This is a genomic window from Rhodanobacter fulvus Jip2 (assembly GCF_000264315.1).
GTDB classification, from domain to species: Bacteria; Pseudomonadota; Gammaproteobacteria; order Xanthomonadales; family Rhodanobacteraceae; genus Rhodanobacter; species Rhodanobacter fulvus.
Genome location: NZ_AJXU01000042.1, coordinates 1 through 57,221, shown reverse-complemented (window position 1 = coordinate 57,221; position 57,221 = coordinate 1). Strand labels below are relative to the sequence as shown.

The 57,221-nt window shown below is 65.3% G+C and carries 51 protein-coding genes, 1 tRNA gene and 1 riboswitch (1 of these 53 running past the window's edge); of the genes, 10 read left to right on the top strand and 42 right to left on the bottom strand.

The features are described 5' to 3' along the window. Together rlmB and rnr are read right to left on the bottom strand one after the other, a co-directional pair. On the bottom strand, positions 1–402 hold the 5' portion of the coding sequence (gene rlmB / locus UU9_RS10580; RefSeq protein WP_007081749.1) for a 23S rRNA (guanosine(2251)-2'-O)-methyltransferase RlmB. It extends 345 nt beyond the left edge of the window; the window shows 402 of its 747 coding nt (coding positions 1–402); the start codon lies at positions 400–402; the stop codon falls past the left edge of the window. Next, on the bottom strand, positions 399–3,110 hold the full coding sequence (rnr, locus tag UU9_RS10575; RefSeq protein ID WP_007081748.1) for a ribonuclease R: 2,712 nt from the start codon (positions 3,108–3,110) through the stop codon (positions 399–401). Before rnr ends, rlmB begins: the two co-directional genes overlap by 4 nt. A 137-nt stretch (positions 3,111–3,247) precedes the next feature. On the opposite strand from rnr, the gene UU9_RS10570 reads away from it, so the two are divergent. Beyond that, a tRNA-Leu gene (locus UU9_RS10570) sits at positions 3,248–3,334 on the top strand. A gap of 48 nt (positions 3,335–3,382) precedes the next feature. Here UU9_RS10570 and UU9_RS10565 read toward each other — a convergent pair. Further along, complete coding sequence (locus UU9_RS10565) at positions 3,383–3,841, bottom strand: VOC family protein (RefSeq protein WP_007081747.1); 459 nt, start codon at positions 3,839–3,841, stop codon at positions 3,383–3,385. Between the two features lie 168 nt (positions 3,842–4,009). Next, positions 4,010–4,111, top strand: a riboswitch (glycine riboswitch). A 38-nt stretch (positions 4,112–4,149) separates the two neighbouring features. On the opposite strand from UU9_RS10565, the gene gcvP reads away from it, so the two are divergent. After that, positions 4,150–7,101 (top strand): aminomethyl-transferring glycine dehydrogenase, encoded by a 2,952-nt coding sequence (gcvP, locus tag UU9_RS10560; RefSeq protein ID WP_007081746.1) that lies wholly within the window; start codon positions 4,150–4,152, stop codon positions 7,099–7,101. Positions 7,102–7,182: 81 nt separating this feature from the next. Here the strand turns inward: gcvP and UU9_RS10555 are convergent, their stop codons facing one another. Together UU9_RS10555 and UU9_RS10550 are read right to left on the bottom strand one after the other, a co-directional pair. Further along, positions 7,183–8,130 (bottom strand): GGDEF domain-containing protein, encoded by a 948-nt coding sequence (locus UU9_RS10555; protein ID WP_007081745.1) that lies wholly within the window; start codon positions 8,128–8,130, stop codon positions 7,183–7,185. Positions 8,131–8,533: 403 nt separating this feature from the next. Continuing rightward, positions 8,534–9,826 carry a beta/alpha barrel domain-containing protein gene (locus tag UU9_RS10550; protein ID WP_007081744.1) on the bottom strand — a complete coding sequence of 431 codons (1,293 nt, stop codon included), beginning with the start codon at positions 9,824–9,826 and terminating at the stop codon, positions 8,534–8,536. Between the two features lie 245 nt (positions 9,827–10,071). Here UU9_RS10550 and UU9_RS10545 point away from each other — a divergent pair, with 245 nt between their 5' ends. Further along, complete coding sequence (locus UU9_RS10545; protein WP_007081743.1) at positions 10,072–10,551, top strand: DUF421 domain-containing protein; 480 nt, start codon at positions 10,072–10,074, stop codon at positions 10,549–10,551. 31 nt (positions 10,552–10,582) lie between these two features. Here UU9_RS10545 and UU9_RS10540 read toward each other — a convergent pair whose 3' ends face one another. From UU9_RS10540 to UU9_RS10485, 12 genes are all read right to left on the bottom strand, one after another. Beyond that, positions 10,583–13,690, bottom strand: a complete 3,108-nt coding sequence (locus UU9_RS10540) for a type I restriction endonuclease subunit R (RefSeq protein WP_007081742.1) — start codon at positions 13,688–13,690, stop codon at positions 10,583–10,585. After that, entirely contained in the window at positions 13,687–14,136 is a 450-nt protein-coding gene (locus UU9_RS10535; RefSeq protein ID WP_040670803.1) for a hypothetical protein, read from the bottom strand. Before UU9_RS10535 ends, UU9_RS10540 begins: the two co-directional genes overlap by 4 nt. Continuing rightward, a complete protein-coding gene (locus UU9_RS10530; RefSeq protein ID WP_237710271.1) occupies positions 14,084–14,692 on the bottom strand; it encodes a nucleotidyltransferase domain-containing protein in 609 nt (202 codons plus the stop codon). The genes UU9_RS10535 and UU9_RS10530 overlap by 53 nt, the downstream gene beginning before the upstream one ends. A gap of 292 nt (positions 14,693–14,984) precedes the next feature. Beyond that, positions 14,985–15,416: a hypothetical protein gene (locus UU9_RS10525; RefSeq protein ID WP_007081739.1), complete on the bottom strand. Its 432-nt coding sequence runs from the start codon at positions 15,414–15,416 to the stop codon at positions 14,985–14,987. 34 nt (positions 15,417–15,450) lie between these two features. Then, a complete protein-coding gene (locus UU9_RS17935) occupies positions 15,451–15,588 on the bottom strand; it encodes a hypothetical protein (RefSeq protein ID WP_156804262.1) in 138 nt (45 codons plus the stop codon). Between the two features lie 58 nt (positions 15,589–15,646). After that, positions 15,647–16,597: a DUF5655 domain-containing protein gene (locus tag UU9_RS10520; protein ID WP_237710270.1), complete on the bottom strand. Its 951-nt coding sequence runs from the start codon at positions 16,595–16,597 to the stop codon at positions 15,647–15,649. Further along, entirely contained in the window at positions 16,587–18,011 is a 1,425-nt protein-coding gene (locus UU9_RS10515) for a hypothetical protein (protein ID WP_007081737.1), read from the bottom strand. Before UU9_RS10515 ends, UU9_RS10520 begins: the two co-directional genes overlap by 11 nt. Continuing rightward, a complete protein-coding gene (locus tag UU9_RS10510; RefSeq protein WP_007081736.1) occupies positions 17,998–19,368 on the bottom strand; it encodes a restriction endonuclease subunit S in 1,371 nt (456 codons plus the stop codon). The genes UU9_RS10515 and UU9_RS10510 overlap by 14 nt, the downstream gene beginning before the upstream one ends. Next, positions 19,365–19,793, bottom strand: a complete 429-nt coding sequence (locus tag UU9_RS10505; protein WP_007081735.1) for a GIY-YIG nuclease family protein — start codon at positions 19,791–19,793, stop codon at positions 19,365–19,367. The genes UU9_RS10510 and UU9_RS10505 overlap by 4 nt, the downstream gene beginning before the upstream one ends. Positions 19,794–19,860: 67 nt before the next feature. Next, complete coding sequence (locus UU9_RS10500) at positions 19,861–21,699, bottom strand: type I restriction-modification system subunit M (protein ID WP_007081734.1); 1,839 nt, start codon at positions 21,697–21,699, stop codon at positions 19,861–19,863. A 526-nt stretch (positions 21,700–22,225) separates the two neighbouring features. Next, positions 22,226–23,299, bottom strand: a complete 1,074-nt coding sequence (alr, locus tag UU9_RS10490) for an alanine racemase (RefSeq protein ID WP_007081732.1) — start codon at positions 23,297–23,299, stop codon at positions 22,226–22,228. Beyond that, positions 23,299–24,576, bottom strand: a complete 1,278-nt coding sequence (locus tag UU9_RS10485) for a D-amino acid dehydrogenase (protein ID WP_040670801.1) — start codon at positions 24,574–24,576, stop codon at positions 23,299–23,301. Before UU9_RS10485 ends, alr begins: the two co-directional genes overlap by 1 nt. A 141-nt stretch (positions 24,577–24,717) precedes the next feature. On the opposite strand from UU9_RS10485, the gene UU9_RS10480 reads away from it, so the two are divergent. Further along, the gene (locus UU9_RS10480) at positions 24,718–25,239 is read left to right on the top strand and encodes a winged helix-turn-helix transcriptional regulator (RefSeq protein WP_007081730.1); all 522 of its coding nucleotides are present in this window, start codon (positions 24,718–24,720) and stop codon (positions 25,237–25,239) included. 68 nt (positions 25,240–25,307) lie between these two features. On the opposite strand, the gene UU9_RS10475 is transcribed toward UU9_RS10480, so the two are convergent. From UU9_RS10475 to UU9_RS10415, 13 genes are all read right to left on the bottom strand, one after another. After that, positions 25,308–26,600: an adenylosuccinate synthase gene (locus UU9_RS10475; RefSeq protein WP_007081729.1), complete on the bottom strand. Its 1,293-nt coding sequence runs from the start codon at positions 26,598–26,600 to the stop codon at positions 25,308–25,310. Positions 26,601–26,679: 79 nt separating this feature from the next. Then, positions 26,680–26,862: a DUF2065 domain-containing protein gene (locus UU9_RS10470; protein ID WP_007081728.1), complete on the bottom strand. Its 183-nt coding sequence runs from the start codon at positions 26,860–26,862 to the stop codon at positions 26,680–26,682. 9 nt (positions 26,863–26,871) lie between these two features. Beyond that, positions 26,872–27,741 (bottom strand): protease modulator HflC, encoded by an 870-nt coding sequence (hflC, locus tag UU9_RS10465; RefSeq protein WP_007081727.1) that lies wholly within the window; start codon positions 27,739–27,741, stop codon positions 26,872–26,874. Further along, a complete protein-coding gene (gene hflK / locus UU9_RS10460; RefSeq protein ID WP_007081726.1) occupies positions 27,738–28,814 on the bottom strand; it encodes an FtsH protease activity modulator HflK in 1,077 nt (358 codons plus the stop codon). The genes hflC and hflK overlap by 4 nt, the downstream gene beginning before the upstream one ends. A 228-nt stretch (positions 28,815–29,042) precedes the next feature. Continuing rightward, positions 29,043–30,341, bottom strand: coding sequence for a ribosome rescue GTPase HflX (hflX, locus tag UU9_RS10455; RefSeq protein WP_007081725.1), 1,299 nt, complete (start codon positions 30,339–30,341; stop codon positions 29,043–29,045). Positions 30,342–30,399: 58 nt separating this feature from the next. Further along, positions 30,400–30,693 carry an RNA chaperone Hfq gene (gene hfq / locus UU9_RS10450; RefSeq protein ID WP_007081724.1) on the bottom strand — a complete coding sequence of 98 codons (294 nt, stop codon included), beginning with the start codon at positions 30,691–30,693 and terminating at the stop codon, positions 30,400–30,402. 149 nt (positions 30,694–30,842) lie between these two features. Further along, positions 30,843–31,802 carry a tRNA (adenosine(37)-N6)-dimethylallyltransferase MiaA gene (gene miaA / locus UU9_RS10445; RefSeq protein WP_007081723.1) on the bottom strand — a complete coding sequence of 320 codons (960 nt, stop codon included), beginning with the start codon at positions 31,800–31,802 and terminating at the stop codon, positions 30,843–30,845. 9 nt (positions 31,803–31,811) lie between these two features. Then, entirely contained in the window at positions 31,812–32,525 is a 714-nt protein-coding gene (locus UU9_RS10440; RefSeq protein ID WP_007081722.1) for a pseudouridine synthase, read from the bottom strand. After that, the gene (locus UU9_RS10435) at positions 32,522–33,589 is read right to left on the bottom strand and encodes a class I SAM-dependent methyltransferase (protein WP_007081721.1); all 1,068 of its coding nucleotides are present in this window, start codon (positions 33,587–33,589) and stop codon (positions 32,522–32,524) included. The genes UU9_RS10440 and UU9_RS10435 overlap by 4 nt, the downstream gene beginning before the upstream one ends. An 88-nt stretch (positions 33,590–33,677) precedes the next feature. Then, positions 33,678–34,475, bottom strand: a complete 798-nt coding sequence (locus tag UU9_RS10430) for an AcvB/VirJ family lysyl-phosphatidylglycerol hydrolase (protein ID WP_007081720.1) — start codon at positions 34,473–34,475, stop codon at positions 33,678–33,680. Next, the gene (gene mprF / locus UU9_RS10425) at positions 34,472–37,018 is read right to left on the bottom strand and encodes a bifunctional lysylphosphatidylglycerol flippase/synthetase MprF (protein WP_007081719.1); all 2,547 of its coding nucleotides are present in this window, start codon (positions 37,016–37,018) and stop codon (positions 34,472–34,474) included. The genes UU9_RS10430 and mprF overlap by 4 nt, the downstream gene beginning before the upstream one ends. A gap of 140 nt (positions 37,019–37,158) precedes the next feature. After that, positions 37,159–39,150 (bottom strand): OPT family oligopeptide transporter, encoded by a 1,992-nt coding sequence (locus tag UU9_RS10420; protein ID WP_007081718.1) that lies wholly within the window; start codon positions 39,148–39,150, stop codon positions 37,159–37,161. A 51-nt stretch (positions 39,151–39,201) separates the two neighbouring features. Continuing rightward, positions 39,202–40,116 (bottom strand): pseudouridine synthase, encoded by a 915-nt coding sequence (locus tag UU9_RS10415; protein WP_007081717.1) that lies wholly within the window; start codon positions 40,114–40,116, stop codon positions 39,202–39,204. A gap of 59 nt (positions 40,117–40,175) precedes the next feature. Between UU9_RS10415 and UU9_RS10410 the strand changes: the two genes are divergently transcribed. Together UU9_RS10410 and UU9_RS10405 are read left to right on the top strand one after the other, a co-directional pair. Next, positions 40,176–40,733 (top strand): YaeQ family protein, encoded by a 558-nt coding sequence (locus UU9_RS10410; protein ID WP_007081716.1) that lies wholly within the window; start codon positions 40,176–40,178, stop codon positions 40,731–40,733. Between the two features lie 25 nt (positions 40,734–40,758). Beyond that, complete coding sequence (locus tag UU9_RS10405) at positions 40,759–41,193, top strand: FKBP-type peptidyl-prolyl cis-trans isomerase (RefSeq protein ID WP_007081715.1); 435 nt, start codon at positions 40,759–40,761, stop codon at positions 41,191–41,193. Between the two features lie 129 nt (positions 41,194–41,322). Here the strand turns inward: UU9_RS10405 and UU9_RS10400 are convergent, their stop codons facing one another. Then, the gene (locus UU9_RS10400; RefSeq protein WP_007081714.1) at positions 41,323–42,180 is read right to left on the bottom strand and encodes a PA4780 family RIO1-like protein kinase; all 858 of its coding nucleotides are present in this window, start codon (positions 42,178–42,180) and stop codon (positions 41,323–41,325) included. Between the two features lie 222 nt (positions 42,181–42,402). Further along, positions 42,403–43,389: an LLM class flavin-dependent oxidoreductase gene (locus UU9_RS10395; protein ID WP_007081713.1), complete on the bottom strand. Its 987-nt coding sequence runs from the start codon at positions 43,387–43,389 to the stop codon at positions 42,403–42,405. Positions 43,390–43,523: 134 nt separating this feature from the next. Between UU9_RS10395 and UU9_RS10390 the strand changes: the two genes are divergently transcribed. Both UU9_RS10390 and UU9_RS10385 read left to right on the top strand, forming a co-directional pair. Further along, complete coding sequence (locus UU9_RS10390; RefSeq protein ID WP_040670816.1) at positions 43,524–44,246, top strand: rRNA pseudouridine synthase; 723 nt, start codon at positions 43,524–43,526, stop codon at positions 44,244–44,246. Between the two features lie 514 nt (positions 44,247–44,760). After that, positions 44,761–45,747: an HDOD domain-containing protein gene (locus UU9_RS10385; RefSeq protein ID WP_237710269.1), complete on the top strand. Its 987-nt coding sequence runs from the start codon at positions 44,761–44,763 to the stop codon at positions 45,745–45,747. A gap of 24 nt (positions 45,748–45,771) precedes the next feature. Here the strand turns inward: UU9_RS10385 and UU9_RS10380 are convergent, their stop codons facing one another. Together UU9_RS10380 and UU9_RS17555 are read right to left on the bottom strand one after the other, a co-directional pair. Further along, the gene (locus UU9_RS10380) at positions 45,772–46,488 is read right to left on the bottom strand and encodes an ion channel (protein ID WP_007081709.1); all 717 of its coding nucleotides are present in this window, start codon (positions 46,486–46,488) and stop codon (positions 45,772–45,774) included. A 50-nt stretch (positions 46,489–46,538) separates the two neighbouring features. Further along, complete coding sequence (locus UU9_RS17555) at positions 46,539–46,739, bottom strand: oxidoreductase-like domain-containing protein (protein WP_007081708.1); 201 nt, start codon at positions 46,737–46,739, stop codon at positions 46,539–46,541. 298 nt (positions 46,740–47,037) lie between these two features. On the opposite strand from UU9_RS17555, the gene UU9_RS10375 reads away from it, so the two are divergent. Next, entirely contained in the window at positions 47,038–49,182 is a 2,145-nt protein-coding gene (locus tag UU9_RS10375) for an EAL domain-containing protein (protein ID WP_007081707.1), read from the top strand. Positions 49,183–49,209: 27 nt separating this feature from the next. Here the strand turns inward: UU9_RS10375 and UU9_RS10370 are convergent, their stop codons facing one another. The 3 genes from UU9_RS10370 to UU9_RS10360 form a co-directional block, all read right to left on the bottom strand. Then, positions 49,210–49,983 (bottom strand): pseudouridine synthase, encoded by a 774-nt coding sequence (locus tag UU9_RS10370; RefSeq protein WP_007081706.1) that lies wholly within the window; start codon positions 49,981–49,983, stop codon positions 49,210–49,212. A 124-nt stretch (positions 49,984–50,107) separates the two neighbouring features. After that, positions 50,108–51,226 (bottom strand): OmpA family protein, encoded by a 1,119-nt coding sequence (locus UU9_RS10365; protein WP_007081705.1) that lies wholly within the window; start codon positions 51,224–51,226, stop codon positions 50,108–50,110. A gap of 184 nt (positions 51,227–51,410) precedes the next feature. After that, positions 51,411–52,862: a bifunctional 2-methylcitrate dehydratase/aconitate hydratase gene (locus tag UU9_RS10360; RefSeq protein WP_007081704.1), complete on the bottom strand. Its 1,452-nt coding sequence runs from the start codon at positions 52,860–52,862 to the stop codon at positions 51,411–51,413. A gap of 266 nt (positions 52,863–53,128) precedes the next feature. Between UU9_RS10360 and UU9_RS10355 the strand changes: the two genes are divergently transcribed. Further along, positions 53,129–53,836, top strand: a complete 708-nt coding sequence (locus UU9_RS10355) for a TerC family protein (protein ID WP_007081703.1) — start codon at positions 53,129–53,131, stop codon at positions 53,834–53,836. 29 nt (positions 53,837–53,865) lie between these two features. On the opposite strand, the gene UU9_RS10350 is transcribed toward UU9_RS10355, so the two are convergent. The 5 genes from UU9_RS10350 to UU9_RS10330 form a co-directional block, all read right to left on the bottom strand. Further along, complete coding sequence (locus UU9_RS10350) at positions 53,866–55,203, bottom strand: PspA/IM30 family protein (protein WP_007081702.1); 1,338 nt, start codon at positions 55,201–55,203, stop codon at positions 53,866–53,868. A gap of 67 nt (positions 55,204–55,270) precedes the next feature. After that, positions 55,271–55,690, bottom strand: a complete 420-nt coding sequence (locus UU9_RS10345) for a hypothetical protein (protein ID WP_202799820.1) — start codon at positions 55,688–55,690, stop codon at positions 55,271–55,273. Positions 55,691–55,815: 125 nt separating this feature from the next. Further along, entirely contained in the window at positions 55,816–56,508 is a 693-nt protein-coding gene (locus tag UU9_RS10340; protein ID WP_007081700.1) for a C39 family peptidase, read from the bottom strand. After that, positions 56,505–56,768 (bottom strand): hypothetical protein, encoded by a 264-nt coding sequence (locus UU9_RS10335; RefSeq protein WP_007081699.1) that lies wholly within the window; start codon positions 56,766–56,768, stop codon positions 56,505–56,507. The genes UU9_RS10340 and UU9_RS10335 overlap by 4 nt, the downstream gene beginning before the upstream one ends. A gap of 225 nt (positions 56,769–56,993) precedes the next feature. After that, on the bottom strand, positions 56,994–57,221 hold a 228-nt coding region (locus UU9_RS10330), incomplete at its 5' end, for a hypothetical protein (RefSeq protein WP_007081698.1).

Here is a 57,221-nt window from a genome sequence, read left to right as displayed (position 1 = left end):
CACCGCGCGATCCTTGGGCACGATCACCGCGGTGACTTTCGCCGCCGCCGCGCTGCGCAGGCAGGCGCCCAGGTTGTGTGGATCGGTGACGCCGTCGAGCACCAGCACCAGCGTTTGTGCGCCATCGCGCTCCAGCAGGCCGGCCAGATCATTCTCATGCGCCGCCGGCGCGGCTTCGTAACGCGCGACCACGCCCTGGTGGCGCGCTTCGCCGGCCAGCTTGTCCAGCTCGTCGCGCGGACGATGCTGCACCGGGATCTTCAGTTTCTTCGCGCGGTCGGCCAGCTCCAGCACGCGTGCGTTGCGCTGGCCGTTTTCCACCAGCACCTCGCGCACGCGCTCGGCATCATTGCTCAGTGCACCTTCGACCGGATTGATGCCTGCGATCCAGCTTTCGCTCATTGCTCGCCCTTGGGTTTCTGTTTCGATCGACGCCGGCCGCTGTTGCCGGGCGCGGCTTTTTTCGATGCGCCGGCTGGCTTGGTTTTCGGAGCAACCACCGCCTTTTCACGCTTGCCCGCGGCCTCCCCGCCCTGCTTGCGCGGACGGCGGGCCGTGGCGTCGCCCGTCTTTTTCGTGGCGTGCGGACGCTGGCTGGTATCGGCCTGCTGGCGTGTTCGCCGCGCGGGCTCGGTGGTGACGGCGGGCGCTGCCGCCTCGGGCGGCGCCACGTCGTCCTTGCGACCGAAGGCGCGGCCGATTGCCTTCGCAGCGCGGCCGAACATGCCCGGCTTCTTGCCCGCAGCGGCTTTCGGCAGCGAGTAACGCTCACCACTGGCGGCATAGTCGTAGGCCTTGCCGCTGGCGACGGGCGCCGCCGTGGCGCGCGGTGCCACCAGCCGGAAGTCGATCTTGCGATCTTCCAGGCTGGCGCGCAGTACCTGGATGCGCACGTGGTCGCCCAGGCGGAACTGCGCGCCGGTGCGCTCGCCTTTCAGCAATTTGCGGGTGGCGTCGAAGTGGTAGTAGTCGTTGGCCAGTTGGCTGATATGCACCAGGCCGGACACCTTCGAGGCGTCCAGTTCCACGAACAGCCCGAACGAGGTGACGCCGGTGACCACGCCGTCGAATTCCTCGCCCACGTGCTTGGCCATCCAGGCGCACTTGAAGCGCTCGTCCACGTCGCGCTCGGCTTCCTCGGCACGGCGCTCGCGCTGCGAGCAATGGATCGCCATCGCCGCCATGTCGCTGGGGCTGTAGGTGTAGTCGGCGGGTTTGCGGCCGGTCAGCGCGTAACGGATGGCGCGATGCACCAGCAGATCCGGATAGCGGCGAATCGGCGAGGTGAAGTGCGCATACGCGGTGAGCGCCAGGCCGAAGTGGCCGCGGTTCTCGGGCTGGTAGGCGGCCATGCTTTGCGAGCGCAGCAATACGTTCTGGATCAGCTCGCGCTCGGGGCGGTCGTGCACCAGCGCCAGGATTTCCGAGAAATCCGCGGGGGTCACTTCGTCCACCGGCGGCATGCGCAACTTGAACTCGCGCAGGAACTGCTGCAGGTCCTCGTATTTCTCCGCCGGCGGCGGCTCGTGCGCGCGGAACAGCGCGGGGATTTTCTTCTTCTCCAGGAACAGCGCCGCCTGCACGTTGGCGGCGATCATGCATTCCTCGATCAGCTTGTGCGCGTCGTTGCGCTCGGTGGCGCCCATCGACTCCACGCTGCCGGTGTTGTCCAGGCGGAACTTCACTTCCGGCGTCTCGAAATCGATCGCACCGCGACGCTTGCGCTGCGCCGCCATCGCCTTGTACAGCGCGTGCAGGTTCTCCAGTTGCGGCAGCACGTCGGCCACTTCGTGGCGTGCATCCGCGTCTTTCAAACCCACCGCCTGCCACACCTTGTCGTAGGTGAGCCGCGCGTGCGACAGCATTACCGCGTCATAGAACTTCGCCTTGCTGACCGCGCCATCGGCGTCGACCACCATGTCGCACACCATGCACATCCGCTCGACTTTCGGCATCAGCGAGCAGATGCCGTTGGACAGCGTCTCCGGCAGCATCGGCACCACGAAGCCGGGGAAATAGGTGGACGTGCTGCGCTCATACGCCTCGCGATCCAGCGCGTTGCCGACCTGCACGTAGTGCGACACGTCGGCGATGGCCACGATCAACCGCCAGCCACCACCGCGCTTCGGTTCGGCGTACACCGCATCGTCGAAATCGCGGGCGTCGGCGCCGTCGATGGTGACCAGCGGCAGCTTGCGGATATCGGTGCGGCCTTCGCGCTCGGCGGCGCTCACCACCGATTCCACCTGGGCCGCATCGCGCAGCACGGCGGCGGGCCATTCATGCGGCAGGTCGTGGCTGGCGATCGCCATTTCCACCACCAGCGACGGCTGCAGGCGCTCGCCCAGCACGGCGCGGATCACGCCCATCGGGCCACGCTGGGCCGTGGGCGGGTCGGTAATTTCCGCCACCACGATCTGACCGGACTGTGCGCCCTGGTCCTCGCCCGGCTTGATCAGCACATCCAGATGCAGGCGGCGGTCGTCGGGTGTCACCAGGGTCACGCCGTTCTCGATCACCACGCGCCCTACCAGGCGCGGCGAGCGGCGCTCCAGCACTTCGGCGATGGCACCCTGGCGGCGGCCACGACGATCGATGCCGACCACGCTGGCCAGCACGCGGTCGCCATGCATCACCGCGCGCATCTGCTGCGGCGACAGGTAAAGATCTTCGCCGCCTTCGTCCGGACGCAGGAAGCCGTAGCCTTCGGCGTTGGCCAGCACGCGGCCGGCGATCAGGTCGAGTTTCTGCGTCGGCGCGTAGCCGCCGCGACGGCCCAGCAGCAACTGGCCGTCGCGCACCATGGCGGCGAGACGCTTGCGCAGCGCCTCAAGGTCGACTTCTTCAATGATCTGCAACGCCTCGGCGATACGCGCCTCGGTCAGCAATTCGCCGCGTTCTTCGAGCAGGGCGAGGATCGCCTCGCGGCTGGGAATGGGCCGGTCGTAACGACGGGCCTCGCGCTCGGCTTGCGGATCGCGCACGGCGCCGATGGCAGCCCGATTGCGCTTGTCCGCGGGAGCGGCGGCGCGCGGCGCGCGGCGGCCCGATTTCTTCGCGGGCGATGATTCCGGCGGCTTGCCGGAATGGGGTGGGGTTTTTCTGGTCACTCAGTGTCCTTGTGGTGTACGCGACGCGGAGAATGCCACGGCGCGATGGAAAGAGGGGTGGAAAAGTGTTGACAAGCTATCGGCAGGTGCCTACATTACGCGGCTCACGCAGCTGCTGCAGCGACGTGAGACCCACTGCCCAGGTGGCGGAATTGGTAGACGCACTAGCTTCAGGTGCTAGCGGGGGCAACTCCGTGGAGGTTCGAGTCCTCTTCTGGGCACCAATTGTAAACGAAGGCCGCCTGACAAGGCGGCCTTCGTCTTTTCCGGGTTTATGGAACGTCCGCCTTGCTCCCTCCCCTGCGCAGCAGCGGAGGAACCACGCCTGTCGCCGCCGGCCCTTTCAACTCGATCATGTTGCCCTGCGGGTCGTACAGATAGATCGACGGCCCCTCGCCACGCGCACCGTAGCGCGAACCCAACTCGCCGATGCGCACACCGTGCGACTCGAGATGGGCCAGGATCGCTGCCTCGTCATACGCCTCCACGCGCAGGCAGATGTGGTCCACGTTGTGGCCTTCGCGGCCGGGCGCCGCGCCACCATGACGCCCCAGCTTGCCGTCCACGCTGACCAGGTCGATCAGCGACGCGCCCGCACGCAACTGCACCAGCCCGATCTCGTCCTGCCGGCGCTCCTCATGGCAGCCCAGCACGTCGACGTAGAAGCGCTGCATGGCTTTGATGTCGATGGCGCGAAGCACCACATGGTCGATTTCGCCAATGCGGATCATCACCTTTTCCTTGCATGAACCCGTGCCCGAGGATAGCGCCGTCGCGTCACCGGCCCCTGTATAATCGCCGCGGTAAACGCATGGTGGGAGAAGCGGTCGTCCCTTGCGGGACGTGACTGCTGCCGAAGACGCAACGCCCGTAATCGCTCAGGCTCCCATACCACCGCGCGCAAACACTCTGGAGAGACCGGTTGAATCCGGCGCCGAAGGGGCACGAAGCGACCACACCGGCGCTTCCAAACTCTCAGGCAAAAGGACAGAGGGGCGCCTCGCGTGCGGCACGCACGCTTATCTTCGGATGCCCTGACATGAGCCACCCCACCCATGCCTCGTTGCGCGACCTGGAACACCACGGCGCGTTCATCGAACGTCACATCGGCCCGGACGATGCCGAAATCGCCCGCATGCTGCACACGATCGGCCACGACTCGCTGGAGTCGATGACCGACGCCATCGTGCCCGGCTCGATCAAGTCGACCGCACCGCTGGCGCTGCCCGACGCGATCACCGAAGAGGACGCGCTGGCCAGGATCCGCGCCATCGCCGACAGGAACCAGGTGCTGCGCAGCTTCATCGGTCAGGGCTACTACGGCACGTTCACGCCCAACGTCATCCTGCGCAACATCCTCGAGAACCCGGCCTGGTACACGGCGTACACGCCGTATCAGGCGGAGATTTCGCAGGGCCGCATGGAGGCATTGATCAACTTCCAGACCCTCTGCGCCGACCTCACCGGCATGGACATCGCCAACGCCTCGCTGCTGGACGAAGCCACCGCCGCGGCCGAGGCGATGACCCTGGCCAGGCGCTCGGCCAGGGCCAAGGGCAACGTCGTGGTGGTGTTCGGCGACGCCCACCCGCAGACCATCGAGGTGATGCGCACCCGCGCGGAGCCACTGGGCCTGGTGATCAAGCTGGCCGATTCGGCCGAGGCCTGGGACGCCGCGATCGCGGCAGACGACTACTTCGCCGCGCTGATCCAGTACCCGGCCAGCAGCGGTTGGCTGATGGACTGGAGCGAGGAGACCGCGAAGATCCATGCGAAGAATGCGCTGGCGATCTTCGCCACCGACCTGCTGGCACTGACCCTGCTCAAGACGCCGGGCGAGATGGGCGCCGACATCGTGATCGGCAATTCGCAGCGCTTCGGCGTGCCGTTCGGTTTCGGCGGCCCGCATGCGGCGTTCATGGCCTGTCGCGATGCCTACAAGCGCTCGATGCCCGGCCGATTGATCGGCGTGTCGGTGGACGCGCAGGGCAACACGGCCTACCGCCTTACCCTGCAGACGCGCGAGCAGCACATCCGCCGCGAAAAGGCCACCAGCAACATCTGCACGGCGCAGGTGCTGCTGGCCGTGATGGCCTCGATGTACGCGGTCTACCACGGCCCGGAAGGTCTGGTGCGCATCGCCTCCCGCGTGGCTCGGCTCACCGCGATCCTGAAGGCCGGTCTTGAGCAGCTCGGCTTCACCACGACCCACCACGACAGCGCATTCGACACGCTGAGCCTGAAGACCGGCGATCGTACCGACGCCATCGCGGCGCGCGCGGTGGCACTGGGCGCCAACCTGCGCACGGCGTGGGGCGAGTACCTGTGCATCTCGCTGGACGAAACCACCACGCGCGCCGACATCGAGCTGCTGTGGCGCATCTTCGGCGGTGACGACGCCAGCCTGCCCAGCATCGACGCGCTGGATGCCAGTGCGCCATCACTGATCCCCGAGACCTTGCAGCGCACCTCGCCGTTCCTCACCCACCCGGTGTTCAACAGCCACCACAGCGAACACGAGATGCTGCGCTACATGCGTGCGCTGGCCGACAAGGATCTGGCGATGGATCGCACCATGATCCCGCTGGGTTCGTGCACGATGAAGCTCAACGCCACCGCCGAGATGATCCCGATCACCTGGCCGGAATTCGCCAACATCCACCCGTTCGCGCCCGCCGCGCAAACGCAGGGCTATCAGGAACTCATCACCGGGCTGGAAGCGCAGCTGGCGGAGATCACCGGCTACGACGCAGTGAGCCTGCAGCCGAACTCCGGCGCCCAGGGCGAATACGCGGGCCTGCTGGCGATTCGCGCATATCACCAGTCGCGCGGCGAAGGCCATCGCGACATCTGCCTGATCCCCGAGTCCGCCCACGGTACCAACCCGGCTTCCGCCCACCTCTGCGGCATGAAGGTGGTGGTCACCAAGTGCGACGCGAACGGCAACGTGGACGTGGAAGACATCCGCGCGCAGGCCGGGAAGCATTCGGCCAACCTCGCCGCGATCATGCTGACCTACCCGTCCACCCACGGCGTGTTCGAGGAAGACGTGGTCGCCATCTGCGACGCTGTCCATCAGCACGGCGGACAGGTCTACACCGACGGCGCCAACATGAACGCGCTGGTCGGCGTGGCCAAGCCCGGCAAGTGGGGCTCGGACGTCAGCCACCTCAACCTGCACAAGACCTTCTGCATCCCGCACGGCGGCGGCGGCCCGGGCGTGGGCCCGTGCGCGGTGAAGTCGCACCTCGCCCCTTTCCTGCCCTCGACCAACCCCCTTCTCCCGCTTGCGGGAGAAGGTGCCCAAAGGGCGGATGAGGGCGCGCCCGAAGGGCGCGTAGGCATGGTCTCCGCCGCCAGCTTCGGCAGCGCCAGCATCCTGCCGATCAGCTGGATGTACATCACCCTGATGGGCCAGCAGGGCCTGCGCAAGGCCACGCAAGTGGCACTGCTCAACGCCAACTACGTCGCCAGGCGGCTGGAAGCGCACTACCCCACCCTGTACACCGGCCGCAACGGACTGGTGGCGCACGAATGCATCCTCGACCTGCGCCCGCTGAAAGATAGCACCGGCATCAGCGCCGAGGACGTGGCCAAGCGGCTGATCGATTTCGGCTTCCACGCACCCACGCTTAGCTTCCCGGTGTCAGGCACGCTGATGGTGGAGCCGACGGAAAGCGAATCGCAGGGCGAACTGGACCGCTTCATCGACGCGATGATCCAGATCCGCGACGAGATCCGCGCCATCGAAAACGGCCAGCTCGACCGCGAGGACAACCCGCTGAAAAACGCGCCGCACACCGCCACCGCGGTCACTGCCAGCGAATGGACGCACGCCTACCCGCGCGAACTGGCCGCCTTCCCGCTGGCCAGCCTGAAGCTGCAGAAATACTGGCCGCCGGTGGCCCGCGTCGACAACGTCTACGGCGACAAGAACATCATGTGCGCCTGCATTCCGGTGGATGCGTACAAGGATGACGTCGAGGCGTAAACCGCCGTTGCATCATCGGAAACGGCAAAGGCCCCGCACGCGGGGCTTTTGCCTGTTTTTGCCAGGCGCCCGCGTCGCCCGTTACGGTTCGTCGGCCATCGCGATGCGGTTGCGGCCCTGCAACTTGGCCTGGTACAGCGCGCGATCCACCGCGCCGATCAGCGACAACGGCTCGTCGGCCATGTCGGGGATCATCGCGCCCACACCCAGGCTGACCGTCAGCACCGGGGCCGCGCTGGATTTCTCGTGCGGCATCTGCGTCTGCTCGATCAATTCGCGGCAGCGCTCGGCCATGCTTCGCGCCGACTGCGCGTCGGTCTCGGGCAGCACCAGCACAAACTCCTCGCCGCCGTAGCGGGCCAGGAAATCGCGCGGCCGGGTGGCCATGGAATCCAGCAAGGCGCCCACGCGCTTGAGGCAGTTGTCGCCCTGAATGTGGCCGTAGTGGTCGTTGTACTGCTTGAAATAATCGATATCGAGCATCACCAGCGACAACGGCTGCCGGCTGCGCTGCGCGCAGTTCCATTCGTTCTTCAGCACCTTGTCGAAACAGCGCCGGTTGCCCACGCCGGTGAGGCCGTCCTTGAACGAAAGCCGCTCCAGTTCGCGCTGCATGTTGAGCAGCTTCTCCTCGGTGCGCTTGCGCTCGCTGATGTCGAACATGAAACCGACCAGGGCCTCGACCTCGCCATCGGCATTGCGCACCACGTGCACCACGTCACGGATCCACACGTACTCGCCGCTCTTGCTCAGCGCGCGGTAGTCCGCCTCGTGGTCGACGCCGTCCTTCGACTGCGCCACGCAGAAATCCACCACCCAGGCGCGGTCTTCCGGGTGCATGCGGTCGATCCAGTCCTGCACGCTGGCCCAGCTTTCCGGCGTCCAGCCGAGCAGGCTTTCGATCTGCGGCCCGATGTAGGCAAACGCCATCGTGGCCCAGTCGATCTTCCAGGGAATCGCCTTGGTGGATTCCAGCAACGTCCTGTAGACGTCACCGTCAAGCTCGGTCCTTGCTTCGATGTCCACCATCGTTCTCCATCCGATCCAGAGCCGGCATGCCGACGGGTTTGTGATTTTGCGGGGGCCGCGAATCAGGCGATGAGACGCAGCGTTGCATGCCATCTACCCGCTTAAGGCGACGCTGATCAAGTATCGCCGCCGTCATGATGACTGGAAGGCCCGCAGGTGGTGTTGCGCGGCGCCGGCAAGACTGGCCGTCTTGCCAAGCCGCGCGGCATCGCCTGCGGGCCTTCCAGTCATCACCTCATCATTTCAAATTCCATCGGTTGAGGCCCATCCTCTCTGTCCGCACACCTTCGGCCCGCCGCCTCGGCAGACGGCCAGTCTGCCTTCGCCGACGGGCCTGTGGTTTGCGAACAGAGAGGGTGGGTGACGGCGGCGATACTTGATCAGCGTCGCCTTAAAGTACTCCTCAGGACTGTTCGGCGCGAGCCAGCAACGCCAGCAGCTGCTGCGGCTCGTCATAGTCAATGCGCTCGCCGGCGCGCAAATCGCGGCGCATCAGCCGGATCATCTGCCGGGTGATCTCCTCGGGGAAATCGCTCGCCGGCCGTCCGGTCACTTCCGCCAGCCGGCCCGCGATCACCACCGGATCGCTGACCACCGGACAGACGCGATAACCGTAATCGCCACCGATCGCCCGCGGCGCCAGGTCCATGAAGCGACCCGGGATCTGCCTGAACGAACTCAGCGTGAGGCGATACGCGTTGTGGCCCAGCACCGGCAGGTCGTCGGGCACCGGCTTCAGGTCGTCCAGCTCCTGCAGCCCGGTCGCCAACGGCAATAGCTGGTCCAACTGGTAATCCTGCACATGCGGATTGCCCACGCGCGCCAGGTTGGCGATCAGTTCGCCCAGCGAGGCATGGCCGATGATCGCCGCGCGCTTGGGCAGCCCGCCCCAGATACCGTCGGCGCCATGGAGCAGCGCCTCGATCACCGAGGCATTCTCGAAACCGGCGCCGGCATGGATATGCACCAGCAATTTCATTGGCGGCGGCAACAGGCTGCGCGCCGCCGCCACATAGGCGCCGACCTGGAACGGCAGGAAGCTGCCGCGGTCATCCTCGAAAGAGACGCCCTCGATCGGCAGTCCTGCCAGCAGGTCGAGGATGGAACAGGTCACATCGGGACATTCGGCGAAGGCATCGCAGCCATCGACAATGTTGACCAGAATGCGCGGCTGCTTGCCGCCCTCACCGCGGATGTTCCGGCACAGCCAGTCGATGCTCGCCGGCAGGCTGCGGCGCAAGGTCTCCAGGTCGTACTGCGTGCCCCTGCCCGCCTTGGTGATGGAGATCTCGTGCATCGTGTTGGGCACGCCGTAGGCACGCAGCTTGAGCTGCGACGGATCGGGCGTGAACGTGCCATCGGCCGACTGGATGCCCATCGCGGTAAACGCGAAGCAGCCGGTCATGTCGGCCTGCTGGTCGCGCAGGTGCTGCATGAAATCATCGTCGACTTCCAGCTCGTCCGGCATCGCGTAATCGAGCGTGCCGAGCGAGATATTCCGGAAACCGAACTCACGCAGCTTCGGCAGGATCGCCAACTTGTCCGCCAGCGTCTGGCCCAGGTTCGAGCCTACCGGGTTCTCCCGCAGCGACAGATCGATCAGGTACGGCTCAATGTGGCGCAACTGGTCCAGCTTGGCGTCCGCCTGGGCCAGGATGGCATGGACATGCTCCAGCGCTTGCGGTGTCAGTGACATGATTTCCCCTGTTGGCGCCGGTGGATATCGCCAGCGTGACACGCCGGCCGCGGGAAGTGGACGTTCAACCGCAAGGCCCCGACGATCAGCGCGCCTGCCGGGCGAATGCGATGCCGGGCTTCGCACGCACCGGACCGAGCGGGACGATCGCGTCGCACGCCACCACGGCGGCAAACATGTACCGCCTCTCCACGCGCGCCGTGGCATCACATGGTTTCCACCACTGGAAAAACGGGAGAGCAACCATGAAAGGCCTTTTCGATCTTGCGATGCCGTGGTGGGCATTCACACTGCGCGGCGTGGCCGTCTACTTGATCGTGTTGCTGTTGTTGCGGCTGTCAGGCAAACGTGCGTTCGGCGACATGGCCGCGTTCGACATCGTGGTGCTGATGGTGGTGGGCGGCTTGCTGCGCACGGCGATCATCGGCGAGGATCATTCGCTGCTGGGACCGCTGATCGCTGTGGCCAGCATCCTTGCCTTGAACAAGATCATCGGCTGGATCAGCGCGCGCTGGCACGGCTTCAATCGCTGGATCGAGGGTCGGCCAAGCATCCTGGCGCGCGATGGCCACCGCGATTCCCGGGCGCTGCGGCGATGCGACGTGGCCGACACCGAATTCGATCGCGCGCTGCATGCACATGGGCTGGAGGACGAGTCCAACGTGGTGCTGGCGCGACTGGAGCCGAACGGGAAGATCACGCTGATCCGCAAGTCAGCGGGTTGATGCTTTTGATGTGGCGGGCCCTGCGTTGGCGTCAGCGGATGGCTGCCTGCTGCGCCTTCACGCGCAAGGCTTCGTACAACTGCGCCGGGCCCAACAAGATGTCCTTCAACCCATCGCGCACCCGCTCGGAGCCCAGCGCCTGCGAGCTCATGCTGGAGTGGGCATCCAGCGCATCCATGATCGCGTTCATCAGCGCGTTCTTCAGATCGGGCGAGTTGGCGAACTGCTCCTTGCTGTTGTTGCCGGCCTGCTGCACCAGGGTCTCGTTCTCCAGCAGCTTGCCCTTGAGCACGCCGTTGACGTAGACCAGCTGGTCGTCGTCAGTCAGCTGTCCCTCGAACAGCCCGTTGACCTTCTGGATGATCTCGGCCAGATAGGCCTGCTGCTTTTCCTGCACCGAGCCACTGCCGACCGCATCCATCGGCGGCAGCTTGTAGCTGCCGTCACCGTTCAGGCCGAGTGGCTGGCGCCCGGCGCTGCGCAGCGTGTGATGGGTCAGCACCACCTTGGACAAATCCACGGTGTCGCGTTCACGGCCAAATTCAAGCAGCGGACTCAGGCGCTTGTAGAACACGAAGCGCTTCTCGATGTCGGTGTTGCCGTAATCGAACACCTGCGAAAGAAACGCATAGAGGCGCACGTAGCTCCCCATGTCGCTCTTGAACAATGCCAGCGCATCGAGCGCGTCCTTGTTCGACTCGGCCGCCTTGTCGTCGCCGGCGACCAGCGCGGTGGCCTGCGCCTGTTGCGCCGCCTTGTAGCGCTGGAGCAGACGATTGGCCACCGGCGCGATCGCGGCGCTCAACTGGGCCTGGGTTCCGCGCGGGTCGGTTTCCACCTTGGCCACGCGTTCCACTTCGAAATCGTCGTAATGACCGCTGGCATCCAGCTTCTGGCGCAGGTCGTAGACCAGGTGCGGATCGGTGTTCGCTTCCAGCGCGACGGTGTCGTAATAGGTCTTGAACGCCTTGAGGATCTCGCCGGCGTCATTGACGAAGTCGAGAATGTACGTGGTGTCCTTGCCCGGGTGCGCCCGGTTCAAACGCGACAGCGTCTGCACCGCCTGGATGCCGCCCAGCATCTTGTCCACGTACATGCCGCACAGCAACGGCTGGTCGAAGCCGGTCTGGAACTTGTTGGCCACCAGCAACAGGTGGTAGTCGGGCCGTGCAAATGCTTCGCGGATGTCGCGACCCTTGAGGCCGGGGTTGAGGTCGGCGCTGGTCTCGGTGACCGCCTGCGGATAGCTGTCCGGGTCATTCACTTCGCCGGAGAACGCCACCAGCACGCCCAGCGGATAGTTTTGCCGGGCGATGTAGGCGCGGATCGCCTTCTGCCAGCGCACCGCCTCCTTGCGGCTGCCGACCACCACCATCGCCTTGGCCTTGCCATCCAGCAGCGGCTGCACGTTCTCGCGGTAGTGCTCCACCACGATCTGCACCTTGGAGGCGATGTTGTAGGGATGCAGGCGCACCCACTGCATGATCCCCTTCATCGCCGCGCTGCGTTCCACCTGCGCCTCGTCGTACTCCTTGCCATCGTGGGCCAGTCTGAAGGCGAGCTTGTACGGCGTGTAGTTCTTCAGCACGTCGAGGATGAAACCTTCCTCGATCGCCTGGCGCATCGAATACACGTGAAACGGCTGCGGCAGGCCATCCGCACCGGGGCGGCCGAACAGCTCCAGCGTCTTCTGCTTGGGCGTGGCGGTGAACGCCACGTAGGTCAGGCCCCTGTTGCCACCCGCACGCGCCGCCATGCCGGCAGCCAGCATGGCTTCGGTATCAATCTCGCCGCCGTCCTGCAGCTCCGCCCATTCCTCGGCACTCAGCAGCTGCTTGAGCTTGGCCGCCGCCTCGCCGGTCTGCGAGCTGTGTGCCTCGTCGGCGATCACCGCGAAGCGCTTGCCCTCGGTGGCGGCCAGCTCCTGCACCGCCTGCAGCGCGAACGGAAAGGTCTGGATGGTGCAGACGATGATCTTCTTGCCATCCTTCAGCGCCTGGCCGAGTTGCGCACTCTTGCTGCCGTGCTCGCTGGTGATGGTTTCCACCACGCCGGTGGTGCGCTCGAAGTCGAAGATGGCTTCCTGCAATTGCGCATCCAGCACGTTGCGGTCGGATACCACCAGCACGCTGTCGAACATTTTCTTGTGCTGCGCATCGTGCAGGTCGGCCAGGAAGTGCGCGCTCCAGGCGATCGAATTGGTCTTGCCCGAACCGGCCGAATGCTGGATCAGGTAGCGCTGCCCCGCGCCCTCGGCCAGCACGTCGGCCACCAGCTTCCGCGTGGCGTCGAGCTGGTGGTAGCGCGGAAAGATCACACTGGTGAGCTGCTTCTTGTCGTCGCGCTTGCCGATCAGGTAGCGGCCGAGAATTTCCAGCCAGCTGTCGCGCGCCCACACCTCTTGCCACAGATACGCCGTGGCAAATCCGTCCGGGTTCGGCGCATTGCCGGCCGCGCCGTGATCGCCGCGGTTGAACGGCAGAAAGCGCGTCGCTGGTCCGGCCAACCGCGTGGTCATCATCACCTCGGCCTGGCTCACCGCGAAATGCACCAGCGCGCCACCGGGAAACCCCAGTAGCGGTTCCAATTGTCCGCCCCTGGGCTGCGGGTGACGGTCGAAGCGGTACTGGTCCACCGCATCGCCCACGCTCTGGGTGAAATCGGATTTCAGCTCGGCCGTGGCCACCGCGATGCCGTTGACGAACAGCACCAGGTCCAGCGCATCCTTGGTGTTGTTCGGCGAATGCCGCACCTGCCGCACCACGCGCAACCGGTTCGCCGCGTAGTGCTGAAGGATCAGCGGATTGATCGCCAGCGCCGGCTTGAACTGCACCAGCGACAACGGCTGCTTCAACCCCAGCATCTCCACGCCCCGGCGCAACACCTCCAGCGTGCCGCGCTCGTTGAGGTTCTTGCGTACGCGCTCGGCAATGCGTTCGGCGGCGGCCGGGCCGTGGGTCTTGCTCAGGCGCTGCCAGCTGTCCGGCTGGGTCGCCTCGATCCAGGCCTGCAGGTCGGGCAGATACAGGCCATGCGTGTGGTCGTAATGCTCAGCGTCACCTTCGGCGTAGAGCCAGCCGTTGGCGGCCAGATGCTCGACGATGGCCTGCTCGAAATGGACTTCCTTGTGCAGGTTCATGCCTCACCCAGCAAATCGGCATGGTTGTCGTGCAGCCATTGCTCGGTATGCGCCAGCAACTTGCTGCCCTCGTCCAGACACGACGCCAGTGTCGCCTCGGAAATCGGATCGCCTTCGTAGTCACTGAGATTGCGTTGTTTGCGCAACGCATCCAACACAATCACGGTAGGCGTCGGCACGCCCATGGTCAGGGTCAGGCACTGGATCGCGGTCTGGTGATGGCCCGGCTGGCTGGTCGCGGTGCGATAGCCGCTGGCCCACAGACCCAGCATCGCGCATTGCATCACGCACTTGTAGGCCGCGTCGAAGCGGTTGTCGGTGCTGATGGCCGCCACACGTGCATCCGTCAGATTGCGTTGCGCCGCCGCCAGCAGCTTGCGCACCGCCGCGCCGTCAGGCGCGTGCGCCAGCAGGCGTTTGATCGCCAGCAAGTTTTGCAAGGTCATCCTTACCCCCCCTCAGGAACACATTGGGCTTGTCCAGAAACTGGCGGATGAAAGCATCACCCTCGCCTGCCCGTCGCCGAAACTCAGTCGGTGCATACAGCACCGGATTGATCTCTCGCTGCAACGCCTGTTGCGCCGGATACAAGGCCTGCGCCAGCTCGGCAAACCGCACCTCGCCAATCACCAGCAGGTCGATGTCGCTACCGGCCGACTGCGTGCCGCGTGCCATCGAGCCGAACACCAGAGCCACGTTGATATTACCCACCAGCGGCAGCAATGCCTCACGCAGCACCGGCACCATGCCAAGGGTCTTGCGGAACATGGCCGTGAGTTCAGCAAACAATGGACACTGTGCATCGGCCTGGTAGCGCACCTGATTGCCTTGCTCGGTACGCAGCAGCAAGCCAACGCTCACCAGTTTTTCCAGTTCACGCCCTACGGTGCCCGCGTGACTGCCGGTCAGTCGGGCGAGCTCGCGCAAATGGAAACTCTCATCCGGATTCAGCAGCAACTGCGCCAGCACCCGTTGCCGGGTGGCGGGGAAGAGCAGATCCATCAGTGCCGTTGTGTTGCTCATTAGGCGACGAATGTAGCCAAATCGGCAACACTCTGCAATATCGAGCGAACTGCAGCCGGGTAGGTAGGGGTGAGCTTGCGAACCCCAACATTTTTGCCGCGCCGCAAGTCATGTTGGGCATCGCTTCGCTCACCCCAACCTACGGGCTCGATATTCGCAATTCGCGAATTGCGGATATCGCAATAGCCGGGCTAGTAAGCAAGCCGTGAGGCGAATGTCGACCGCCTGCAAATCAGTACCGGCAATCACTGAATTGGGTTCCGCTCCCGACTCAATCCCCTTCGTACCCACGCGCCTTGTAGCGCTCAATGGATGGGCTCTCAAAGTCGGCCGCCAACGCAAGCACGTCACTCGACAACATCACCGCCACATCGTCGGCGAAGATCGGTACGACGCCGCCCTCCTCCGGATCATCCAGCCATCCATCTCCAACGTCAGTGCCCATCGACAGCACCCGTTGCATGGCCAATGGAAGTTCATCGATATGGCCGACGACGAAGTCTTCGACAATCTCCAGATACGTTTCCCAGAAGAAAGAGTGCTCGCCCTGAACCTGGACGCAAAACTCCTCCCACACGTTCGCCAGGCCGGAGTCGTCGCTGAGGCCCTCCAGCATCTCTTCGAGATCCTTCACCACCAACCCGGCGACCTGGGCGCGCAAAGTCGCCGCCAGATCGCGTATCAACTGACGTTCGACGGTCATCTTGCCCCCTCCGGACTATTCCAAAACGTCATGCTCAGCCCTCGCCGTAACTGCGTTCCAGCAACGGCAACGCACGTTGCAGGCCGGCCCGGTTGCGCAGGCGCGGCTGGGTAGGTTGGGGTGAGCTTGCGAACCCCAACATTTTCGCCGTGCCGCAAACCATGTTGGGCATCGCTGCGCTCACCCCAACCTACGTCAGGCAGTGCGTCCGCTCAAGTTCATCCAGGCCCTCAGCTCTCGCCGTAGCTGCGTTCAATCAGTGGCTTTGCCCGTTCAAAATCAGCCATGGTTCGCAGGCACAGTTCGAGATCGCCCGTGCCCCAGGTGCCGATGTTGCGCACGTCGCGGCTGAAGCCCGCTTCCAGCGCAACCGTGTCAGGGTCCAGCTTGAGCATGACCAGCAGCTTGTCCTTGTATGGAATCACGCAGGCGAAGTTCTTCAGGCGGCGGAAGGCGACATACAGTTTCAGGTGCTTTTCCTGCACGTCGTCGCCGAGCGCGAGCAACTGGCTGGAGACGGCTTCATACAGTGCACGGATTTCCGGATGCGCCTGTTCCAACTGCTCCTCGGCGGTCTTGTCCTTGCCGACGGGCTTTGTCTTGATGGCCGTGGTTCCGTCCACGTGCTTCTCTTTCACCGTGGTGGCGTCGTCCACCGTCACCGCATTGACCAGATCGAGCAGCAGCAAATCATCGCCGAACAGCTTGTAGCGGATCAGTTCAATATTGCGTGGAATCTGCTGCACGGCGTGCTGGTCGTAGCGGGTAAAGTCGGCCGCGATGCACAGCAGCCGGGTGCCAGTCCAGTCGATCTCGTTGGCCACGTCCTTGCCCAGCTTCTCCATTACCAACCACTGGAATTCGGCGCGGTGATCGAGCAACCAGTCCAGGTAGAACAGGCCCTGGCTCATCACGTTCTCGTTGCTGTGACGTTTGTACTCGATGATCACCGGGCAACCGTTCTCGTCCAGGCCCAGCGAGTCGATGCGGCCGCGATGCGTCTTGCCGGTGGCGTATTCGCTGGCGAGGAAACGCACGCCGAGGAAAGTCGGCATCTGCGCTTCGATCAGGGACTGCAACTGCTTTTCGACTGATGCGGCGCGGCCGGACAGTTCCACCGCATCGCTGCCGGTCAGGCGGAACAACTGGATATCGCTCATGAATTTTCTCTCATCGCTCATCTCCATTTTCACAGGCGATCTGCAGGTATTCGATTGGTAACGCGAACTCGGATCTCAGGTGCGACAGAAACTCGCTAGTGATTTCATCGAGTGGGGCATCAGATACGACATGCATGGACACGGGTTGCAATCCGCCACGACGGTAGGCGTATTCCAACAGTTGCCCCATGGCTTGACGTACCGCATCGGCTGCGGTCGGAGCCGGCTTGATCTCGTATAACTCGAAACGGCCATCGGGTAGACACACCAAAGCGTCCGCACGGCCACCGGTCCCAGTCGGACGCTCGGTGCCCACAGCGTCCTCGCCATGGCGGGCACACAGAAGTTCGAACAAGCAATCCTGGATGACATTGTGACGGTAGTCGATTTCCCGGCCTTCCGGAGAACCACGCGCATCGCCCGTTGCTAGCTTTGACGTATGTCCGGGCCGGAAAGGAACCTTTCCGTTTGCCCCCCTCAACTGCTCGAACACGAACCACGGAAACATGTTCTGCCGTTCGAGATCGCCGCCAAAGACACCACACCGTGCGAGATGGTTTGACAACGCGGCCGCCTTCGCAGCCCAGCCGCCTTCCGGTGCGACAAACCCCGTGTGTTCAGCAAACCACGGAACAATGCGTTCCTGTTTGGATGCATCTACTGTCGTGTGGTATCGCTCTGGATGAACCGCAGCGAATGCACGCGCCACCAGCAACCTTGGCACACTGGCCAGTTCACCCTGCACGCGCCACTGCTCGAATCGGTCAATGATCGCGCCGAAAGTGGCAGGACTGCCATCGGCAGCGATGTTTCCGATCACTTCAATCAACCTTCCACGCAGCCGGTCGGCGACCGCAAAACCCATGACACCCTGCCCGGCATTGCTCACCGCATTGTCGCGGGATTTCCAGATGAGATCGAACAGATCCTCGGGTGCTTTCCGGGACAAAGCCTCACGCACTCGCGCCAAGGTTTGCGTATAACGCGGCAACCAGTAGACGAATTGAGGGTTGTCGGACGCCATAAACCCGTCGAGGAAGCGTCGCGCTTCGACATCAAACACTGCTTGACGAGCATTGGTCACATCGGTATCCGCAACACGCCCCGTTGCACGCAACTCGGCAAGGAATTGCTCCAGACGAGGCGAAATAGTGATGCGATCAACTCTGTCGAATGTGATCGTGGTGCGCAAGCCGTTGCTTGGCCGATTTCCAGTAATGGCAAGCCCTACCTCTCCTTGGGCTAAGCGTTCAAGAAAATCCGAAACGAGCACATAGCCGCGATGGGACTCATGACGTTCTTTATGCGAATAGAAAGTGAGCATCCCATCGCGGACATCCACACGAGGATGAATCACCTCCTCGGGCGACTCTGCCGTGCGATAGGCGATGTCCGGTATTACTCCGTCGGCCACGAAATCTTCAATGCGGATCATCCTGCGCCTCCATCGCCCCTCGCACGTCGATCTTGCCGGTGACGGCAGCAGCGATCAGAGCGCTGCGGCGTTCCTTGAGAAGCGAAATGGCCCGAGTGGAAGCATCATGAAGCGCATCGAGTCTCGCATTCTCACATTCAACGAAAGCGAGAACCGCCGCTTGCTCTTCGTGTGGCGGAAACAGGATGGGAAGCTCCATGACGTTCGTGGACGAGATCGAGGCAAGATTGGTGCTCTGCTTGGATCTCCCCATGAAGTGGAACTGGGCGTACTGCGAACTGGTGATCTGATTGAGCCACTGCGGACTGACTGCATGCGGTCGCACGGCAAAGACGTGGTTTTGATGAATGCAGTCTTCGATTTCACCACCCCAGATGGCACCACGCCCAAGCTTGTCAAAGTCCCCACCTTCGTTCATTAGCACGTCGCCAACCTGAAGGCGATATCTGTCGAGCTGCTCTGGTTCGATATCGATCGTCGTGACCTGCTCCAATGCGAGATGACCGTCCTGAACATTGGCGACACGCAGATAAGGAACCGTGATGGTCTCCTTCCCTTGATTGTCCTTGCCTTTCGCGATCCCAGTCTGCACAGATGCAACGAACTTGAGACGCGTAACGCGCCAATGCGCCGGCACTTCGCCCAGCCACGACACGCCGGAGTCTTTCATTGGAGCGTTGGGGTTGAGGCCGCGGGTGACGGCGTGAGAAATCGTGGCCTGGCGCTTTTCGGCCAGCAGCGTCAGCAGCTTTTCCTGCTCGGCAATCAGCGCATCGATCTTGCCGGTCTCGCGGTCGAGGAAGGCGGCGATGGCGGATTGCTCATCTAGCGTCGGCAGCGGAATCCAAAAACTCTTGAACTGATCTTGCCCTAGATTCTGCATGCTTGAGCTGGTGCCGGCACACGCAATCTCCACTTGATGTCGATAGACCGGGCTCAGCGTCCAGTAGTGCACGAAACTGGGTACACAGTTATGAAAATGAATCTGCCAAAGACGATCGGGAAGATAGATATTAGGCCGATTCTCCTTGACCAAGCCGGCTGCACCGACCAAGGCCGGCGTGTTCATGCGACTAACGATGACAGTGTCTTTTTCGACAGCGCATGCAACGCGGCTCAGCTCCTCTTCGAGCACAGCCTTGTTCTCTTCGAAACGAAACGTGCCGTCATACACGCAGCTGGTTTTCAGCACGCCGGCCGATCCATCAGCCGCCGGTGTGTCAACTGCGTTGACGCTTACGCCGGAATCGATCGCTTTGATGACCGTTTTTACCTTGCTGACGCTCCAATGGGCCGGCACGTCGCCCGGCCAAGCCACGCCACTGTCCTTGTACTGCGCATACCGCGGCAGGCTCATGGTGCCTCTCCGTCATTCCCGCGAAGGCGGGAATCCAGTGCTTGAGGGATTGATGGTTGGTCGCGTTCTGGATTCCCGCCTTCGCGGGAATGACGAGCAGGGGGCTGCGAGGAATGAGGCGCTTCGTCACCGACGATTTCGGGCCACAGATCGCGCCAATCCGGGTTGGACGCCTCGATCAGACGCAGCTTCCAGTCGCGGTTCCACTTTTTCAGGGCTTTCTCGCGGGTGATCGCGCTTTCCATGGTGTCGTGTTGTTCGTACCAGACGAGTGTCTTGATCCGGTATCGGTGGGTAAATCCTTCAACGACGCCTTCCCGGTGCTGCCAGACGCGCTGCACCAGGTTGGAGGTGACGCCGATATAGAGCGTGCCGTTGCGGGCGCTGGCCATGATGTATACGGCTGGGTGGAGTTCACGCGTCATGGCTGGCTCACTGGATTCCCGCCTTCGCGGGAATGACGGTGGGGTGTGCTGGTCGTTGCAGGCAAACTCATTCCGCCAACTCCCCCAGCATCGCCATGATCCGCGCCGACACGCCCTTCAGTTCTTGGTCGATGGTGTGCAAATCCCGCGGTGGCTCAAACACGTAGAAGTGGCGGTTGAACGGGATCTCGTAGCCGACCTTGCTCTTCGCTTCGTCGATCCATGCGTCGGGCGCGTGCGGCAGCACCTCGCGCTTGAAGTAGGCCTTGATGTCCTCGTTCAAGGGGACGTTCTCGGTGTCGCGAAGTGAACTGTCCGGCTGCGGCTTGCCTTTGAGCTTGCCTTTCTGGCCCAGCACGACCTTGCCGGCCTCGTCGCGCAGCGGGCGTTCGACGGTGATCGTGGTGTAGCCGAAGTCCTCGTTCCTGAAGATGCGCGCGATCGGCGCGACCTTCACCTTGCCACCGGCGGGTGGTTCGGGAGCGAATTCGGCGGCGGCGATCACTTGGCGGCCGGTTTCCTTGCCGGCGGCGTCGAAGACGGTGGCCAGTTCAGCTTCGGCGAAGTCGCCGAACAATCGGGTGATGGTGGCGATGTGGTCGTCGCTCATCTCCTTGCGCTTGCTGCCGAGGCTCTTGCGCATCTTCTGCCAGAAGCTGCCGGCATCGATCAGTTGCACAAAGCCCTTGCGGTCGGCGGGTTTCTTGTTGGAGATGATCCACACGTAGGTGGCGATGCCGGTGTTGTAGAACATGTCGGTGGGCAGGCCGATGATGGCTTCGACCAGGTCGTTCTCCAGCACGTAGCGGCGGATTTCGCTTTCGCCGCTGCCGGCGCCGCCGGTGAACAGCGGCGAGCCGTTGAGGACGATGCCGAAGCGGCTGCCGCCGTCGATGGCCGGCCGCATCTTGGCCAGCAGGTGCATCAGGAACAGCATGGAACCGTCGGACACGCGCGGCAGGCCGGGGCCGAAACGGCCGTCGAAGCCTTTCTCCTCGTGCTCCCTGCGCACGGCTTTCTCGACCTTCTTCCACTCCACGCCGAACGGCGGGTTGGACAGCATGTAGTCGAACTTCTGGCCGCCGTGGCCGTCCTCGCTGAGCGTGTTGCCGGCGACGATGTTGGCCACGTCCTGGCCGCGGATCAGCATGTCGGCCTTGCAGATGGCGTAGGACTCGTCGTTCAACTCCTGCCCGTACAGCACGAGTTTGGCCGCCGGATTGTGCTGCAACAGGTGCTCGGCGGCGACCGAGAGCATGCCGCCCGTCCCGGCCGTCGGATCGTAGATGGTGCGCACCACGGCATTGCCGGGCTCGAGCACGTCGTCGTCCTCGATGAAGATCAGGTTGACCATCAGCCGGATCACTTCGCGCGGGGTGAAGTGCTCGCCGGCGGTTTCGTTGGAGATTTCCGCGAACTTGCGGATCAGCTCCTCGAACACCAGGCCCATCTGCGCGTTGTCGACTTCGTGCGGATGCAGGTTGATGTTGGCGAATTTCTCGGTGACCAGGTACAGCAGGTTGGCCTTGGCCAAACGCTCGACCTGGGTGAAGAAATCGAAGCGCTCGAAGATTTCTCGTACCGCGGGCGAGAACGCCTGTACGTACGTGTAGAGGTTCTGGCGGATGTGGTCCTGATCGCCCACCAAGGTGGGCAGATCGAGTGCCGACGTGTTGTAGAACGACTGCTTCGCCTTGCGCAGCAGGAACGGATCGGGGTTGAGGCCGGCCCTGGTCTTGGCCTCGAACTCGGCCAGCACCGCTTTCCGGGTTGGCTGCAACACGCAATCCAGCCGTCGCAGCACGGTGAACGGCAGGATCACCCGGCCGTATTCGGATTGTTTGTAGTCACCGCGCAGCAGGTCGGCGACGGACCAGATGAGGGCGGAAAGCGAAGCTTGATTCATTTGTTCTAAAAACCTGAGGATCAGTGGGACGCGCTGGCGCGGTGGAATCGGGCCAGTAGCAAGGGCAACGCCGTACCGCTACAGAACGATGGGCCGATATGGCCACTGGATATGCCGCCATGGGCAAAGGCCGGCACGCACACCAACTCGTCCGTGGACAACGTCACTCTGACCAAGCGCTGGTGCCGACGCGCCAGCAATGCCTCGAATGACTGGCCGTCCTCCGCCCAAACGGGCATCGGCCAGGGCAGGAGCCAGTGCATCGCACGGCCATGGGTCAGCTCGCAAACCCCAGCTTTCGGGTGCTCGCGGAACAGGTCGGCAATACGGGAATGGGTCATTGGAAGAGAATGCCGGAGGCGTCGAGACGAGGGCCGAGCGCACACCGCGATCGCATGTCTTGCTGGCAACGCGTTCCCCCTGCCTCGGCCGTGATGGCACTCCCGAGTATCAACAATCGGGCCGGCGATGGCGAGCCCGGCCTGGTCGGCCGCCGCAACGACGAGCACGAAGGAGACGAGTACGCCTACTCGCCCACGTAACTGCGCGGCACCCGCTTCAGCGCGCACAGCAGCTGGTACGCGCTGGTCTCGCAACGCGCAGCCAGGTCATGCACGCGCACCTGCGCTCCCCACAACTCGATCCGGCTGCCCAGGCCGGCGGCGGGGTGGTCGGTGAGGTCCACCGTCAGCATGTCCATCGACACGCGGCCCACCAGATCTCCCGGGCGGCCATCAATGGTTACCGGCGTACCGTTGGGCACGAATTGCGGATAGCCGTCCGCATAACCCATCGCCACCACGCCGATGCGGCTGGGCCGGCGGGTGACGAAGCGCGCGCCATAGCCCACCGGCTCGCCCACGCCGAGGTCACGCACACTGATGATTCCCGACTCCACGGTCATCACCGGACGCAAGCGGTCGGCCACGGGATGGGCACCGGCGAACGGCGATGCGCCGTACAGCATCAGGCCGGGCCGCGACCATGCATCGTGCACCTCCGGCCAGCCCAGCAGTGCGGGCGAATTCTCCAGGCTGGTCGGCAGCGACGCTTCCGCGCAGACCTGATTGAACAGCGCCAGCTGTTGCTCGGTACGGTCGCAACCCAGTTCGTCGGCGCGGGCGAAATGAGTCATCGCCACCACGTCACCGACGTGCGACATCGCCTGCAGGCGATGCAGCGCGGCGCGGTAATCCTGCGCCGCCAGACCCAGACGGTGCATGCCCGAGTCGAGCTTCAGCCACACCGTGAACGGCTTTGCCGGCCGCGCGCGCTCGATGGCATCGATCTGCCAGTGCGCCTGCACCACGAACCACAGGTCGTGCGCTTCGATCAGCGCCAGCTCGGCCGCCTCGAAAAAACCTTCCAGCAGCAGGATCGGCGCGCGTATGCCGGCCTCGCGCAGTTCCAGCGCTTCCTCGATGCAGGCCACGCCAAAACCGTCGGCCTCGGGTTCCAGCGCGCGGGCACAGCGCACCGCGCCGTGGCCATAGGCGTCGGCCTTGACCACGGCCAGCGCCTTGCGGCCACCCAGTTCGCGCGCCAGGCGATAGTTGTGGCGCAGCGCGGCCAGGTCGATGAGCGCACGTGCCGGGCGCATCAGGCAGCCGTCCCGGCAGCGCGCATGCCGTAGCGGGAAATATCCAGGCCCTCGCCACTGATCTGCGGCGGCCGCCCGGTCATCAGGTCGGCCAGGTAGCGCCCCGAGCCGCAGGCCATGGTCCAGCCCAGCGTGCCGTGGCCAGTGTTGAGGTAAAGGTTGTCGAGGCGGGTGGCGCCGACCACGGGCGTGCCGTCCGGCGTCGCCGGGCGCAGGCCGGTCCAGAACGTGGCGCGGGTGAGGTCGCCGCCTTGGGGATACAGGTCGTTGATCACTTTCTCCAGCGTCGCGCGCCGGCGCGGCGACAGCGACAGATCGAAGCCGGCAACCTCGGCCATGCCGCCAACGCGGATGCGCTGGCCAAGCCGGGTCACGGCGACTTTGTAGGTTTCGTCAAGGATAGTGGAGGTTGGAGCCATTGCCGGGTCGGTGATCGGCACGGTCAGCGAATAGCCCTTCAACGGATAGACCGGCAACCGGATTCCCAGCGGCGCCAGCAGCCGTGGCGAATAGCTGCCCAGCGCCAGCACGTAGCGATCGGCGCGCTCCATTTGGCCGTCTATTTGAACACCGGTGATGCGGCCACCATCATGCTCGAATTTCTCGATGGTGGCACCGAAGCGGAACTCCACGCCGGCCGCCTGCGCGCGCTCGGCCAGTCGCCGGGTGAACAGCTCGCAATCACCGGTTTCGTCGTGAGGCAGGCGCAAGGCACCGCTCAACTGGTCGACCACGCCGGCCAGCGCCGGCTCGAAGCGCACGATGCCGGCGCGGTCCAGCAGTTCGTACGGCACGCCGTACTGGTCGAGCACGGCTGTGTCCTTGTCCGCGCCGTCGAGCTGCGCCTGGGTGCGGAACACCTGCATGGTGCCAAGTTGGCGGCCTTCGTATTCCAGCCCCGTTTCCGTGCGCAGCTCATCCAGGCAATCACGGCTGTATTCGGACAGGCGCACCATCCGCGCCTTGTTGATGGCATAGCGGCTGGCCGTGCAGTTGCGCAACATCTGCAGCAGCCACAGGTATTGCTGCGGGTCGAGCCCGGGCCGGATTGCCAGCGGCGCGTGGCGCATGAACAGCCACTTCAGCGCCTTCAGCGGCACCCCGGGCGCGGCCCATGGCGATGCATAGCCCGGCGAAATCTGGCCCGCGTTGGCGAAGCTGGTTTCCTGGCCCGGCGCCGGCTGGCGATCGACCACGGTGACCTCGAACCCGGCGCGCGCCAGATACCACGCGCTGCAGGTGCCGATCACGCCACTACCCAATATCAATACCCGCATTGCCCTCGCCCACCCTGTCGTTCGCCCGCACCTGCGCGGGAATCGGAGGCGAGTATAGGAAGGTTGGACCAGGCTTGTTTTCCGTCTTTTGTGCCAATGACAGGTAAAGTCACTGCCAAACAGGCAAGCAACGGAGCTTTCATGGCCGGCCAACGCCGCAACTTCGACAAAATCGACCGGAAAATCCTGCGCGTGCTGCAGGAAGAGGGCCGCATATCGTTCACCGACCTCGGCGAAAGGGTCGGCCTGTCCACCACGCCGTGCACCGAACGCGTGCGCCGATTGGAGCGCGACGGCGTGATCACCGGCTACCACGCGCGACTCGATCCGCAGCTGGTCGGCGCCGGCCTGCTGGTGTTCGTGGAGATCAGCCTGGCCTACAAATCGGGCGACATCTTCGAGGAGTTCCGCACCGCCGCGCTGCGCCTGCCCAACGTGCTGGAATGCCACCTGGTCTCCGGCGCATTCGACTACCTCATCAAGGCGCGCATCTCCGGCATGGCGTCGTACCGCAAGCTACTCGGCAGCACGTTGCTGACGCTGCCGAACGTGCGCGATTCGAAAAGTTACATCGTGATGGAAGAAGCCAAGGAAACGCTCACTCTTCCCATCGGTGACCGCATAGGTCGTGCCGATGGCGGGAACGCCGAAAAGGTGTCCTAGACTGCTTGATGTCGAACAAAAAAGCCCCACAACGCGGGGCTTTTTTTGCAGCAATCGGCGAAGGACGATCAGGCGAACGGATCGTCCAGGCTGATGGTGTCGTCGCGGTCGGCACCGGTGGCGACCAGGGCCAGGCGGCAACCGGAGAGTTCCTCCACCGCGCGCAGGTAGGCGCGGGCGGCGGCGGGCAGCTTGTTCCAGTCGCGGATGCCGGCGGTGGATTCCTCCCAGCCGGGGAATTCCAGATACACCGGCTTGCACTCCTCCCAGCCGTCGGCGTCCAGCGGCGCCAGCTCACGGCGCTTGCCGCGGTATTCGTAGGCGACGCAGACCTTGATGCTGGGCAGGCCGTCCAGCACGTCGAGCTTGGTGATGGCCAGGCCGTTGATGCCGTTGATCTGTACGGCACGCTTCAGCGCTACCAGGTCGATCCAGCCGCAGCGGCGCGGGCGACCGGTGCTGGCGCCGAACTCGTTGCCCTTCTTGCGCAGCAGCTCGCCCATCTCGTCGTTGAGCTCGGTGGGGAACGGGCCGCTGCCCACGCGTGTGGCGTAGGCCTTGCAGATGCCCAGCACGTAGTCGATGTCGCCCGCGCCCACGCCCGTGCCGGCCAGGGCGCCGCCGATGGTGGTGTTGGACGAGGTGACGTACGGATAGGTGCCGTGGTCGATGTCCAGCAGCGCACCCTGCGCGCCTTCGTACAAGATGTTGCCGCCATCGCGACGCACGTCGTGCAGGATGGTGGCGACGTCGTCGACCAGCGGACGGATGTATTCGCCCCAGGCCAGCGCGTCCTTCAGCACGGTGTCGTAATCGACCGGTTCGGCCTTCAGCCACTGGGTGAGGATGAAGTTGTGGTAGTCGACGGCGGTTTTCAGCAGCGCCGGCAACTCGTGCGGATACATCAGGTCGGCCACGCGTACGCTGCGGCGGGCCACCTTGTCCTCGTAAGCCGGGCCGATGCCGCGGCCGGTGGTGCCGATGGCCTTGCCGCCGGCGGCGATCTCGCGCGCCTTATCGACGGCGATGTGGTACGGCATGATCAGCGGCGTGGCCGGGCTGATCTTCACGCGCGAACGCACCTCGACACCATTGGCTTCCAGCTCCGCGATCTCGCTGATCAGCGCCTCGGGCGACAGCACCACGCCGTTGCCGATCAGGCACAGCGCGTCGTCGCGCAGGATGCCCGAGGGGATCAGGTGCAGCACGGTCTTCTTGCCCTTGATCACCAGCGTGTGGCCGGCGTTGTGGCCACCCTGGAAACGCGCCACCGCACTGACCCGCTCGGTCAGCAGGTCGACGATCTTGCCTTTGCCTTCGTCGCCCCATTGCGCGCCAAGGATTACGACTGACTTGCCCATGATCTTCTCGCTCACTATGCGTTGATTCCACACGGGAACCGGGAAAAAACTCGCGCATCCGGACTGGCCGCGATGCGCGTCAATGAAACCACCGCAGCAGCACCAGCCCCGCGACCACCGCGCCGGCGCCGAACAGGCGCAAGGTATGCGGCGGCAAGGTCAGCGCCTGTCGCACCATCGCCTGCCAGGCTTTGGGGGCGGCGAACAACAGCAGGCCCTCGATCACCAGCACCAGGCACAGGGCGCCAAACAACTGATGCACCGATGTTGCCTAGCGCTTCTGTACGGGCTGGTTGAAGTAGCGCATGAACTCCGAGTCGGGCTTCAGGATCAGCATGCCCTTGCCATCCTCGAACGACTTACGGTAGGCCGCCAGGCTGCGGTAGAAGGTGAAGAACTCCGCATCCTGACCATAGGCCTTGGCGTAGATCGCCGCGGCCTGCGCATCGCCCTCACCACGAATCTTGGCTGCGTCACGCATCGCATCGGCACGCAAGACCTGGCCCTGGCGATCGGCGTCGGCCTGGATCTTCTCGGCCGCTTCCTGACCGGTGTAACGCAGTTCATTGGCCAGCTGCAGCCGCTCGGCGCGCATGCGTTTGTAGACCGATTCGCTGACCTCGTTGGGCAGGTCGATGCGCTTGATGCGCACGTCGACCACGGCAATGCCGAGGTTCTTGCGCGCCGACGCATCGGTCTGCGCGCGTACGCGCTCGGTGATGTCCTTGCGGCCGCCGGAGATCAGGTCAGGCAGCGTGCGGGCGTTGAACTCAAAGCGCAGCGCATCCTTCACGATCGGGGTCAGCCGCTGCGCCGCCTGCAACTGGTCGCCGCCGGTGGCGCGGTAATACGCGGCGTTGTCCAGCACCCGCCATTTCACGTAGAAGTCGACGTTGACGCTCTTTTTCTCGGAGGTGAAATAACGCTCCGGCGGCGCATCCAGCGACAGGATGCGCTTGTCGAAATGCATCACTTGCTGGATCACCGGGATCTTGAAATGCAGCCCCGGCTGGTAATCGGTGTGCACGATGCGGCCGAATTGCAGCAGCAGCGCGCTGTGCCCTTCGCGAACCACGAACATGCTGTTGAGCCCAAGCAGGATCAACAGCACCGCGACGACGCCTGCGGCTATCCGGCTCATGGCTGTGCTCCCTTGTCGGCTGAATTGCTGCTGGCAGCGGGCACCACGACACTCGCGCTGGATGAATCCGCATTGGCCGAGGTGGCCGTGCCGCCCTGGTGTGCCGGCAGGTTGATGATGTTGCGGCCGTCGGAGCCGTCGATCACCTTGGGGTTGTCAGCCATCACCTGTTCCATGGTTTCCAGCCACAGCCGCTTGCGGGTGACCTCCGGTGCCGCCTGGTACTGCTTCAGCATCAGGTCGAAGCGGTCGGTGTCGCCTTCGGCGCGGGCAATGCGCTCGGCCTTGTAGCCTGCCGCCTCGGCCGCGATGCGCGCCGCGTCGCCGCGCGCCACCGGCACCACCTTGCTGGCGTAGGCCAGGGCGCCGTTCTCGATGCTCTGCTTGTCTTCGCGGGCGTTGTTGACGTCGTCAAAGGCGTCCTTCACCTCGTTCGGCGGCGCCACGTTCTGGAAGCTCACCTCGGTGACGCGCAGGCCCGAGTTGTAGCTATCCAGCGTTTTCTGCAACGCCACCTGCGCCTCGCTGACCAGGCTGGCGCCGGCCGCGGACAGGATCTGGTCCATGTCGCTGCCGCCGATCACCGAGCGCACCGCCGCCTCCGCCGCCGCGCCCGTGGTGCCATCGGGGTCGTTCAGCGAGAACAGGTATTTGCGGGCGTCGTCCACCTGGTATTGCACGGTGAAATCGATGGTGATGATGTTTTCATCGCGGGTCAGCATGGCGACCTTGTCGGTCACCGAGCGGATGCGGGTGGCTTCGACCTTGGTGATCGTCTCTAACGGTATCGGCAGCTTCAGGTGGAAGCCCGGCGGCAACGTGCGCGAATACTGGCCAAAACGCAGTACCACGCCCGCTTCGCGCGCACCGACGATGGTGTAGCTGCTGAACAGCACGCTCAACACCAGCAAGGCCACCACGACGGTGACGATGCCGCCCGCGCCATTGCCGAACTTGCCGAAACGGCCCTTCAGCTGCTTGAGCAGGTCGTCCAGGTTCGGCGCGCCGCCCGAAGGCCGCTTGCGATTCCATGGATCGCCCTGTTGTCCCTTACCGGGTTCATTCCACGCCATGAGTCAGTCTCCTTGGGACCGCTGGAGGCCGGCAGCCACGGCCGGAGCACACGTTGAAAGGGGAAACCACATGATGTCTGCCATAACGATGGGGGCATGTGCCGACCCGGTCAGGCGGCAGCACAAACGCCGGACAGTTTAGCAGAGCCTGACGCATTGATCCGCTGCCCGCGACCGTCTCGACCGGGCCACGCCGGCGCTGCCAGGCGCCTTGGATGGAGAGCACCGCTAGGACGCCGGGGCCAGCAGATCACGCAGCATGCCGGCCTCCGTCGCATCGGCGCCCAGCGGCGCCAGCACGCTGCGCGGCGCATCGATCCGCAACCGCCAGCCGTGCTCGTCGACCGTTTCCTCGGCAATCGCACCGGAGGCCTTGAGCCGGGCATGCAGGCGACCGGCGGTCAGCGGCAGATGCAGCGACGACTGCACCCGGTCGCCACCCAGCAACTCGCCCAGCGCCTGGTGCAGCAACTCCACCCCCGCGCCGGTGGCGGCCGACAGCCACACCCGATATGGCCGCCCGTCGCCATCGCGGTCGATCCGCGGCTCAAGGCCGGCCAGGTCGATCTTGTTCATCACCTGCAACTGCGGCAGATCGCCGGCGTCGATCTCCTGCAGCACCTTGTTGACCACCCGATGCAACGGCTCGCGCTCGTCGTCGGCGGCATCGCTGACATGCAACAGCAGATCCGCCTCGCGCGCCTCGGCCAGGGTGGCGCGGAACGCGGCCACCAGGTCATGCGGCAGCTCGCGGATGAAGCCGACCGTATCGGCCAGCACGGCGGGGCCGCAGCTGAGGCCGTCGATCTTGCGCACGGTGGGGTCCAGCGTGGCGAACAACTGGTCGGCGGCGTACACCTCGCCGGTGGTGAGCGCATTGAACAACGTGGATTTGCCCGCGTTGGTGTAGCCCACCAGGGCGACGCGCGGCACCGTGTTGCGCAACCGCGCACGGCGCTGCTGGGTGCGCTGGGTCTGCACTTTTTCCAGTCGCTTGCCGAGGATCTTCACCCGCTCGTTGAGCAGGCGACGGTCGGTTTCCAGCTGGGTTTCGCCGGGGCCGCGGTTGCCGATGGCGCCGCCGCGCTGCGCGTCCAGATGGGTCCAGCCGCGCACCAGCCGGGTGGCGATGTGCTTGAGCTGGGCCAGCTCCACTTCCAGCTTGCCCTCGTGCGAGCGGGCGCGCTGGGCGAAGATGTCCAGGATCAGTCCGGCGCGGTCGACCACGCGCACCTTGAGCTGCTTTTCGAGGTTGCGCTCCTGCACCGGGGTCAGCTCGTGATCCACCAGCACCAGGTCGGCCTCCAGCGCGGCCACCGCCTCGGCCACTTCGTCGGCCTTGCCGCTGCCGATGTAGAAGCGCGGGTTGGGCACGTCGATACGGGCGGCGATGGCCGTCAGCACCTCGGCGCCGGCCGACTTGACCAGTTCGGCGAATTCCTCGGCGCGGCGGGCGCTGTCGCCCTCACCGCGCGAATGCGGCATGACCAGTACGGCGCGGTCGCCTTTCTTCTGTCGATCAAACACGAATGGGGTGGGCCTTTGCGGAAGCGAACCTACTTCATGCGGGCCGCCACCCCATCAATCAAGCGCCGGCGTCGGCCGGCGTGCCGGCGGCGGGCGCGGCGTCGTGGTCGGCGTGGCCCTCGTGGTCATCCGCGCCACCGCTGATGCGCACGTTGCGGCTGGGCACCACGGTGGAAATGGCGTGCTTGTAGACCATCTGGCTTACCTGATTGCGCAGCAACACCACGAACTGGTCGAACGATTCCACCGTACCCTGCAGCTTGATGCCGTTGACCAGGTAGATGGCCACCGGCACGCGCTCGCGCCGCAATGCATTGAGAAACGGATCCTGCAGCGATTGTCCCTTGGACATGTTTTGTTCCCCTGGCGACGGACGGGTCCGGAAAAAAAGCGCCTGCGGCGTCCGGCCCAACTCCGGTGATGGTAACCGCTTTCAAATGCTTGATGAAAGGTGGTTTTCAACCTGCTGGCGCAAATGAGCAAGGGTTGGCAAAAGCACGTTCAGCGAGGCCCGGCGGCACCGTCCAGCAGCCATTGCACGGCGTCGGTCACGCGGGGTCTGCAGCCCGATTCGTCGGGGTCGAAAAAACGCGCGCCGAGGTCGCTGCGCAGCCAGGTGATCTGCCGCTTCGCCAGCTGGCGGGTGGCGAAAATAGCCTGGTCGCGGAAGGCGGCCGCGTCGATGCTGCCTTCCAGGTACTGCCACGCCTGGCGGTAACCCACCGCGCGGATGGCGGGCAGGTCGGCATGCAGGTCCCCACGTTCGCGCAGCACACGCACCTCGTCCAGAAAACCGTCCGCCAGCATGATGTCGAAACGCTGAGCGATGCGTTCGTGCAACACGCTGCGATCGCGAGGCATCAATGCCAGTTTCAGCACGCGCCAGGGGAAGGGCGCCTCGTGGCCACGCTGCTGCAATTCGGACAACGGGCGGCCGCTCAGCTCGATCACCTCCAGCGCGCGCTGCAACCGCTGCGCGTCGTTGCTGCCGATGCGTGCGGCCGCCGCCGGATCGAGTTGCGCCAGCCGCGCATGCAGCGCGGGCCAGCCGAGTTGCCGCGCCTCGGCACCCAGTCGCTGCCGGATCGACGCGTCGGCTTGCGGCAACGCCGACAGCCCCTGCTGCAAGGCCCGGAAATACAGCCCGGTGCCGCCGACCAGCAGCGGCACCCTGCCCCGCCCGCTGATCGACCGCATCGCCACCAGCGCGTCGTCGCTGAAATTCGCCGCCGAATACGGCTGCGCCGGGTCGCGGATATCCACCAACGCGTGCGGGTAGCGCGCCAGCGTCGCCGCGTCGGGCTTGGCCGTGCCGATGTCCATGCCGCGATAGACCAGCGCGGAATCCACACTGACCAGATCCAGCGGAAACTGTTCGCTCAACGCACACGCCAGCGCGGTCTTGCCCGAGGCAGTGGGGCCCATCAGGAAGATGGCGAGGGGGCGCTGGTCAATGGGCATCGCGGTCAATCAGCCAACCGTCGGCGGCGCGAAAACGGCGGCTACCTCATCCGCGTCCAGCGCCCGCCATTCGCCCAGCGGCAGCTCGCCCAGCGTCAACGCGCCGACCGCGACGCGCTGCAGGGTTTCCACGTGGTTGCCCGCGGCGGCAAACATCCGCCGCACCTGGTGATAGCGCCCTTCGGTGACGGTGAGGCGCGCATGGCGCGGGCCCAGCACCTGCAACTGCGCGGGTGCCAGCGGCTCCTTTTCCGATTCCAGCATCAGGCTGCCACTGGCGAACAGCGCGCCTTCGTCGCCGCGCAGGTCCTGTGCCAGCGTGGCCTCGTACACCTTGGCCACCTGCGCCTTGGGCGAAATGATCCGGTGCAGCAGCGCGCCATCGTCGGTAAACAGCAGCAGGCCGGTGGTGTCGCGATCGAGCCGGCCCACGCTGGACAAGGCCGGCGTGCGCACGTTGAACCGCGGCGGCAGCAGGTCGTACACCACCCGGCCCGGATCCTTGCGCGAACAGGTGACGCCCAGCGGCTTGTTGAGCATCAGCACCAGGCCGGGCGGCGGATCGAGCGGCTCGTCGTCGACGCGGATGTTTTCGTGTGGCACCACGTCATCGGCGTACAGCACCTCGCCATCCGTGTCGGTGATGCGCCCGGCGCGGAACAGCTGGGTCACGTCCTTGCGGCTGCCGTAGCCCAGGTTGGCGATCAACTTGACCAGTTTCATGGACGCACCCCGTTCGCTTCGATCACCTTGAACCCGTCCTGCGTGGTCACCGTGGTGACGTGATGGAAACGCGCCGCCAGGATCGCCTCATACGGCAGGTGTCGGTTCGCCACCAGCCACAGCCGGCCATCCGGCAGCAGCGCATCGGCGGCGCTGGCGATGAAGGCGCGGCCCAGTTCGGGCAGGTCGGCGCGGCCCTGGTGGAACGGCGGATTGCTGACGATGGCGTCGTAGCGCCGCGGCAAACCGCGGGTGACGTCGTGCCAGTGCACCGCCACTTCCACGTCGCGACCACTGGCCTGTTGCGCACGCGCCAGGTTGATCCGCGCCGGTTCCAGCGCCCGCGCCTCCGCTTCGTACAGGTCGATCGCCTGCACCCGCGGACAGCGGGCGATGATTTGTGTGGCCAGATAACCATAGCCGGCCCCCAGGTCGGCCACCCGCCCGCGCAGATCGGCCGGCAGATGCGCGGCCAGCAAGGCGGAGGCGGGGTCGATCCGGTTCCAGGCAAACAGGCCGGGCCGGCTGACCAAGCCGTCGTCGGTTTCGCGCGGCGCATCCAGCGCCAGCCATTGCGCCAGCAAATCGCGATCGACGTTGTCCGCCGTCGGCGTGGTCCAGAAAACGCGACATTTGTGCTTGGACAGATGCTGCACTGAGCCGGCCAGTTTCATCAGGTCGGCCTCGCCGGATTTCGCACCTTCCGCATTGGGCATGCTGACCAATACCGTGCCGCCCGGCGCCGTGTGTTGCAACGCGCGGGCGAACAGCGCGCGCGCCTCGTCGCGCTGGCGTGGCGGCAGGACAAGTACAAGCGGGAAACGCTCGCCCCCGGATGCTTCGCCCACATGCAGGCCACAGCGACTGAGTTCATCGGCGAACGGCATGAAGCTTTGTTCGCACAGCCACGCCGATTGCGCCATCTCGCGCAGACGCGCGCCGGACCGCGCACGCAGGAACAGCACGCGGCCATCCGGCGGCAGGCGCAGGTGTCCCGACTCGAAGGGAACGAACAACGCGGCCAGCGCCGTGTCCGGCGAGGCAGCAGAGAAACCGGCAACCATCACGTGGGGCTTCGCAATACGGGCGGGCGCGTAGTGTAAAGCCGGCGTCGCGTTACATCACCCGCGTGGTCAGCGGTGCGGCCGCCGATCAAGGCGCGGGATCGGCGGCAGCGGCAGGCAGTTCGTCGATCATCTGCGCCGCCAGCGGCTGGTAGCCGCCGTCGAAATGATGGCCGCCGGGCTTGGCGTGGACGTTGATCCATGCGGGCAGACCCGGCTCGGCGCAGACGCTGTCATCGCGCTCGTCCAAACCGTAGTAGCAGACCACCGGTGGCTTGCCCTGCAGCGCGAGCAGCGGTGGGCGCGCGTCGTAGTGCCGGACCGGGTTGACGCGCTGCAGGAAGGTCTTGATGTGCTCCTTCCACCAGCCCTGACTCGACATGTAGCCCTCGAGTTCGATCTCGAAATTCAGGTTCTTGCTGGCCGAGAGCAGCACCAGCTGGGTCACCCGCGCGCGGTTGGCCGGGCTCAGCCGGGACACGATGGTGGGCAGCACGTCGGCGCCGAACGAAAAGCCCACCAGCCATACCCGCCGCTTGCCCCATTGGGCGACGTATTTCGTCATCAACGCATCGAGCTGGGCGGCCGACTCGTCGGCGCTACGGTTGCGCCAGTAGTACTTGAAGGTATTGACGCCCAATACCGGAATGCCGCGCGCGCTGAAGGCATCGCCGAGTTGCTTGTCCAGATCGGCCCAGCCGCCGTCACCGGAGTAGATGATCGCCAGCACATCACTTTTGCCCACCGGTGCAACGGCGCCGGACGCCGCCGGCAGAACTACCGTGGCACGTTCCAGGCTCACGCGCGACCACGGGCTCCAGAGCGCCAGCGCACCCGCCAGACACACAACCAGCACGGCCAACAGGATCGGTCGCGCGCGTTTCATCGACGCACCACGCCGGACAACCCGCCGGAGATCAGGCTGGCCACGTTGGCCAGGATCAACGGCAAGGCAATGCCGCGGGGCACTGCCATGTAGCGCGACTCCCACTCCGGGTCGAACTTGTTCTTGTAGCGCTGCAGGCCGCGGAAATTGTAGAAACGCTCGCCGCGACCGAACACCAGCGCGCCGAATCGATTCCACAGCGGCGACTGCCGCCGACTGTGCAAACCCGCCAGCGGCGCCATGCCGAGGTTGAACCACTGATAGCCCTGCTCGCGCGCCCACTGCATCAGTTCCACGAACAGGTAGTCCATGATGCCGACCGGCCCATCCGGCAAATGCCGCATCAGGTCGACCGAGGCTTCCTCCCGCGTGTCGCCCAGGAACAGGTTGGCAAACGCCACCAGTCGATCGCCCTGCCATACCAGCGCCATCGGCGTGCGCACCAGATAGGCCGGATCGAAAGCGCCCAGCGAAAAACGCTTCTCGCGCACGTGCTTGTCGCGCAGCCAGGCGTCGGAAACTTCCCGCAGCCGCGGCAGCAGCGGCGCCACCGCCTCGGCCGGCACCACCTCCAGCCGCAGGCCCTCGCGCGAAAGCCGGTTCACCGTATTGCGCAACACCTTGCGGGATTTGCCGTCGAGGTTGAACGTCGCCAGCCGCACGCGCGCCTCCTCGCCCACCTTCAGCAAGGACAGCCCCACCTCCAGGTACAGGTCGAGATCCGTCGGGCTGACCTGATAGAACACCGGCCATCCACCGGCGCGCTCGCACTGCTCCATGAACGTCCACACCAGTTCGCGGCGAGCCTCCTCGTCGACACCCACCGGGTCGCCCATCGTCACCCAGCTGCGGCCCTCGATGTCGTACATCACGAAGGCCTTTTGCTGCTCGTCGAACAACAGCGCCTTGTCGCCCATCAAGGCCAGGTGCGCCTGCGCCGAGGCGGCGTGCTTGATCAGCGGCAAGGCCCGCGCAAGCTCGGCCTCGCTCGGCGGTTGGCAATGCAGGCGAACCGGCCGGATCAGGCTGCCCAGCGCAAACAGCAGGCCGGCCGCGGCCGCTCCCACCAGCGCACGCAATGCGCGCGGCGCCCCGCCCTGGTGAAAGCTGAATTCCCACCACAGGTCGGCGCTGTAGTCGACGTGCTTGTAGCTGAACATCACCAGCCAGATGGCGCAAACGAACACCGCCACGATCGCCGCGATCCAGCCCAGCGAAAACGTGGTGTTGAACAGCGACGCCCGTCGATAGAACAATCGATGGGCCGGCGCCAGCGCCATCGCCAACAGCGTCAGCAGGGCCGCCTCCTCGTAATCGATGCCCTTGAGCAGCGAGAACGCGGCGCCGGCCAGCAGCAGAATCAGGGTAAGCACGTACGCCGCGTCCAGGCGCCGCTGCAGGCCGCGGGCAAGAATCAGCAGCAGCATGCCGATCACGCTGGCCAGCAGGTGCGACACCTCCAGCACCGACAGCGGCAGCACCTCGCTCAGGATCGCCATGCGCAACGGCAGCGCCCGTGTGGCGCCGGAAAACAGCAGCACCGCGCCTGACACCAGGGTCAGCCCGGCGAAGAACGAGGGCAGCAAGCCGGTGAACCAGGGCGACAGCAACGATTTCCGGCGCAAGCCGCGCGCCTCCCGCTGCAATACCAGCACGGTCGCCGCACACAGCGGCAACAGGTAGTAGATGACGCGAAACGCCGCCAGCGCGCCGAGAATCGGGGCGGCCAAGGCACCGTTGCCGGTCGCGCCGAAGCCGGCGAGCATCACCGCTTCGAACACACCCAGGCCGCCCGGCACATGGCTGACCAGGCCGACGATCTGGGCAATCACGAAGATCGCCAGGAAATGCCCGAAGCCGTAGTTGAGCTGCTCGGGCATCAGCACATAGAGCACGCCCGCGGCCAGGCCCCAATCAAGCGCGCCCACCACCACCTGCCGCAGGGCCACACCGAACGGCGGCAGGCCGATGCGCCAGCGCCATACCTTCAGCGGCCGCCGCCACACACTGCCCGCCACCAGCCAGGCCAGCGGCGGCAATGCCAGCAAGCCACCCAGGTAGAGGCTGAAGGTGGCCAGTGGAAGCTCCGGCGGAAGCGGCACGCACAGCAGCGTCACTCCGGTAACCGCCAGCAGGCCGAGCCAGAAACTGCCGGTGCAATACAGCACCACCCGCGCAATCTCGACCGTGCTCAGACCGTGCTGGAGGTAGAAGCGATAGCGGATCGACCCGGACACCAGCAGCGACATGCCCACCGCATTGCTGAACGCGTAGCTGATGAACGAAATCAGGCCGACCTTGCGCCACGGCAGCGACCTGCCGATGGAAGCCAGCGCAAAACGGTCGTACAGGGTCATCACCGCGTAGCCGGCTACAGTCAGCAGTGCCGCCAGCAACAGACGGGCGTGCGACAGGCCGTGCACGTAGCGGCGCACCTGGTGGTAATTCGCTTCATGGGCCAGCGAGTGCAGCGCCCACAAGGCGAGGCACAGCAGGGTTACCGACAGCAGCGGCCCACCGAGCCGGCGCAGCAACGGCAGCATGTGCCGAGCCGGCACATGGATCGACCCGGGTTCCGCGGACCGCTCGACTTCTTGCTGTTCCACGCGACGACGAACTCCCCTGCCAGCGCGCTAGTGTAGGGCGTCGATCGCTCCGCCACGACGTACCGTATCGGCCCCGGTCAGGCGACGGTCCGCCCCAGCCGCGCCACCCAGCGGTACAGCGCCGCGTTGACCAGCACGAAGGCGATGCCGCCGATCCATATCGCGGCGGTGCCGAAGCCATCACCCACCAGTGCCAGCGGCGTGCTCTTGCCGGAGAACACCACGATCGCGGCGATCACCACGCCGATGATGCTTTCACCCACGATCATGCCCGAGGCCAGCAGCACACCCAGTTGCCTGGTGCCCTCGGGGTTGGCGCCGCGCTCGGCGCGCTTGTCGAAGTACCAGCCCACGATGGCGCCGACCACGATCATCAGCGTGGTGGAACTGGGCAGGTAGATGCCCAGGCCCACGGCCAGCGGCGGCAACCGCGCGGTACGCGTGGTGCGGCCCAGCATCTCGTCCAGCACGATCAGCGCCACGCCGATGGCGGCGCCCAGGCCGATCAGGCTCCAGTCGATATTGCCCTGGATCACGCCCTGCGCCAGCGCCGAGATCAACCCGGCCTGCGGCGCCGCCAGCGCCCGCGTGGGATCCACGCCGGGCATGCCGGCAAAGCCATAGGCCTCGTTCAACAGGTCCAGCACCGGCGGGATCACCGCCGCGCCCACCAGCACGCCCACTACCAATGCCACCTGCTGCTTCCACGGCGTGGCGTCGACCAGTTGGCCGGTTTTCAGATCCTGCAGGTTGTTGTTGGCGATGGTGGCCACCGCGAAAACCACTGAGGTGGCGAACAGCGCAAACGCCACCATGCCCTTGCCGGTGTCGCCGGTTTGCGCCTGCACGCCCAGCATCAGCAGCAGCGCGGCGATGATCACCACCAGAATGCCCACGCCCGACAGCGGACTGTTGGACGAGCCGATCAGCCCCGCCATGTAGCCACACACCGCCGAGACCAGAAAGCCCATCACCACCACGAAAATCAGGCCACCGATCACCAGCAGCCACAGATGATCGCCCAGCCCGGTGGCGAGGCTGAAGTCGCCCAGCAACCAGGCGATCGGCAACAGGCAGGCCACGCTGATCAGACCTACCAGCCCGATCGGCATGTCGTGTTCGGTGCGCGGCAAGGTGGCGCCCTGGCCGGCCTTGCGCGCCCGCGACGAGGCCATCGCCGAGGTCAGGCCGCTGATCACCGGCTTCACCAGCTTGGCCAGCGTGTAGATGGCCGCCACGCCGATCGTGCCGGCACCGATGAAACGCACCTTGGCGCTCCACGCCGCCTGCGCCACGTCGACCGCGGCACCGGCGGTCGCCGCCAGCATCGTGTAATGCGGCACCGCCCAGCCCCACGCGATCACCGCGCCCAGCAACATCGCCAGGCCCACCCACAGACCCACCAGGTGACCTACCGCCAGCAGTGCGAACGACAGCGCGAAGTCGTAGCCAGTGACGCCGCCGCGATCGCCGAAGCGGAAATACTGCGCCACGTTGCCGGCGAAAACGCGGGTGGCGACCACCACCGCAAACACCGCCGACACCACGGTGCCGGCGGCCACGGCCAGCAAACCGACGCGGCTGCTTTCCTCGGACCCGGCAGCCGCATCGTCGCCACCGCCCACCTTCAGCACCTCGGCGCAGGCCACGCCTTCGGGATACGGCAGGTCGGAATCGGTGACCAGCGCACGCCGCAGCGGGATCGTGTACATCACGCCAAGGATGCCGCCGGTGGCGCAGATGCCGAACGTGATCCAGAACGGGAACCCGTTCCACCAGCCGATCATCACCAGCCCGGGCAGCACGAAGATGATCGCCGACAGCGTGCCCGCCGACGAGGCCACCGTCTGCACGATGTTGTTTTCCTGCATCGTGGAATTCTTGAAGGCGCGCAGGATCGCCATCGAGATCACCGCCGCGGGAATCGAGGTGGCGAAGGTCAGCCCCGCCTTGAGCCCGAAGAACACATTGGCCGCGGTGAAGACCAGGGTAATCACGATGCCGATGATCAGGCCGCGTACGGTGAGCTCGGTGCGCGGCGTGGCGCCGGGCAGGGGTTGTGCATTCACGACGACTCTCCCGCGCCAATAATGGCGGCAACGATAACGCGGAATGGCCGCTTACCGCGGGCCGGCGTAACCAACTTCTGGCACTGGCCCGGCCAGCTCCAGCGCGCTTTGGAAGTTGCGCCGCTCGCCCGACAGCGGATCGTCGAACGCCAGGTTGCGCGCCAGCAATTGCAGCGGGCGGCGATAGTCGTCGGCCGCCGCAGCCGCAAGTTCGGGATACAGCGTGTCGTGCAGGATCGGCGCGCCCAGCGCGGCCATATGCAAGCGCAACTGGTGCTTCCTGCCGGTGACCGGTCGCAGCGCATAGCGCCAGATATCGGCCGCGCGTTCGATCACCTCGATCAGCGTTTCGCTATTGGGTTCGCCGGCGATCTCCCGCATGCGGAAAAACGGCTCGCCCGCCACGATGCGCGAACGACGGCGCTGCGGAAACGACAGCTGCGGCAAGCCCGGCGCCAGCGCGTGATAAAGCTTGTCGATGCGCCGCTCGCGGAACAGCGCCTGGTACGCCGCGCGACTGCCCGGGTTGGCCGAGAAAAGCACCAGCCCCGCAGTGGCCCGATCGATCCGGTGCAGCGGCACCAGGTTCGGATTGTCCAGCCGGCGCATCAGCCGCCGCAGCAAGGTCTGCTCCACGAAGCCGCCCGCCGGCGTTACCGGCAGGTAGTGCGGCTTGTCCGCCACCACCAGATGCGCGTCGGCATGCAGCACGGTTTCGACGCCGGGGATCGGCATCTCATGCGCCACCTCGCGGTAATAGTGGATGCGCAGTCCTGCGCGGTACGGCGTGTGCGGCGTGATCGCCTGCCCCTGCGCATCGAGCACCCGCCCGCGCTCGATCCGGTCCAGCCATTGCGCACGGCCCACGCTGGCGAAATGCGCGCACAACGCGTCCAGCACCGTGGCCCATTCGCCGACAGGCAGGTGCACGGTGCTGGCGTGGGGGTCGTGGAAGGCGTCAGTCATCAGCACCGCAGTCTAGAGCCAGCGCGTAGAATGGCCGGCTGTTGTCTCAAGGCTGGCCCATGGCGCTCAACTCCACCATCTACAAAGTCGAACTGCAGATCAGCGACATGGATCGGCATTACTACGCCACCCACGCGCTGACCCTGGCGCGGCATCCCTCGGAAACCGAGGAGCGCCTGATGGTGCGGCTGCTGGCGTTCGCGCTGTATGCGGACGACCGGCTGGAGTTCGGCAAGGGCCTCAGCGACGAGGACGAGCCCGCCCTGTGGCGCAAGGCATACACCGACGAGATCGAGCTGTGGATAGAAGTGGGCCAGCCCGACGAAACGCGCATCCGAAAGGCCTGCGGCCGCTCGCGCCAGGTGGTGGTGATCAGTTACGGCGGCAATACCGCGGAGATCTGGTGGAGCAAGGTCGGTTCCACGCTGGCCCGCAACAAGAACCTCACCGTGCTCGACATCCCCGCCCCGACAGTGGCCGAACTGGTGACCCTGCTGCAGCGTGGCATGCGCCTGCAATGCCTGATCCAGGATGGCCAGCTGCAATTGATGAACGATACCGACGCGGTGGCCGTGGATCCGGTGAAACGCATGCTCGCCACGGACGCGTCGAAATAACCTTCCCCCATTCCCGGAGTCACCCATGCGCTGGTTGCTGCCCCTGCTCGCCGTATTCACCCTCGCCGCCTGCGGCGGCTCACCGCAAGCCCGCGCCAGTGGCCACGTGGACAAGCTCACCGTCATCGACCACACCGTAGGGACCGGCGCCGAGGCGAAGGCCGGCATGGACGTGCTGGTGCACTACACCGGCTGGCTGTACGACGAGAACGCCAAGGACAAGCACGGCACGAAATTCGACAGCTCGCGCGACAACGGCGCGCCGTTCAATTTCCAGCTGGGCGCCGGCCGGGTCATCGAGGGATGGGACCAGGGCGTAGCCGGCATGCGCGTGGGTGGCAAGCGCACCCTGCTGATCCCCGCCGCGCTCGGCTATGGCGCCGAAGGTGCGGGTGGCGACATCCCGCCCAATGCGTCACTGGTGTTCGATGTGGAACTGATCGACGTCAGCAAGCATTGATGCCTGCGTGTCTGTGGGAGCGACTTCAGTCGCGATGCTCTTGAGAGGGATTCGGGATTCGGGATTCGGGATTCGAAAAAGCATCGCGACTGAAGTCGCTCCCACAAGAGCTGCCGCTCCCATGATCAATCAGTCTTCCTGCGCCGCGGCCTCGCGCCCCTGCTGGCGGATGATCGCCTCTTCGCGCGCATCGATGATCGACTGCATCACGCTGTCCACGTCGGCGATGCTTTCGTCGAATTCGAACTGGCCGGTCAGCTCGGTGTCCGGGTGCAGTTCGCCCAGCTCGTACAGGGCCCACATCTCCTCGCCGTAGTACGTGTCCAGCAGCTCCGGCGCAAAGCGCGAAAGGCTGATGGTGATGTTGCCCACGTCACGGCGCAGCATGGCGCGCGCGGCGTTGTTGCCCGACGCGCTGACCACCTGCGGCAAGTCGATGATCACCGGACCCTCGGGGCCCACCAGCACGTTGTATTCGGACAGGTCGCCGTGGATCAGGCCGATGCACAGCATGCGCGCCACCTGCTGCATCAGGAAGCGGTGGTAGTCGCGCGCGGTGTCGGCCGACAAGTCCACCTCACCCAATCGCGGTGCCGAATGCCCGTCCGCATCGGTGACCAGCTCCATCACCAGCACGCCGCTGAAATAGCCAAACGGCCGCGGCACCCGCACGCCGGCGGCGGTGAGCTGGTACAGCGCGTCGACCTCGGCGTTCTTCCAGTTCTCCTCCATCTCCTTGCGGCCGAACTTGCTGGCCTTGCCGATCGCGCGCGCCTGGCGGCTGCCGCGCACCTTGCGCCCTTCCTGGTATTGCACGCGCGCCTGGAAACTGCGCTGGCCCATGTCCTTGTAGACCTTGGCGCAACGAACGTCCTCGCCACAACGCACGACGTAGACGGAGGCTTCCTTGCCGCTCTTGAGCGGGCGGAGCACCTGGTCGATCACGCCTTCCTCGATCAATGTCTGCAGGCCCTGGGGTGTCTTCATGCGTTGGAAAGCTTCAAGTCGTCGTGGAAAGGTCGCGATTATGGCCGATCGGATGTTGCTAGGAGTCTGGGCCGTAGAAACTTCCGAGGCGAAAAAGCGGCTGCGTGAGGACAGATTTTTGACGATTCGCCGGCCCATGGTGGTTCCATGGGCCAAGAAGCGGCAGAAATATGGACCACGCAGACGCTTTTGCAGCCCGGAAGATTTCTGCGGCCCAGGCTCCTAGTTGTTCGCCGCGCCCGCCGCGGCGATCTCGAACGAGCGCCGCCGGGCGGCGTGGTCGAACACGTTCGCGGTGATCAGCACCTCATCCGGCCGATGCCGTTCGACGAACGCGTCGATGCCCTGCCGCACCGTCGCCTCGTCGCCGACCACGGCACAGGCCAGCGCGCGCTCCACGCCGATCTTCTCCACCGGCGACCAGTACGTTTCGATGTCGTCGATCGGCGCCGGGATCAGCCCCGGCCGGCCGCGACGCAGGTTGATGAAACTTTGTTGCTGGGTGGTGAACAACCGCCGCGCCTCGGCATCGCTGTCGGCCGCAACCACGTTCAAGCCCAGCATGGCGTACGGCTGTTGCAGACGCGCGGAGGGCCGGAAATCGCGGCGGTACAGCGCCAGCGCCTCGTCCATCGCATCGGGGGCGAAATGCGAGGCAAACGCGAACGGCAGGCCCAACGCCGCCGACAGCTTGGCGCTGAACAGGCTGGAACCCAGCAGCCACACCGGCACGTCGATACCGGCGCCGGGCACCGCGCGTACCGGCTGGCCCGGCGTGGCGGGCTCGAAATAGCCGAGCAGTTCCATCACATCCTGTGGAAACGCGTCGGCACTGTCGAAATAGCGGCGCAAGGCTTTCGCGGTGGGCTGGTCGGTGCCAGGGGCGCGACCCAGCCCCAGATCGATGCGGCCCGGATACAGCGACGCCAGCGTGCCGAACTGCTCGGCCACCTGCAGCGGCGCATGGTTGGGCAGCATGATGCCGCCGGCGCCCACGCGGATGGTCGAGGTGCCGCCGGCCACATGCCCGATCAACACCGCCGTCGCCGCACTGGCGATGCCGGGCATGTTGTGGTGTTCCGCCAGCCAGTAGCGGTGGTAGCCGAGCCGCTCGGCCAATTGCGCCAGATCCAGCGTGTTGCGGAATGCCTGAGCGGCATCACTGCCTTCGGTGACGGGCGCCAGATCGAGAATCGAGAAAGGAATCATGTGGAAACACTCACCATGGTCAAGTCCTTCCATTTGGGGGCGAACACCGGAAATGCCATCGCCGATGGTGGCGGCTTTCGTGCGCGGGCTCGCAGTTCCCTACAATGGCGGCCTCCTCCGCGCTGGCCTGCCCCATGACCGAACCTGTCCGCCTCGCCAAACGGGTCGTCGCCCTGGCGGGCTGCTCGCGCCGTGAGGCGGAGCAATTCATCGAAGGCGGCTGGGTGCAGGTGGATGGCGTGGTGGTGGAAGAGCCGCAGTTCATGGTGGACACGCAAACCGTGGCGATCGACCCCGCCGCCCGGCTGGCGCCGCTGGAAGCGATCACGCTGGTGCTCAACAAGCCGGCCGGCATTGACGACGGGCCCGGACCGGACGGTGCCGGCGCACTGGTCACGCCGGCAACGCGCAGCGCCGACGACGCTTCCGGCGTGCGGCCGCTGAAGCGGCACATGTCCCGCCTCGCGGCGCCGCTGCCGTTGCCGGCCAAGGCCAGCGGCCTGCTGTTTTTCACCCAGGACTGGCGCGTGGCGCGCAAGCTCACCGAGGACGCCAGCCGGATCGAGCAGGAGTTCGTGGTCGAGGTGGAAGGCGAACTGATCGATAACGGCCTGGCGCTGCTCAACCATGGATTGCGCTTCAACAACTACGCGATGCCGCCGATCAAGGTCAGCTGGCAAAGCGAGCAGCGCCTGCGCTTCGCCTTCAAGGGCCTGCAACCGAGCCAGATCGAACCGATGTGCAACGCGGTGGGCCTGCAGGTGGTGGCGATGAAACGGCTGCGCGTGGGCCGTATTTCACTGAGCCGCCTGCCGCCCGGGCAATGGCGCTACCTGGCGCCGCACGAGCGTATCTGACAGCGGCGTTGTGGCGACCGGAATCACCGCCACAGCCGTTTGAAAAAAGCCACGCTGCAGCGGCTTGGCTTCCATATCGCCCGCCCCTAAACTCCGATCGCACCGCGCTTGATGTTTTTCGCCGGTGCCCGGATCGGCTATGCCGCTCCCGCCCAACCTTCCACATTGCGGAGCACGACATGAGCAAGGGCATGGATTCAAAGAAAACCGAGAAGAAAAAGCCGGCCAAGACCATGAAGGAAAAAAGGGCGGCTAAGCAGGAAAAGAAAAAAAGCCAGTAATCAGGGCTGAAATTCGGACAGCGAACCGCACCATCGCAGGCAGCCGGCTCACCACGGCCGGCTGCACCAGGCATCGCAGCGAACGATCGGATCACTCAATTTTTCCGTCGCCCTGCCGTTATCTCCGCAAGTTGTGGGACGCTTGCGTTTTCTGAAAAAGGGACGTTTGCATGGGGAATCTTTGGCAGCGCTTGTTTCGCAGCCAGAAGCCGGTTGCGGGTCGCGTGCGGCTCATGGCGACCGGATCCGTGCGGGCGTCCGCGCGGATTCCCGACGATGACGTGGTGGTGGAGCCGGACTTCCCGCTGACTGAAATCGAAGATCGCTTTCACCGCTTCGTACTCGATCTGCCGCCCAGCGAGGCGGGCGAACCCAGTGCGGCCGAGCAGGCCATGCTCAAGCGCCTGGACCTGCTCAGCACACGCTTCGACATGCGCAGCCTGCCGCGCCTGCCCAGCGTATTGCCGCAACTGCTGCGCACGCTGAAAAACGACAATGCGGCCGGTGGTCAGCTCGCCAAACTCGTGGGCCGCGACCCGCTGATGGTGGGCGAGGTCATGCGGGTCACCAGCAGCTCGTATTACCGCTCCGCCCAGCCGATCAGCAGCCTGCAGCAGGCGGTGGTCCTGCTGGGCCAGGACGGCTTGCGCCGGGTGCTTACGCAATACGTGATGAAACCCATCCTGCAGGCCAATGCCGGCAGCTTCGGCCAGGCTGCCGGCGAGCGCCTGTGGGATCACGCCGAGCGCTGCTCGCACGCGTGCGCATGGCTGGCCCGGCACAACGGCGGCGATACGTTCGAGGCCTACCTGGTCGGCACCATCTGCCACACCGGTACCGGCGCGGTGGTGCGCCTGCTCGACCAGCTGGCGCAGGATTCCGCACTCACATCACCCTCGACGGAATTCATTGCCAGTTGCGGCGCACTGGCGGCGCGGCTGTCGCTGCAGGCGGCACAGCACTGGGAGCTGCCGGCGCGCGTGGTGGAGGCGATGGCCGATCGCCAGCCCGGCAAGACCGTCGCCACCAGTTCGCCACTGGGCAAGACGCTGGCCGCCGCCGATGGCCTGGCGATGGCGCAATTGCTGGGTGAACACGAGCGACTGGATCGCGACGTGGACCTCAGCCACACCTGGCCCGATGCCTTTGCGCCGGCGCTGTTGGCGCGTTGCCAGCAGGATCTGCGGCGCCATTTTCCCGCGGCCGAAAAATCGATCTGAGCGCCGCGCCATTCGGCATGACCGTCAGCGGTGGAGTTCGCGGTCATCCTCCCGGCTGACGCTCAGTCCGATCAGCCGCGAGACCACCAGCGCGATATACATCACGCCCACGAACATCTCCAGGCAGGCCAGCGCGCGCGCGTGCACGGTGATCGGGATGACGTCACCGATGCCGGTGCTCGACATCAGGGCAAAGCTCAGAAACAGCAGTTCGGTCCAGCTGCGCGGAGCGGCCGGATTGACCGCGGCGGCAAAGCAGCCCGGCTGCAATACCTGGCACAGCACGAACAGGTAGGTGAAGCCCCAGACAAGCAGGGTGAAGGTGGCGCCGGCGGCGAACATCTCGTCGGTGGTAGCGCGGCGATCGGCCAGCATGTAGGCGATCAGACAACCGGCCGCGTAGAAGTAGAACAGTGCTTCCAGCGCTGCCCACCACGGTTTTAGCGCCGGCATGTCCAGCATCAAACCCATCGCGTTGCACACGACCGCGGGCACGGCGATGGCCACGCTTATCCAGCCCCGGCCGCGGGTACGCTGCACCATCGAAATGGCCAGCATCAGCACCACCACGCCGAAGGCGCCGAACAGGGCGCGTGCGGCACGCGTCTGCTCGATGAACGGATACAGCAGCAACCCGGCCAACTGCACCAGCAGCAGTGCCGCGGACGGATGGCGGATGAGGATGGCAAGCCACCGCAAACGACGCATGCTCCACACGGTATCGCCGTCACTCGTTCGCATGCGTCATCCCTTTGCTCCAAAGGCCGTTTCGAAGACGGCGTTGCCGATGTTCAACACGAGGGGCCGTGGCCATCCCCATCGTCCGGATGCCGCGCCTGCCACGCCTCCAGCAACATACGGTAACGTTCGAGCGACGCCTCGTATACGTCATGGACACAGCGGACGCAGCCTTCGCCACAGCAATCGCCCGGGTCCGGCGCAACGGGCGGAATCGGGGGTGGATCACTCGGGCCTGCCGGATCGTGCGTCATGGTTTCAGCCCATCGGTGAAACGCTTGATGCTCGCATATTCGCGCGTTTCACCGGCACTATCGATGGCGCTTGAGGGATCCTGGCGCAAAAGGCCACCGGCTAGCCGATCCGGCGCCGGCTGGCGGGATGAAGGACAAAGAGACGTCCATAAGCATTCCGGCCCATGCGTCGCTCCGTCGCAGCGGCAACTGCTCGTCTACGGCCGCACTCAGTGGGCACCGGTGCTGCAATAGGCTATCGTTCTCCGAGCGTTGCGCGCCGTAGCCCCGGACAGGCGCACGCAGGGGAAAACCGCGCATGCACGAAATTGCAAGCCAACCGAGCTTCGGCTATTTCACGACCGCCTTGCTGGCAACGGCGGCCGTGGCACTGTCGTCGGGCACGCAGTTTCTGGTTATCGGCCTGCGCCATCAGCGTGAACTCATGTACCAGGCGTATGCGGTGCTGTGCATCTGCATCGCCGCCCTCGCCCTCTCCAACGTGCTGCTGGACTGCGCCACGACGCTCGCGCAAGCCACGCTCGCGCTGCGGCTCATGTACGCCTCGTCGATCTTCTCGTTCCCGGCTTTCATCGTTTTTGTCAGCACCTACACGCGAAAACCCGTAAGCCGCTTCGCCTTCGGCGTGATCCTGATGGTGGCAACGGGCTTCTTCTGGTTCGACCTGCGGGCACCTTACGGACTGCATGCCGGCTTCAGCGCCGGCGCGCCGATGGTGCTTCCATGGGGGGAATCCCTGTTCACGCTGAAGGTTCAGCCATCCGTCGCCAGCCAGGCCTTCCACAGCCTGACCTACGTGGTTTTTCTCTGGGCGCTGCTGCGCTCGTGGCGGTTCTACCGGGGCGGCCAGGCGCGGCCCGGGCTGCTGCTGAGCATCTGCCTGCTGGTGCAATTCACCGCCATGCTGTGGGGCGATATCGTGATCGATATTTTCGACCAGCCCTACCCCTATCTGGACGCCTTCGCGTTCCTGCCGTTCGTGTTGCTGATGGGCGTTTCGCTGGCCAGCCAGTTGCGCGCCCGCACGCTACAGCTGGAACAGACCACGCTCGAACTGCGCGCCGAAGCCGAGACCCGGCGCGAAGCCGAGCTGGATCTGCGCCACATCGCCTACCACGATCCGTTGACGGGCCTGCCCAATCGTTCGCGCGCACTGCATTCGCTGGCCGAAATGCTGGCCGACGCCAGCCAGTCCGGCCGGCATGGCGCCGTGCTGATGATCGACCTGGACAACTTCAAGACCATCAACGACTCGCTGGGCCACCACGTCGGCGACCGCGTGCTGGAGGCCATCGCCGATTGCCTGCTTGCGGTAGCGCCCGGCGAATCCACCGTGGCCAGGCTCGGCGGCGACGAGTTCCTGGTGCTGCTGGATGCCGGGTCGCACGACGCCATGGACGCGGACGCCACCGCCGCGCTCGCCATGGGCGTGGCCGAAAGCATGGTGGAACGGCTTTCCGTTCCGCTGCCGATCGACAGCCGCATCCTGGCCATCGGCGCCAGCATCGGCGTCGCGGTTTTCCCCAACGGCGATGCCGAAGCAGCCGACATCGTGCGCTGCGCCGACATCGCGCTGTATCGCGCCAAGGCCGCCGGGCGCAACGGCGCGCGACTGTTTCTGCCGCACATGCAACAGGACGCGGACAACCGCCTGGAGCTGGAGCGTGGCCTGCGCACCGCGCTGGAGCGCAACCAGCTGTCGCTGCATTTCCAGCCGCAAGTGAGCATGAGCGGCAAACTGATGGGCGCCGAAGCGCTGCTGCGCTGGCGCCACCCGGAATTGGGCGACGTACCACCAGACGTCTTCATCCCGGTGGCCGAGGAAACCGGCCTGATCCACGCGCTTGGCAGCTGGGTGATCACGCGCGCCTGCGCGCATATCCAGGCCTGGCGCAGCCAGGGCGTGGATTTCGGCGGCCGCCTGGCGGTGAACGTCAGCCCCTGGCAGATTGCTCACCCCCAGTTCGTCGAACACATCCAGGCCATCGTGGTGACCGCCGGCATCGATCCGGAGTGGCTGACGCTGGAGCTTACGGAAAGCGCGCTGCTGAACGATTTCGAGGCGGCGCTGGCCACCTTGCATGCGCTCTCGAACATCGGCTTCCGGCTGGCGATGGACGATTTCGGCACCGGCTATTCATCGCTGGCCTATCTGCAGCAATTGCCGCTGGACGAGCTGAAAATCGACCGCTCCTTCGTCAGCGCGTTGCAGCCGTCGGTTCCCGACCCGCTGGCTGGATTCATCGTGGACATCGGCCGCCGCCTGGGCATGGCGACCATCGCCGAAGGCGTGGAAACGGAACAACAACGCGCGCGGCTGGGCGCCATGGGTTGCGACACGCTGCAGGGTTACCTGATCTGCCGCCCGCTCCCCGAGGCGGACTACCTGCGCTGGCTGGCCGCGCGCAAAGCCACCACCATCGAAAAAAGCACGATCGCCTAGCAGCCCGGACGCGCGCCGCCCGCCCGTCTACTTCGCGTGCCGCCGGTCCAGCATCGCCACTTCGGCGGCGCTCAGGCGACGCCACTGGTTCTTCGGCAGATCGCCCAGCGGCAACGAGCCGATCGCCACGCGGATCAGGCGCAGAACGTCAAACCCCAGCGCGGCCAGCAGGCGGCGTATGTGGCGATTGCGGCCCTCATCCAGCACCACCTCCAGCCAGGCGTTCTTTTCACCCTGCCGCAACACGCTGGCGCAGCGCACTTTCAGCCACTCATCGCCATCCGCAATCCCGGCATGCATGGCGGCCAGGGCGACTGCATCCGGCTGCCCCGCCACCTGCACGTGATAGGTCTTGTCCAGATGCGTGGCCGGGTCCGTAATGCCGGCTGCCCACGTCGTGTCGTTGCTCAGCAACAGCAATCCCTCGCTGGCCTTGTCCAGTCGCCCCACCGGGCCCAGCCAGGGCAAACCGGCAGCGGCCAGCGCTGTGTAGACCGTGTCGCGGCCGTGCTCGTCGGATGCGCTCACCACCAGGCCGCGCGGCTTGTTGAACATCACATGGACTTTTTCCGCCGACGCCAACCGCTTGCCGTCGACGGTGATCGGCGGACCGTCCGGCCGGACGGGAAAATGCGGATCGCTGACCACGCGCCCCGCCACGCTGACCCGCCCCTCGCGGATCCATTGTTCCGCCTGGCTGCGGGAACAAACGCCGGCCTTCGACAATACCCGCGCAAGACCGTGGCGTGGAACGGCGGTCTTTTGACCGGTGCGGGTGTTGCCGGAAATGGGGGAACGCATCGCGATAGCGTAACGAATACACATGGCAAACGCCGACCGCGAGGGCAAAAAAAACCCGGCCGAAGCCGGGTTTTCTTATTCACCGGACTCCGAGTGGAGCCCGGCATTTACTGCCGCGGTTCGATTACTGCTGAACCTGCAGTTCCGTGCGACGGTTCTGCGCGCGACCGGCATCGGTCTCGTTGTCACCGATCGGGTTGCTTTCGCCGTGACCGATCGGGCCTTCCAGACGGCTGGCATCGATGCCATGGCTGGTCAGGTAGTTGTAGACGATCGAGGCGCGACGCTCCGACAGGCTCTGGTTGTAGACATCCGTGCCCACCGAGTCGGTGTAGCCGGCGACGGTCACGTGCACCTGCGGGTAACGCTGCAGGGTGTCGACGGCCTGGTTCAGAACGGCGATCGAATCGGAGCTCGGCTCAGCCAGCGCGCCGGAGATGTCGGTCTCGTTCTTCTTCGGGCGATCGAACTTGAAGTTCACGCCACGCAGGTCGATGACGACCTTCTGCGCGCAACCGTCGGGGCCGACGATGGTGCCGGCCGTGGTCGCCGGGCACTTGTCTTCGCAGTCGTTCACGCCGTCGTTGTCGCTGTCCATGGTGGAGCAGTCAGCCACCGGGGCCGGTGCTTCAACCGGGGCCGGAGCCGCGGCCGGTTCGCCAAAGCGCGAAACGATGCTGAAGCCCAGGAACCAGTCGCCATAACCGTCTTCGGCCGGCTGGGACTTGTCATCCCAGTCGTAGCGATAGCCGGCTTCGATGCGGACATCGGAGCTGTCGGTGATGGTCTTGGACAGACCGCCGCCCAGTTCGGCAGCCGGCGACCAGCCATTGTTGCCCGCGTTCTGGTGGTGGCTGCCCATGACGCCGGCCAGCACGTACGGACGCCATGAATCCCAGGCGCCAGCGTAGAAACGAACGGCTGCGCCGACCGTGTTGTTGGCCCAGCTGCCGCCGCCATCGACGTCGCGCTTGGTGCGGTCGGCGAAAATGTCGATGGACGCATTCGGCGAGATGAAGCGGCCGACACCCAGACCGTAATAGACCTGGCGGCTGTTGGTATTGCGGTCGGTGTCGTTGTAATAGCCACCAACGGTCGGGGCAATGTACCAGCGACCATCATAGTCGGCCGCCGCGGTGGACGAAGAGGCGGTATCGACAGCGCCCGTGGTGTCCTGCGCGTGAACGGCGCCAACGCCGCCCAAAGCCAGCGCAATCAGAAAATACAAGCCCTTACGTTTCATCGGGTGTCTCCTTGTGTGGGATTTTTCGTCCGCTTGACAACATAAATACGGGGATCGAACGAATGGCTGATGACAACGGCTCGTTCACCGATTCGCCGTGCCACGTTCGACGCGAACTTTAGCAAAAAATAAACATACCCGACCGCTTCCGCGACGGCTCGTTCATTTTCCGCTTATGTCGTCTTTACAGTGTGAATAGACCGAGGAAGTCCTGAATTGGCATTTTATCCAGGGCGGCCGCGTCACCGGTTGCTGCCAGTATGGCATTCACCCGGTGCTCGGGCAGATGCCCGCGCAGGGCGGATTCAAACTTCCTCAGCAGCACCGGGATGCCTTCGGCACGGCGGCGACGATGGCCGATCGGGAAATCGACGGAGACTTTCTCCGTGCTGCTGCCATCCTTGAAGAACACCTGCACGGCATTGCCGATGTAACGCTTGGCCGGGTCGAAATAATCACGGGTGAACTGCGGGTTCTCGCTCACCGTCATCTTGTTGCGCAGCGCGTCGATCCGCGGGTCGGCGGCCACGTCGTCGCCGTAGTCGCTGGCCACCAGTCGCCCGAAGATCAGCGGCACGGCCACCATGTACTGGATGCAATGGTCGCGATCGGCGTAGTTCGCCAGCGGGCCGGTCTTGTCGATGATACGGCAGCCCGCTTCCTGGGTTTCGATCACGATCCGGTCGATATCGTCCAGCCGGCCGGCAACCTGCGCGTGCAACTGCATCGCGCATTCCACCGCGGTTTGCGCATGGAACTCGGCGGGGTAGCTGATTTTCAGCAACACGTTTTCCATCACGTAGCTGCCGAACGGGCGCTCGAACTCGAACGGCTTGCCGTTGAACGCCACGTCGTAGAAGCCCCAGGTCTTCGCGCTCAACGCCGAGGGATAACCCACCACGCCGCGGTGCACCGCGTTGATCGCGTGGGTTACCGCGCGGCGGCAGGCGTCGCCGGCAGCCCAGCTCTTGCGCGGGCCGGTGTTGGGTGCGTGCCGATAGGTGCGCAGCGCACCGTTGTCGATCCAGCTGTGCGATACCGCCGCCACCACCTGATCCTTGTTGCCGCCCAGCATCGCCGTAGCCACCGCGGTGGACGCCAGGCGCACCAGGATCACGTGGTCCTGCCCCACCCGGTTGAAGCTGTTGAGCAGCGCGTAGCCGCCCTGGATCTCGTGCGCCTTGATGGCATAGCCAAGCACGTCGCGCACGGTCAGCGGCTGGCCGCCTTCACGCACGGCCTTGCGGCTGAGGTAATCGGCCACCGCCAGGATCGCGCCCAGATTGTCGGAAGGATGGCCCCATTCCGCCGCCAGCCAGGTGTCGTTGAAATCCAGCCAGCGGATCTGCGTGCCGATCGCGAACGCCGCCTGCACCGGGTCCAGCTCGTGGCTGGTACCGGGTACGCGTGCGCCGCCGGGCAAGCTGGCGCCGGGCACCAACGGGCCCAGATGCTTCACGCATTCGGGAAATTTCATCGCCAGCATCGCCGTGCCCAGCGAATCGAGCAGGACGTAGCGGGCGGTGTCGTAGGCTTCGGTCGAGTCGATGCGGTAGTCGATCACGTAGTCGGCGATGTCGACCATCGGCTGATCGGGATCGGGGCGGATGGCGGAGCGGACGTCGGGCGCACTCATGGTGTCTTCTCGCTAAATCGGAAACGACCATTTTAGCCTGAGCACCCGTCGACCGCTTGCCACGCGGGGGACACATGGGGACAATGGCCGCTCCCAAAAGGGAGTAGTTCCCGACGCGGCTTCCCGCATCGGTGCGGTGATCGTCAACACGAGCGACGCTTCGCTCCGGTCACCGCGGCAGCCACGTTGCGAACGAGACTTTTGCGGTGGCTACGGGCCGCGCGCGTCCGTACCCGCTGCATTGTCCGCCGCGCATGGATTGTCCTATGGATTTTTTCACCCCTGATTTCTTCTCCGGCCTGCTGGCCATCGTGCTGCTCGACCTCGTGCTGGCGGGCGACAACGCCATCGTCATCGCGATGGCCGCCAGCCGCCTGCCCAAGGAGTTGCAGAAGAAAGCGGTGTTCTGGGGCACCTTCGGCGCCGTCGCCGTACGTTTCGCCCTGACCGCGGTGGTGGTCTACCTGCTGAAGTTGCCAGGCCTGATGCTGGTCGGCGGTGCGTTGCTGCTGCCGATCGCCTGGAACCTGCTGCGCCACGACGGCGATGAAAGTCACGAGATCAAGGCCAGCCGCACGTTCTGGAGCGCCTTGCGCACGATCATCGTGGCCGACGCGCTGATGGGTCTGGACAACGTGCTGGCGATCGCCGGTGCGTCGCGCGGCCACCTGGGCCTGGTGATCATCGGCCTGCTGATCAGCGTGCCGCTGGTGGTGTGGGGCTCGACCCTGATCCTGAAACTGATCGAGCGCTTTCCAATCATCATGTACGTGGGTGCTGGCGCCATCGCGTTCACCGCCGCGCGCATGATCGGGCACGATCACTGGCTGGCGGGCTGGTTCGCCGCGCACGGCTGGGCGCAGTACGCGCTGGACGTGGTGCTGGTTGGCGCGGTCTGCGCGGGCGGCTGGCTGGCGCAACGGCGACGCGCGGCGCGGTCCGCCACGGCATCGAAAGCCGTCCCTCACGGTTAAGGCGGCGGTGATACTTGGTCAGCGTTGCCTTAATACGTGGTGGGCAGGCGCACGGTCACGGTGGCGTCGGGCGTGTCGCGGGTAATGCCCACACCCAGCGCCACGTTCAGCGTGCGCCGGTCGCTGAGGCGATAGGAGCCGCCGACCAGCAAGGTGCCCAGCACCGTCTTCGCCGACCCCGCCACCGTCTTGCCGTTCTGTTTGGTCAGGCCCACGAAACTCTGGTCATAGCCCAGGCTGATGGACGCCTTGTCGTTGAGCGCAAAGCCCATGCCGAGGCTGAGATCCACCACGTCGCCCACCTCGATCGTGCCCAGCGACTCCCTGTCCCCACCCAGCACGCGGCGGCTCACGCCATGGCGGGCAAAGTTGTGCAGGTAGCTGAGGTTGCCGAAAAACACCACCGGGTCGGACGGATACAGCCAGGTCACGCCCGGCTGCAATGAATAGAAACCCGAACCCGTCGGCAGTTGCAGCGGCATGCCGGTGCCGGTGACGTTCTGGATGCAGCGGTTGACGCAATCGGTGGTGACCTCGAACGGATCGCGGCCGGTGCGCGATTTGAAGCGCAGCCAGCCCACGAAATAGGGTTTGTCGGCGCCGCCGTCGTTCATCTGGTAGCGCGCCGTCGCTTCGATATCCCCCAAACCATGGCCGCTCGAAGTGAACACGCGATCCTCCGCGCTGCCGGTGAATATCTCGCGGCTGGTCGTGTCGGTGTGGTTGTACAGATACGGCACGCGCAGCTCCAGCTCCATCCGGTTGGTGAGCCCGTAGCGCAGTGCCAGCGCGCCGGTCTGCGTGGTGGTCCTGACCTGGCGTGCGTCGATCAGGCCGATCAGCACGGCGGGGATCACGGTGTAGCCGATCAGGTCGACCCGATCGGCCGAGGAATAGCCGAACTGGTACGACGGCTCGATCACGAATTTGCCGCGCGGCGTGAGCACGCCGGGCTGCTCGAAGATGGGTGCCACCGCAGGCGGCCCCGGTTCGCGCACGGGTGCGCGGCCCACCGGTTGCGGTGCGGCGGCAGCGGCCGTTTCCGTTGTCGCGGCGCCGGATGTGGCGACCGTGTTCGCCGTGCCCGGCGGCTTGCCGCTGCCGTCCATGCCCATCTCGTGGCGCAAGGCGCGGTAGTCCGCCTCCTGTGCCGCCAGCGCGCGCTTGAGCTGTTCGATCTGCGCCATCTGGGCGGCCAGCTGGCTGCGCATCGCATCCAGCCGCTCGCCCTGCTGGATCACGTTCTGCCTGATGGCGGCGGGCAGCCCATCGGCGGTGGACGCCGGCTGCTGGGCATGCGCCATGCCGAGACACAGCAAGCCGGCGCAACCGGCGGCATATTTGCTTCGCGACGATTTCCCTGCCATGCCCTTTCCTCGTGAGCCAAAAAAGCGCGTGCGAAGCCGCACCTCACCGCGTTGTCTGCATCACCACTCAATGCCCCAGCGACTGAATCAACGCACCCTGCAAGGTGTCGCCCAGGCGCGCGCTGCGAAACTGGTCCAGATGATCCACCGACGCGTCGATCGTGGTGAGGTTCTGGATGTGCTGGCCGTCGAGGCTGTTCTGGATCACGGTGGCCGTGGCGGCGCCCGATGGCACCAGCGCCGCCGTGTTGCCCTGCCCGCCCTGCACTACCGTGAGGACGCCATCGACCGCGGCCAGCGCCCGCGCCTGCGCAGGCGACATGTGGCCGATATCGGGTATCGACACGCTCGTGCGCGTGGCCAGATTGCCGTTGATATAAACCACGCGATCGATGCCGAACGACGCCAGCAAACCGTTGCCGCTGTCGAAGCCACCGCGCATGGCATCGAGCTGCACGTTGCCGACCGGAAGCGACCAGGCATTCACGCAGGGCGACCCGCATGCCGCCGTCGCCAGCGGTGCCGCGCCAACCATGACCGCCGCGATCAAACCCAACGAGCAAGAACGAAGATGTCGCGAATGTCGGGGCTTGGTCATGGTTCGTTCCACGCTCAGAGATCGTTGGGGCCGCGTTTGGGCAGGGTGATCCGATCCAGCCCGCGCCGGTCGATGCCATCGCCCAGCGAGGCCAGCGGCGCGGCGCGCCAATCGTCCGTGCTGTTGAATACCGCCAATGTGCGGCGGTTATGGATGACGAATACCAGCTTGCTCTGCCATGCCGTCTCGAACGTGCGGCGCGCCATTGCCCGGGTGCCGCGCGCGGGGTCGCCCACCAGCACGCGACCGTTGCGCAGGCCCTTCACCACCACGAAATGGTGGTAGCCCTTTTCGTTCAACAGCACGATAGCCGGCACGCTGGATTGGCGCAGCTTGTCCAGCGGCACATGAAACCCGTCGGCCTCGAAACCGTTGGCATGCAGGAAGCGCTTGATGTCCAGCAGCGAGAACCCCTCGCGGCGGATCTTCGCGCGGTCGCCATGGGCGTACATCTGCTCGAACACCCATTGCTCGCCCACTGGATAGCCGTATTGGTAGGTCAGCAAGGTGGCGGTGGCCGCGGAGCCGCAGCTGAAGTCGAAATGCTGGCGGATGGTGTTCTTGAAACGCGCTTCCTTGAGACTGGTGAGGTGGAACGTATAGCCGTTGCCCTGGATGCCGGGCACCTCCATCGTGGCCGCCCACGCCGACCCGAGCGGCAGCATCGCCACCGCCAGCAACACCTTGCACCAGCAGCCATGTTTCATGGCTGGAATTGCACGTTGATGATCGTGGCGTTCTGGATCAGCACGTTGTTGCCGCTGTTCTGGATCACCATCGGCACGCCCGCCGCCCCCGTGAACGCCCCACCGGAAATCGTGTTGTAGCCGCTGACGACATGGTCGGCGCGGTTGTTGTCCACGGTGCCGTGCAGGTGCATGTTTTCCACGACGTCGGTACCGCCACGCATCGTGGCCAGGGTGGCAGGGGTAACGCCGGGACCAAAGCCGTCGGTGCTGGCCGGCACGGCTCCAGCGGCAGTTACCGGCGAGGGAGCCGCCGGGGGCGGTGGTTGTGCGAGGCCCGCCATCGCAAAGGACGCCAGCAGGCATCCCAAGGATGTGGACAGGAAAGATCGGCAGCTTCGCATGGCGTCACTCCGTGAATGCTCGGCGTCATGGCACGGCGTAGCGCCGCGCCATGACGAGTCTGGAAAAACGCCGTGGAGCAAGACTCCACGGCGGGCTTTCCGTTACGGGCCGACGGTGAGGTTGGCCTGCACATTCACGCTCTGCTGCACCAGCGCGGCGGCGCCACTGTTCTGGGCGAGCACCGCGATACCCGCGGCACCTACGGCGGTGCCGTTCATCTGGTTGGACATGTCGAAGCTGCCGGCATCCGCGTACGACGTGCCGCCGGCTCCGCCGGCACCACCGGCTGCGCCCATGCCGGCGCCGCCGGTGCCCGCGCCGCCCGCGCC

What these genes read in the sequence shown, in the direction of transcription:
- UU9_RS10565 (WP_007081747.1), bottom strand. Translation starts at nt 3,841, where the DNA reads ATGATCCGCATTGGCGAAATCGACCATGTGGTGCTTCGCGCCATCGAC.
- gcvP (WP_007081746.1), top strand. Translation starts at nt 4,150, where the DNA reads ATGAGCCACCCCACCCATGCCTCGTTGCGCGACCTGGAACACCACGGC.
- UU9_RS10555 (WP_007081745.1), bottom strand. Translation starts at nt 8,130, where the DNA reads ATGGTGGACATCGAAGCAAGGACCGAGCTTGACGGTGACGTCTACAGG.
- UU9_RS10550 (WP_007081744.1), bottom strand. Translation starts at nt 9,826, where the DNA reads ATGTCACTGACACCGCAAGCGCTGGAGCATGTCCATGCCATCCTGGCC.
- UU9_RS10545 (WP_007081743.1), top strand. Translation starts at nt 10,072, where the DNA reads ATGAAAGGCCTTTTCGATCTTGCGATGCCGTGGTGGGCATTCACACTG.
- UU9_RS10540 (WP_007081742.1), bottom strand. Translation starts at nt 13,690, where the DNA reads ATGAACCTGCACAAGGAAGTCCATTTCGAGCAGGCCATCGTCGAGCAT.
- UU9_RS10535 (WP_040670803.1), bottom strand. Translation starts at nt 14,136, where the DNA reads ATGACCTTGCAAAACTTGCTGGCGATCAAACGCCTGCTGGCGCACGCG.
- UU9_RS10530 (WP_237710271.1), bottom strand. Translation starts at nt 14,692, where the DNA reads ATGGATCTGCTCTTCCCCGCCACCCGGCAACGGGTGCTGGCGCAGTTG.
- UU9_RS10525 (WP_007081739.1), bottom strand. Translation starts at nt 15,416, where the DNA reads ATGACCGTCGAACGTCAGTTGATACGCGATCTGGCGGCGACTTTGCGC.
- UU9_RS17935 (WP_156804262.1), bottom strand. Translation starts at nt 15,588, where the DNA reads ATGCCCAACATGGTTTGCGGCACGGCGAAAATGTTGGGGTTCGCAAGC.
- UU9_RS10520 (WP_237710270.1), bottom strand. Translation starts at nt 16,597, where the DNA reads ATGAGCGATGAGAGAAAATTCATGAGCGATATCCAGTTGTTCCGCCTG.
- UU9_RS10515 (WP_007081737.1), bottom strand. Translation starts at nt 18,011, where the DNA reads ATGATCCGCATTGAAGATTTCGTGGCCGACGGAGTAATACCGGACATC.
- UU9_RS10510 (WP_007081736.1), bottom strand. Translation starts at nt 19,368, where the DNA reads ATGAGCCTGCCGCGGTATGCGCAGTACAAGGACAGTGGCGTGGCTTGG.
- UU9_RS10505 (WP_007081735.1), bottom strand. Translation starts at nt 19,793, where the DNA reads ATGACGCGTGAACTCCACCCAGCCGTATACATCATGGCCAGCGCCCGC.
- UU9_RS10500 (WP_007081734.1), bottom strand. Translation starts at nt 21,699, where the DNA reads ATGAATCAAGCTTCGCTTTCCGCCCTCATCTGGTCCGTCGCCGACCTG.
- alr (WP_007081732.1), bottom strand. Translation starts at nt 23,299, where the DNA reads ATGCGCCCGGCACGTGCGCTCATCGACCTGGCCGCGCTGCGCCACAAC.
- UU9_RS10485 (WP_040670801.1), bottom strand. Translation starts at nt 24,576, where the DNA reads ATGCGGGTATTGATATTGGGTAGTGGCGTGATCGGCACCTGCAGCGCG.
- UU9_RS10480 (WP_007081730.1), top strand. Translation starts at nt 24,718, where the DNA reads ATGGCCGGCCAACGCCGCAACTTCGACAAAATCGACCGGAAAATCCTG.
- UU9_RS10475 (WP_007081729.1), bottom strand. Translation starts at nt 26,600, where the DNA reads ATGGGCAAGTCAGTCGTAATCCTTGGCGCGCAATGGGGCGACGAAGGC.
- hflC (WP_007081727.1), bottom strand. Translation starts at nt 27,741, where the DNA reads ATGAGCCGGATAGCCGCAGGCGTCGTCGCGGTGCTGTTGATCCTGCTT.
- hflK (WP_007081726.1), bottom strand. Translation starts at nt 28,814, where the DNA reads ATGGCGTGGAATGAACCCGGTAAGGGACAACAGGGCGATCCATGGAAT.
- hfq (WP_007081724.1), bottom strand. Translation starts at nt 30,693, where the DNA reads ATGTCCAAGGGACAATCGCTGCAGGATCCGTTTCTCAATGCATTGCGG.
- miaA (WP_007081723.1), bottom strand. Translation starts at nt 31,802, where the DNA reads ATGCCCATTGACCAGCGCCCCCTCGCCATCTTCCTGATGGGCCCCACT.
- UU9_RS10440 (WP_007081722.1), bottom strand. Translation starts at nt 32,525, where the DNA reads ATGAAACTGGTCAAGTTGATCGCCAACCTGGGCTACGGCAGCCGCAAG.
- UU9_RS10435 (WP_007081721.1), bottom strand. Translation starts at nt 33,589, where the DNA reads ATGGTTGCCGGTTTCTCTGCTGCCTCGCCGGACACGGCGCTGGCCGCG.
- UU9_RS10430 (WP_007081720.1), bottom strand. Translation starts at nt 34,475, where the DNA reads ATGAAACGCGCGCGACCGATCCTGTTGGCCGTGCTGGTTGTGTGTCTG.
- mprF (WP_007081719.1), bottom strand. Translation starts at nt 37,018, where the DNA reads ATGCTGCCGTTGCTGCGCCGGCTCGGTGGGCCGCTGCTGTCGGTAACC.
- UU9_RS10415 (WP_007081717.1), bottom strand. Translation starts at nt 40,116, where the DNA reads ATGACTGACGCCTTCCACGACCCCCACGCCAGCACCGTGCACCTGCCT.
- UU9_RS10410 (WP_007081716.1), top strand. Translation starts at nt 40,176, where the DNA reads ATGGCGCTCAACTCCACCATCTACAAAGTCGAACTGCAGATCAGCGAC.
- UU9_RS10405 (WP_007081715.1), top strand. Translation starts at nt 40,759, where the DNA reads ATGCGCTGGTTGCTGCCCCTGCTCGCCGTATTCACCCTCGCCGCCTGC.
- UU9_RS10400 (WP_007081714.1), bottom strand. Translation starts at nt 42,180, where the DNA reads ATGAAGACACCCCAGGGCCTGCAGACATTGATCGAGGAAGGCGTGATC.
- UU9_RS10395 (WP_007081713.1), bottom strand. Translation starts at nt 43,389, where the DNA reads ATGATTCCTTTCTCGATTCTCGATCTGGCGCCCGTCACCGAAGGCAGT.
- UU9_RS10390 (WP_040670816.1), top strand. Translation starts at nt 43,524, where the DNA reads ATGACCGAACCTGTCCGCCTCGCCAAACGGGTCGTCGCCCTGGCGGGC.
- UU9_RS10385 (WP_237710269.1), top strand. Translation starts at nt 44,761, where the DNA reads ATGGCGACCGGATCCGTGCGGGCGTCCGCGCGGATTCCCGACGATGAC.
- UU9_RS10380 (WP_007081709.1), bottom strand. Translation starts at nt 46,488, where the DNA reads ATGCGAACGAGTGACGGCGATACCGTGTGGAGCATGCGTCGTTTGCGG.
- UU9_RS17555 (WP_007081708.1), bottom strand. Translation starts at nt 46,739, where the DNA reads ATGACGCACGATCCGGCAGGCCCGAGTGATCCACCCCCGATTCCGCCC.
- UU9_RS10375 (WP_007081707.1), top strand. Translation starts at nt 47,038, where the DNA reads ATGCACGAAATTGCAAGCCAACCGAGCTTCGGCTATTTCACGACCGCC.
- UU9_RS10370 (WP_007081706.1), bottom strand. Translation starts at nt 49,983, where the DNA reads ATGCGTTCCCCCATTTCCGGCAACACCCGCACCGGTCAAAAGACCGCC.
- UU9_RS10365 (WP_007081705.1), bottom strand. Translation starts at nt 51,226, where the DNA reads ATGAAACGTAAGGGCTTGTATTTTCTGATTGCGCTGGCTTTGGGCGGC.
- UU9_RS10360 (WP_007081704.1), bottom strand. Translation starts at nt 52,862, where the DNA reads ATGAGTGCGCCCGACGTCCGCTCCGCCATCCGCCCCGATCCCGATCAG.
- UU9_RS10355 (WP_007081703.1), top strand. Translation starts at nt 53,129, where the DNA reads ATGGATTTTTTCACCCCTGATTTCTTCTCCGGCCTGCTGGCCATCGTG.
- UU9_RS10350 (WP_007081702.1), bottom strand. Translation starts at nt 55,203, where the DNA reads ATGGCAGGGAAATCGTCGCGAAGCAAATATGCCGCCGGTTGCGCCGGC.
- UU9_RS10340 (WP_007081700.1), bottom strand. Translation starts at nt 56,508, where the DNA reads ATGAAACATGGCTGCTGGTGCAAGGTGTTGCTGGCGGTGGCGATGCTG.